Origin of the sequence: Nodosilinea sp. P-1105 (genome assembly GCF_012911975.1) — a bacterium.
Taxonomy (GTDB): Bacteria; Cyanobacteriota; Cyanobacteriia; order Phormidesmidales; family Phormidesmidaceae; genus Nodosilinea.
On the sequence record NZ_SMDQ01000043.1, the window covers coordinates 1 to 50,379 of the forward strand.

Here is a 50,379-nt window from a genome sequence, read left to right on the forward strand (position 1 = left end):
CACCACGGCCCCCATGCCAGAGCAGGGGGTCTACATTTTGCGGGTGCATCCCAAAACCCCGGAATGGTTGGGGGCCAGCCCCCCACGGATAAAGTTTGGTGTCGCTAAGCCACTGCTGCAAGCTTAGCTCGTAGCCCAATCACGGTTAGCCCAATGACCTCTTGAGTGACTTCGTCATAGCGCAATATCACGCCATTACCAATGTCAACACCAACGGCAGGGCGAGGTTCGCCAACCGATAGGTACAAGACATCTGCTTCTATTGTCATAGTCCCAATTAGCTCGATTGGACGCTTGTAGAATCTTTACTCGTGGAGCTATTTGGAGGCTCGGTACATTATTCATCAGTCCGTACTCGGGTCGACCCTACAGCGAGCAGACGTATCACAGTACCATCAGACTCAAGTCTCATCGGTTAGTTGGCAAGGCGATAACGCCACATACCATGCGCTATTTCTGGGCCACATGGGGCTTTCAGGTCGGCTTGTCAGATATCGAGCTAAGGTCCCTAGCTTACATGATGGGCCATAGTGTCGACACGCTCCGACGTCTGTACGCGAAACTAACGCCTGTGGAGCAACAACAGGCCATTGAAGATGCTATCACTATCCGACTTTGTTCTGATAGTGATGCAGAGGTGCTGCCACTGTCAAAACTATTGCGGGCTGTACACCACTTAGCCCGAGGAGATCAGAAGCAACTCTTTCAACACCTTCAGCAACTTTTAGACGAGGGAGGTGAATCTCAACAGAAGACATCCTAAGCCGTACTACAGAGTGCTTTGAATAACCCCTGCCAGAGCAAATCTAGCAGGGGTTTTCTGCGAGTCATCCTGGCTTATTGCCCATAAGCAAATGTGCTCTGTGCCAGTAGGGCTAAAGAATGGACTAAACTTGGCCTGTGCTGCCTTGTGCCAGTTGTCTCAAAGCCTTATTTCGCCGTTCTACCTAAAAGTCTCATCCCAACCTCTCGATTGGCGCGGATGCCTTGTGTAGAGAGGGTTCCCGTAGGATATTCAGCTGTGGAGTGGTTGCGGCGCGGGCAACTAGCCAGATAATACAAGGGAACTAAGTTGCCCTAAACCAGGGGTGGGTTTCAATGAGGGGATTTGCCAATGACCTACTTGTCAGACCCCGAGGGCGTCCCCGAAGATTGGGATGAGCCGATCCTGGCCGATGGTCAGCAGCAGGCCAGGCGAAAGTGCAAGGCAATGGCCGAAGACTATACTGAACAGGGTCGTTCAGAGGTTGAGTTGATCGACGTCATCAAGGCCAGTACGAAGACCCGAAACCGCTACCTGTGTCGATTCAGGAGTCAGCCATGAATGTTACCCAGCTTGTGTTTGCTTGGCCTCGGGAGGCTCAGTACTCCTGTGAACCTGATACCTACCAAGGATGGGCCATTGAGGACTATGACTTCGAGCTGAGTGGAGTTGCCCCTGCGGCAGGCGATGTCCGTTCCTGGGAAGGACGGCAGTGGACAGTAGCGCAGGTAGAGGATTATTCCCCCGCCGATGGCTCGGAAAACAGTTTCAGCGTGGCGGTGCTGACCCTGGATGGCCAAGTACCCGATCGCGACCCGTGGGACAGCGCCGGGCAGCGGCTCATGTATGTTTGCGTCTCCCCCGACGATGTGTTGTTTGGCCTACCGGAGCACCCCGAGGCGCTCCCTGAAGTTGGTTCTGAAGTCCACGATATGCCGGGCTGGGTGGCCAGCACCGTGAGGGAATTTGAGCCGGTTACTGAGGGCACCTATGACCAGGTATTGGTCTACTGGTGCGCTGCGGCAGTCATGCCCCAGCAACAGGCGATCGCCGCTTAGAGACGGCGATCGCCCTCCCGTTTCAAAGCCCTTGCCATCTGGTGGTATTTTGGGTCGGTGTGACGCCACTTACCGCCAGTTACCGCTTTTGCCCGCCAGGGCTCTCTGATTCTGACTCCCTGGGCGGCCTGGGGCGACACCGAGCGTTGAATGGCACAGTAGCCCTAGCGGCGAGGGAGACTACGCCCAGGAGGGCTACGCTTCCGAACCGTTCAGACACTACGCCATCGGTGGCGGGGCTCAGTGCCTCAAAACTTCATCCAGTAAGCGGTTTAACGATCGGCGACCAACAAAATACCCCTGGCAATCGCCAGGGGCTGATGTGAAATTCCATGGAGCTATTATGCCCGTACTGCTCCAGGGCTGCGATCGCATTGTTGATGCCCTAGTAAGCCTGATCCAATTCGGCCTGGGCTTATCGCTAGCTCGATGTAGGCTAAACCCCTGATATACAACCAACGCAGGCTTTTCTATTTTACGCCTTAGCAACCCGGCGCAAGGGGTTCCCAAGCTGCGTCAGGCTGATTGAGTGGTCGCTGCGCGTTTTTTCTTGGGCCTGCCTTGCCCTTGCGCCTAGTCTGGCCGCCCTCTGGGGGGGGAAGCCGGTGGCGTGGAAGGGAGCCGTAGCGTTTGGTTTCTTCTATGCTTCCTGTTTCTTACGAGTTTGTGGCTGGTTTGGCTACTGAGTTTGGTGCGGTCGAGTGCTCCTGGCGGGAGTCCGACAGGTCGTTCACCGGCTTCGTGGCTGAAGTGTGGTTTGACCAGTTGCCTGCTGACTTCGCTGTGCGGTGGGCTCGGGTGGTGGGTTACTCGGTGCTGGTGCGCTCGGTGTCCTCTGGGCCGGGGTCGTTTGCGGTGTCGGTGCCCTGTACGGTTCCTGGTGGCCAGGTGCAGCTGGTTGGTGGTGTGCGGGGTGGCCGGGTTCGCTGTCGGTTGGTGGGTTAGTTGCCTGGGGGGCTGCGGCTCCCCTTTTTTTGCGTTGAGCGGAGGGATGCGATCGCTGGTACCCCACCTCTGCAGAGCGTTACTTGTATAACGAAAACAAGTATTACCTCGCTCCAGAAAACTTTGTGCACATAAAAAACTACTCATTAATTGTCAGTTGATAAATAATCAGTTAGCTAACAGCTGCATTTAGATCTGGAGGAACTCCTTCGCCTTGATATTCTCGACTAGGAAGGGGAAAGCCGCAGGAAGTACCATCAGTGTAAACCACCTCATCTTCCCAAGGTAATCGATAAGAGCCATCAACTAAGTCCTTCATGTAAGTATACGGACAGTCTTGGGCACCGCCTTTTACTGCAACATAACCACGATGGCCAAATTGATAAATATTGTTCTCAACACTCCAATATTTACGTGATTCTCGAACTAAATCAGGCCGAACTTCAGCAGTAATGATTTCGTCTGGACGATGACTTCCCATAACAAGAGGTTCACCGTCAAAATTGACAATCATTCCTTCGCCCATCGAATCGAATGTCCCATCAGTCCCACACATACAAACAGAGATAGTGATTATCTGATTACAGAATGCATTAGCTTGGTTTGTGATTCGCCAAGCATGACGGATTGGAGCAGTATAGCCTGCTGTCCTAATCATAATTTCTGCACCCTTATAGGCACATTCTCTTGCCATTTCTGGAAACATACCATCATGACAAATAATTAAAGCAATCTTGCTGCCGTTAGGCCCCTCACACACGGGTATGCCTAGATTCCCTGGTTCCCATGGCTCTACAGGTACCCAAGGATGAAGCTTCCTATAGTAAAGTTTTAACTCCCCCTTACTGTCAATAATAATCCCACTATTGTAAGGGTTGCCATTAGGGTTATATTCCATTATGGAAAAACAACCCCATATGTCATTGCTGACACAGGCTTTTCGGAAAGCCTCTACTTCTGGACCATCCAGCCGACACATAATCTCAGAATTAGTGTCCATTGAGAGACCATGAAGGGAATACTCTGGGAAAACCACTAAGTCCATCGTCGGCATATTACGTCTTGCTTTGCCTACCATATCGACAATACGCTGAGTTTGGGCTGCTAAGTCGTCACGTGTTACAACATTAGGTAGCTGTAGCTGTACTGCCCCAAAAACTACACCACTAGGAGTTTTGTTAAGTCCACCAAGTCCGCTCATGAATTATTCCCCTAAAGAAGATGAATTTTGATATCAACGATACAAATAGATTGAATCGCTAAGGAGCGTTTGCGAAAGAAACACCAATCATGCTATCACGAGTAACTAAAGGAATTAAAGTCTCCTCATCCCATCCTTCAGTTCCTTTAGGTCTAAGAGGAATGACAAGATATCTAGTATCTGCATTGCTATCCATTACTCTAATCTCAACATCCTTTTCAATTACAGTTCCAAAATCATTTTCTAAAACTCCTCTCGGATCAACTACTACTCTATTACGATAAGCTGTACTCTTATACCAAGAAGGCGGATGATATCCGAGTATTGCTCTTGGATAGCAAGAGCAAAGAGTACAAACTACTACATGATGGACAAATTCTGTATTCTCAACAACTTCAAGCCTTTTAATCTCAACAGTGTCAATATCCATTTCTCTGCAAGCTGCTTTGCCATCTTCACACAAGCGGAGCTTGAAATCTGGATCAACCCAAGCCCGAGCAACAAGACGAGCCCCTAGCATAGGCGTAACAGAGTCTTCTCTTTCAATTTCACGCCTTACATCAGCAGCTGTGAAAAATCCTTTTTCTTCTAAAAGCTTTTGAATGACTCTCGTACGCTGGTTCCAGTATGCTTCATCATCATTGATGGGCGGATGATCATGGTCGTGGTCTTCCACGCTTGTCTCAGAAACTTTGTAGAAGGGATATCTATTTTGCGCTTGTATGTCTTCCATAGCAAGAAACCAAAAACTTACTCCATGTCCAGTTCAACTTAATTTGGTAAGCCAATGCTCATATAATTCAACCCTGATTTTATCATTTTTACTGTTATCAGGACACAATTTTCCCCACACATCCTCTAGAACAAACTCAACTAAGTATAAGGGTAAACGTGTTACTTTTTTCTTGAAGTGAGCAACATCTTCCGGATTTAGGAAACTGCCTTGCAAACTGACTACTTTACCCTTTTTCCTCAATAAATATACTGGTGTCCGAATATGTCCTTTCTTTCCTAGTGACACTACTTCAACCCAGTCGCCTACTTGATAACCTAATTCACCTTGATTCAACTCTTCTACATAAGGGGTATATGCAATTCTGGACATCACCTTACCAGATTTATCAAACGATAAGTAGTTTTCATCTTCATTTTTCAAATCTTCACGACTGAAGAAACCAAGCTCTAAAAGAACAGTTTCAAGAGCTAGAACTCTTCTTTCTCCATATTTCGGAAGCCTATCTAATAAAAAATCAGGCAAATCAAAAATAATATCAGAACTAAATAATTTACTTTCAAAAATTCCATCAACTTCTTCGGCTGCCCTGCGAATAGGATCAAGACTAGGAAGATAACCCTTTTGAATCATAAGATTGTGTATTGAAATAATACGTTTTTCAAAAATGTTGATATCTAACTCAGATTGATCAATGCTTGAGCTGTCAGTAGGGTTGTGAGGAATTTGACGATGGTTTTTCTTGGGCGGAATCTCACACATTAAAATCATGCCTCCTCTTTTTGATGTCAAATGAATAAATGCACCTACTAGCATCTGATCAAGACAAAAAAACAAATAGCAAAGCATTAAATTCAAGTTTCAGTTAGAGCTTAAGAGGAAAATTATTCATCTAACATGCAATCATCATAAACCACTGAATAGTAAATGTCAAAACTCTGGAGTTTTCAAAATTTCAAACTCAAAGATCAATGTACTGTAGGTTTTGAATTGTGAATATCATTGAAACAATTTACAATGATATTCAAAGACGAAGTATGTTGCCTTTTTTTGAAAAAATCTCAAACACTTTAATTCATGAGAAATTATCAAGAGAAATAAAGGATGAGAGTAATTACTCAATAACCGCTGGTAAAGTCCTGAATCAGAAGCCTCAAACGTCGCAAACTCATTGATCAGAGGCCAAGTTACCAGCACTTATTGAGAAGGTGCGGTTGAGGCATCCATGAAAACTTACTAGAAGTTGATTTCACTTATTAAAGTTATCCATTTGGGATTACCTTCGCCATTCCGTCATCTACCTATAGTTGGCAATCCTCATGGTTAAAACAGTAGTCTAGATGACAGAATCGTATTTGACTCAGGTTGAGAATCCGTAATATTGAGGTGCAACTATCAAAAGGAAGATATTTGAAAACCCTGAGCTTTACATTTCTGTGGCAAGTGCTACTATTTTTTGGGTTTGTTTCTGCTATACCTCGTCATGAATTGAAGGTGGCTAACAGTACTTTTTAGGAGCGATCCTGCTTTTCCAGTCTAGCTTTTTGGAAATTGGACAAGCAAGTACCTGTCTTTTAGTTTGTACTTCAGGCGTTCTAACTGTTTTTTACTTGGGTTGATACAAGCCATGCTTACAGGCTCTTCAATACTTGACAAGTGTAGTGGTTCTATATCTAACTACATCGAATGCTCGTGTGGCTATACTCATGAAAGGTCTGATCATTGTGATTTCGCCAGCACAATGCCACAGGATCCACTAGAGCTTATCGATGACTTAAGCAGAATGGGGTTTTATGATCCTAAAGCTATACCGATAGCGGAAGAATTAAGTTTTAAGGAAATTAGGAAGACATTATTCCTCAGGATGGCCGTACAGGGCAATCCTAAGAGAGAAAAGCTCTGCAATGCTTTGATCCAACAGGCTGGAGGGCTAGATGCAGCATTCTCAGCTGCTTTTGGGCCAAAGGCTGGCGAATTTTTCGGAGATGCCATCAAGGCTAGTAGTATAACGAGAAAGGAGTTTCTTAGAAATCTAGCGGTTGGTGCAGCTTTGGTTTCATTAACAAATTGTGCTGGTCCATCAAATGACGCAGTTACTCAAGGAGCTGGCGATGATGAGATCATAGGTAATTTAGAGAAGACCACTATCAAAGTTGGATTTGTACCAATTACTTGTGCTACGCCCATCTTAATGGCAGGGCCACGTGGGATATATGAGAAGTATGGTCTTAACGTTGAGTTGGTTAAAATGCCAGGGTGGGCTGCCGTTCGAGATGCGATATCTTCGGGTGAGCTCGATGCGTCTCACCTTATTGCTCCAATGCCAATAGCAATGACCCTTGGTATTGGCTCTACAGCATTTTCAACAAGGTCACTAATTATAAGTAACCTGAATGGAAATGCAATCACGGTTGCTAAGCAGCATGAGCAGAGAGTTAAAGGACCGGCGGACTTTAAAGGTTTTAGAATTGCCATTCCCTTTCCATATTCAACTCACACTCTCTTATTGCGATATTATTTAGCTACAGGTGGGTTAGATCCTGATACAGATGTTCAGTTGGATGTTGTTCCTCCACCTGACACTGTGGCTCAGATGTCAATTGGCGACTTAGATGCCATGCTAATTGCTGAGCCATTTAATCAGAGATTAGTTTCTGAAGGGGCTGGTTACATCCACATGCTCAGTAAAGATTTATGGCCAGGGCACCCATGCTGTATCCTAGGTGCTGGCCAAGAGTGGATGGATAATCATCCTAATACTTTCCAGGCATTAACAAAAGCAGTCTTAGAGGCAGCTCATTATTCAAAAGATAAGAGCAATAGATCGGAAATTTCTCAAACTTTGTCAACACGAGCATTTCTTAATCAGCCACAAGAGGTTCTGGATTCAGTATATTTAGGAAATTTTGATGATGGCCGAGGTAATAGTCTAGATATCCCTGATCGGGTTGATTTCGATCCTTACCCATGGCAAAGTTTTTCTCACTGGATTGTTTCTCAAATGGTACGCTGGAATAATCTGAGTCAGGAAGCTTTAACAGACTATCGTCAGATTGGAGAAGAGATTTTCCTAAGTGAGTTAATTCAGGAAATGTCCACAGAACTCAATCTCCCTGTTCCTAATGAGAAAGAAAGAGTTGAACAACTGATGTTTGATAGTTTAGATCCAAATGATCCTAAGGGATATTTGCAAAACCAATTGGAAAAATACGGCTTATAGTGAGAAAGAGCGAGTGAAGTTGTGCTTTATAAACTTGATAATGTGAGAAGCTTCTGAAAACTTTGATGTATGGGGACTCTAACGGAATTAGAAACTTCTGCGAATCACTCATATTTAGGATCTAATTCGACGAATCTGAATTTGTGTTCAGGAACAGTCAGCATTTGGGGTGCATCCTAGTTTTGCAAATGTCATTCTGTTCGCTTTAGCGGCTCTGAAAGAGTAATGTAGCGATAGCGAAGTGAAGAATCTCGATCTTGTGCAAGAACTGAGATCCTTCGCTACGCTCCGTTCTGCTCATGATGACAAAAGTGGGATGTACCCCGCGCCATAGTCGCCATTGTAGGGTAGACCTCCTAAAGGAAACTAAACGTAGGGCGCTCCATTGTCGCTCTAGCAGCCCTGGCAAAGGTGTCACTCCAGCGGCAATCACAGAAGCCGGTTGCGATCGCCCTTTACCAGTCATTCTTCATAGATCATCTTTTAGGTCATGCCATCATCAATGACAACGTTCTGCCCCGTGATAAAGCCTGCCTTATCTGACAATAGGAAGTGAGTCATTTCAGCGATGTCCTGGGGTTGGCCGACTCGACCCACAGGATGTTGCTGGTGGTCTACAGTGCTCAGGTTAGCGGCCTGGGGTGGATGCTTGTTCGTTAATATCGGCAATAACAACCTGCCATCCCTGGTGAAGTAGATGTGTCGTCATGCCCAGTCCAATTCCTTAGGCTCCTCCAGTGACTAGGGCAACTGACTGCTCTTTTGCCTGATTCATTAGGTGATAACCCTTTTTGTTGCTTAACATTCTAGATGCTAGCAGGATCTATAATTCCAGTACGAAATCCTGAAAATCTGGTGTTTTATTGCAGGAATAATTAAGAATGGCAACAAAATCTAAAGAGTGTTTGACTGGCAAAGAGCTATTGAAAGCAGTCAAAGAGAACGATAGTCTCTCCAAGCGTGAGCTGGCTAAAGAATGTGGCTATTACACCGCTGGTAAAGGCGGCAAGCCTCGGGTGAACCTAGCTGAATTCTATGATGCCTTGCTGTCGGCAAAGGGCATTCAGTTAGACCCTGAGAAGAACAAAGACGGTCGAGGCCGAGAGGCATCCTATACGGTGACGGTTCATAAAAACGGTCAGATTGTGATTGGTTCTGCCTATACCTCAGAAATGGGGCTTCAGCCTGGGGATGAGTTTCAGATCAAGATGGGCTATAAGCATATTCGCTTGGTCAAGTCAGGTGAAGAGGATGCGGAAGAGTAGCGGTTAGATCAGTGCCCCTGGTACCTTACTGGGGGCTGATCGAGCCTATCAGACGCTTTTGGGTTGCGATCCCATGAAAGACTTTTCTACCTTTGAGTTTGCTAGTGAGGGGTTCCCAGCTCGACCTGTCTATACAAAAGGCACTGGGCCTGCCGTAGTGCTGCTGCATGAGTTGCCTGGCATGATTCCTGAATGCGTAGACCTAGGGCGACAAATTGCAGCGGCTGGCTTTACAGTCTACATGCCTCTCTTGTTTGACCAACCAGATCGCCCCTTCTCAGTGGTGAAAACCCTGGGATTAGTGGCCCAACTCTGCATCAGTCAAGAGTTTTACTGCTTTGCCAAGCATCAGTCGAGCCCCATTACCCAGTGGCTTAAAGCCCTTTGTCGAAAAGCTCACCAGGACTGTGGTGGACCGGGGGTTGGGGTGATTGGTATGTGTCTGACCGGGGGCTTTGTACTGTCTCTGATGGCCGATGAATCGGTGCTGGCCCCGGTGGCGAGTCAGCCCTCGTTGCCCATTGGTATGACTAGGGACCATAGGGCAGCGTTAGGAGTCTCCCAGGATGACCTGGAGGCCGCAAAGGCCAGGGCTGATGCTGGGGTACCCCTATTGGCCATTCGCTTTTCTGAGGACAGCACCAGTCCCAAGGAGCGCTTTGATACCCTGCGCCAAACCTTTGGGGGCACGCCTGAGGTGGTGAGGGACGATGAGATGATGTGCTGGAAGCGAGGGAAGGCCCTGGAGACCATCGAGATCAACTCTGGCCCTGGAAACCGGTTTGGTATATCCCCCAGGGCTCACCCAGCTCTAACCCTGGAGTTAAGGCAGGCAGGCCATCCGACCCGTGGGGCTTTTGAGCGGGTACTGGGGTTTATGCAAGAGCAGTTACGACAGTAGCGTTGGGGGCGATACTCTGTAGCAATTGTTGAGCGATCGCCTCTTTACCTCTCCTACGCTCCAAAATAGCTTCTCGCTGAAGTCATAGGTGATGCTTCAGTGTACTTCTCAATGTGGGACGCTATACCTGTCATAGCAGTCAGGAGCCAGGAGTCAGAATATAAGCAGGGACTGAATTTTGGCTTCTGGGCTCTGACTGCTAGCCTCTTCAGGATTTTCCAGTTTAGGTTTAGCCCCAGTACTTCTTTTCTTACTTTTGCGATGAGTAACATGTTAGCTTTTTAGGGCACCACAAGCAAATAGGTTCTCAGTAATTATGATCTAATATCAGTGCCCATGTTCTAGTTTCTGCTCTGCTCTCAGCTCATTAATTTTCGTGTGAATAGCTTGAATATCTAACAGTCCCTTATCTACGAGTAATTTTTCACAGGCCCCCACCCACTGTTCATAGTAAGTGTCTGTATCATGATTAACTTGTTCTGTAGCCTTAATTTCAGATGAGAGATATTGGGTCCATTCAGGCCAAGTACAATGTTCAAGTGTTGCTAACTGATTCACAATAGCAAAGGCTCTGGCCTCCCAAGGGGTTTTGAACACAGGTTCTTTATCTAGATTTGACATAGGATAAGATGCTGACGAAGAAAAATTTTGAGGAAGTTTCATCGAGTCTAAACAGTGTCTAAATGATCATCGAATAGATCAATGTGAAGGAAATCTTTAGGTGATGCATCCGGCCCCCAGATATCCTGAGCTGCAAAGCGTACATTGTACACATACTGAGGTTTGGTATCCAGTCGCTGACCAATTGTGTCTGGGAAAACATATACTCCATGTACTTTAGCAATAGTGCCGACCTTTCCTCGCACGTAGCGTGGCAGACGAGTGTAAGTCACGGGGTGCATAACCTTTGCTTTAACCATATCCCCCACCTGAAACTTAGGTGGAGCATTGGTAACCCCGCGACAGTTGACCCCAGACTGTAATAGGATTTCAGCTTGAGCCACACTCATACATTCGTTACTGGTTTCTATTGCCATCGTTAGTATTCTTCTTGCGAAAGCTTAGCTATGCGTTGTTCAATTTCTTCGGGTGTAACCAGGTTATGCTCAGTAATCAAGAGTTCCAGGGCGTAGAGCCACCGTTCATAGTAGGAAGATGTAAGATAATCCCCTGGAGGCATCCGCTCGGAAGCATGGCGGGTTTCATCTACTGGGAAATAATTGCAGAAGGTGGCAAAGCTCATAGCAAAAACCTTAGCCTCCCATTGAGAATGGAAAACAGACTCATCTGCTTCAATTGGAATAGGTCCCATGCCGTGCATTCCACCCATGTCGTGGGGACCATTCATAGCATGTCCTCCTAGGCTGTAATGGTTGAAGGTGATCGAGGGGGATAAACTTTAGCCGTGCCAATCATGGCATTTCGGGTAACTAGATCAGCAAGAGCTTCTTCAGACATGTCTTCGGTGCCGCTAGGTCGCTCAGGTAATACCAGGTACCGTAAGTCAGCATTACTGTCCCACACTCGGATTTCGACCTCATCAGGAATATCCAGACCGAATTCTTGCAGCACTTTGCGGGGCTCAATAACAGCACGAGATCGGTAGGCAAAAGACTTGTACCAGGTTGGGGGTAACCCCAGAATGGCCCAGGGATAGCAGGAACAGAGAGTGCAGACAACTAAGTTGTGAACCTGGGGCGTATTTTCCACAACAACCATATGCTCGCTGGAAAAACCTGTTAGGCCTAGTTCTGCGATCGCACTAGTACCATCAGCCAATAATCGTTGCTTGTAATCATAGCTTACCCAGGCTTTCGCTACAATACGAGCTCCGTTATGGGGACCAATGCGGTGTTCATAGGCATCAATGATGGCATCCAAGGTAGCAGGATCAATAATCCCCTTTTCTGCTAAAAGTGACTCAATTGCCCTAACACGAAGAGCAATATCAGATTCCGAATGATGGGAATGGGGCATGATTCAAGAAGAAATGACGAAAATTGAGTATTAGGAGGGTGGCTATGTCAATACACAATACAATCAAAGACAAAATTTATCATCAGATATGGCAGGTGAGTATAATTTTCAAAAAAAATGGTAATAAATAGAATAAGCTTGTAAACTCATAGAATTGCTTCATGAGATAGGTTTATGGTGAAAATAGAAACTCATACTCATTCCTTTGACTTGTCAATAAAAAATACGGCTTTGCTTATTGTCGATATGCAGAATGATTTTTGTCATCCCGATGGATTTAATGCAAATCAGCTAAATTTAGACTTGACTTCGATTAGAGCTATTATCCCATCAATTCAATCTCTTCTAGAATGGTCTCGCAACTTGGGTATGGCAGTCATCTTTACTCGAGAAAGTCATCCTCCTGATCTGTCTGACTTAACTGATAGCAAGCAAAAACGATATTCCAATGCAGGTTCTCCTATTGGTCAGTCGGGAAAAATGGGACGGTTCTTAGTTCAGGGAGAAAAAGGAGTGGAAATCATTGAGGAACTACGCCCTTTACCCCACGAGACACAACTAGATAAACCGGCACATTCCTGTTTTGTCAATACCCCCCTAGATCATAAGCTACGTAACAATAATATTACCCACCTAATTATTGCTGGTGTAACAACCCAGTGTTGTGTTCTAGCAACTTACCGTCATGCTAGCGATTTGGGCTACTATTGCCTCTTGCTGGACGACTGCTGTGCCACCTTTGACCCGGAAGACCATAATGCAACCATCCGTATTCTTCAGTCTGAAGGAGGTGTACTGGGTTGGGTTGCTCACTCCTCAATGCTTTATCATGCTTTTCACCCTCTGACTTCTCATCACCCAACCCTCACGCATCCCAATAAAATGGGCAGGCACTGAGGTATATCTTTGCTAAAAGCGCAGGAAAAAAACCGATTAATTGTTCTAAAAGCAAAGAATGACATCTTTTTTGCAGAATTTTGTGTCCTTGGTTACAAAAAAGTGGCGCTTATACCTTTACTCTCACGATCAGATGGTTTCGGCTAGCGATAGGTAAGTTGGACTTCCAATTTGTTCGGGTTTCTTGCTAATTAGGTGTGTTCCCATGTTACGGAAGCGTGTTCCTCTCCTTTTTGTGATCGTTGCTGGCTTTGCAGGGGCTTGTGCTTCAGGACCGCCTACGGACAGGAATGCACTCGAGTCAAGCAGTTCTGAATCCACGCCCTCTAGTAGCTTAATACCGGTTAAAGCAGGCCACTTAGTGGCCTTGGATATGGCTCCTTTATTTGTGGGAGTTGAGTCAGACTGCTTTGAGAAAGCTGGGTTAGCAGTAGAAACGGTATTTTTCACAAACCCAGGGGATAATAATGCGGCCCTTGCTGGAGGACAAATTGACTTCAGTACCAATCCTTTTACCCTGCCGTTTTTTGCTGCTAATAGTGGTGTACCCATTAAGACAGTAGCTGCAGCAGGTGGTTGGGGCGTTATGCAGGTGATTATTGATAGTAACTATGGGGTTGAATCTCTAGCTGACCTAGCTACCTACGTCACTGAGAATCCAAATGAAACCTTGAAGGTTGCTACTCTACGAGGAGATACCCTTGAGTTGATCCTGGCAGACGGGTTTGAGAAAGCGGGTATTGACTCAAGTGATTTTGATATGGTCTATTTCGATGACCTTCTGGCCATGGTAGATGCATTTCGCCTAGGAGAAGTCGATATTCTCAGCCATATTAAACCCTACACTACTCAATTTGTAGCTATGGGCAGTGCAAATGTTATCACCGATAACGCTGAGGTTTGGTCTATTACGACGCCAAATACAGTAGTTAGTGTTTTAGAAACAACCCTTGATCAACGCCCTGAAGTTGTAGAGGCGTATATTCAGGGATTACAATGTGCAGCAGAAATTATTAATACTGATCCTGAGACTGCTATTGAGTTATTGGCAAACGGTAACTATTACCGTGTTGACAATGATGTATTACTGACTGCATTCCAGACACAACCTTCTCCCATAACCTTTACCCCAGACCTAGATGCCGTCCAAACGGTTGTCGATAAAATGGTTCAACTGAACTATATTCAAGCAGATGTGCCAGCGCAAGAGATTTTTGATGTCTCTATTGTGAAAGAGCTAGAGAAGTAGTATGTCGAATGATAACTCTGGTTGGTATAATCCTATCTCTCGGTCGCTACTACCGTTGGTTTGTGGACTAGTATCCATCGCCCTATTTATAGGAGTTTGGGAAGGGATTGGTGCTAACCCTGAGAACCCTATCGTTCAAGTGTTGCCACCACCATCAAAGTTTTTACCTGTTTTGCTTGAAAGCAATTTCAGAATTGGCCTAGGATCTCAATCTGCAACCATCTATGAGTCTGTCTTCATCACCCTATTTCGAGTAATCCTAGGTATGACGATAGCTTTTTTAGGCTCTGTCACCTTTGGTCTTTTGATTAGTCTATCTCAATGGTCTGAGCTATTTATCTTACCAATTCTAGGTTTGGTAGCTCCAATCGCTCCAATCGCTTGGATTCCGCTAGCACTAGTTATCTTCGGGGTCAGCAACCTGACAGCTATTTTTATTGTGTTCATGGGAGTGTTTTTCACTCTGACTATTGCTACGGTTGCTGAAATCAAGAAAATTCCTCTAAATTTCTTAATTACAGCAGAGAATTTAGGAGCAGATAACTTTGCTCGTTGGAGGTTTGTAATTATTCCGGCTGTCTTGCCTGGTGTGTTTACTCTTCTAAGACTTAACTTTATTGCCGCTTGGATGGCTGTATTGGCGGCAGAGATGACAGGTTTGAGAGATGGATTGGGTACAGTTGTAATGACAGGGAGAAATTTATTTAATAGTAACTTAATTTTACTAGGAATTAGTATTATTGGTATTACTGGATTCGCTGTTGATAGGCTATTATTGTTGATTCAAAAGAAGTTTTTTTGGTGGAAAGTCTAATTAATGAGAAGCCACTCTTCAAATTTATGCAAAAATCATCTCCGGCCAATTTTGACCTGTCGGGATGTGAAAAAAGTTTTTCATACAAATAATAAAAATGTGTTTACTGCTTTGTCTGGAATTAACTTGTCAGTAGTTGATGGAGATTTTATTACTATCCTTGGTCGTTCGGGTGGCGGTAAGTCGACTTTGCTTAAGTTATTAGGAGGAATTACACCTCCTTCATCTGGTGAGGTTTTATTCCATGGGGTGCCATTGCAGGGAATTACACCTAAAATTGGCATGGTTTTTCAGGAAAATACCCTTTACCCGTGGTTAACTGTTGAGCAGAATATTAGCTTTGGCTTTAAGGTACGAGGTAAACGAAAGTGTAGCTCCAATCCTCAGGTTCAGGAGGTGATAAAGCAGGTTGGCTTATCTCAATCACGAGAACTCTATCCTCATCAGCTTTCAGGTGGAATGAAACAGCGTGTTTCTATTGCTCGATCTTTGGCAGTCCAGCCAGATGTATTACTTTTAGACGAACCCTTTTCAGCGTTAGATGTTCAATTGCGGCGACGATTACAAAAATTTTTACTGAATATTTGGCAAGGAACAGGTTCTACAATGGTGTTAGTTACTCATGATGTAGAAGAGGCGATTTTGCTAGGTCAGAAGTTGATTGTTATTGGAGGTCAACCAGGAGGAATAATTGAAAGATTAAATATCTCTGATTCAGCCTTCAAGGATCGATACAATAAAAAGTTTCTAGATCTACAACAACATCTGGAAAGAATTGTTGGCGAAGAATATGAGATAGCAAAAGAATCCTGTGGAATAGCTTACATGTCAGTATAAGAATAATTTTTTGAACTCTGTTTAGTTATGAATCCTTGCCAATTTGTTTTGACTGGTTAACACGGACAGGATATTGAGCCTTATATATTTTTAATATGTTTCTGGAATTTAATTCTAAAATAACCTTTTTTTTCTTTAACATATTTACAAATAAAAGCAATTCTTCATTGTCTCTGTAGATATATTCCATCATGATATCAAAACTTCCTGTTACAGCCGACAAGTAGCTAACGCTATCCATTCTAATTAATTCTTCAAGAGTTGTTTCAAAAAAGTCGGGATCCACCTTGAGCTCTATGTAGGCAACATTTTCATATCTGACTTTGCCAGTATTTATGAAAGCATTGACAGTAATAATACCTTCATCTAGCAACCGTTTCATACGGTACCTGACAGTAGCCTCAGGTGCATCAATATTTCGAGCAATATCCCGATAAGGAATCCTCCCATTCTTTTGTAAAAGCTCTATTATCCTCAAGTCAAGATCATCGATATCATGCTCTTTTAGGCTACTGATCGAAACATTGTTGCTTGTCATCATTGACTTAGATTATGAGTATCTGGATTTAGTATAGCAGTCTCATCTAGCCAAAAAATAAGATTTATAGTGTAGACAAACTTTCCTTGGGCTACGAAATAGGAATTACAAGAAATCAATCATCTAGTATGTGACATTGATTACAGTATTTGTTTTATCGATTATCTAGAATTCTATTAAGCAAGGTTGAGATTGAATTTCCAAACTTAATGGTCATGTCTATACTGTGTTATCGATTCCAGGAGAGTTACCTTGTGAATTTTTGTCAGTTAGCAATTGACTTAAGCAATGATCATTCATCACTTAGGTCAATTGCTGTATAGATGACATTATGCAGAGGCTATGCTCTTGAAAAGTTTGACGCCAACTACAATTCTAACTGGTTATCTTGGTGCTGGTAAAACGACTTTGCTCAATTACATTCTTACAGCAAATCACGGGAAAAGAGTTGCTGTCATAGTTAATGAGTTTGGTGAAGTTGGAATCGATAATCAGCTGGTAATTGATGCTGATGAAGAAATTCTTGAGATGAATAACGGTTGCATCTGTTGTACGGTGCGAAGTGATCTAATTCGCATTGTGAGCAACCTGATGGGGCGTTCTGAAGGCTTTGATTATTTAATGATTGAAACTACAGGGTTAGCCGATCCAGCTCCTGTAATCCAATCTTTTTTCGTAGATGAGGTGATGCGATCGCAACTTCTTCTAGATGCTATTGTTACTGTCGTGGACGCTAAATATATCTGGGATCACTGGGATAGCAGTGAAGCCCAAGAGCAAATTGCTTTTGCTGATGTAATCTTGCTGAATAAAATCGATCTAGTTTCTTCTCCAGTTCTAGAGGAGCTCGAACAACGAATTAGAGGGATGAATGCGATCGCCAAAATTTATCAAACTCAAAACTGTCAAATCCCTCTAGATACCGTATTAGAGGTTGGAGCTTTTGATCTAAAGAACGCCCTCAGTATTGATCCAGAGTTTCTAGATGAAGATGCGCATGATCACGATCAGACTGTTTCCTCAGTAGCTATTCAGACTGCTGGAGTGGTTAATGGGGATAAACTTAATCGCTGGCTTTACCAACTAGTGCAAGCTCGTGGCCCTGATCTTTTTCGCATGAAAGGTATCCTGAACATGGATTATGAAGATCGTCGATTTGTTTTTCAGGGAGTTCATATGACCTTGGATGGTCGTCCTGGTCGCCCTTGGCAGTCTGGCGAAGTTCGACGAAATGAGCTGGTATTTATTGGCCGCGACTTAGATGAAGCGCAAATACGGCGTGATTTTAGTGAATGCTTGATGTAATGAAAACTCTTAATTCGGAGCCCAATCTGCCATGAAACAATCCGAAGCTTTGACAATCAGTATAGGCGTGCTTGGCGGCGTTGATGTGTTTCTGACTGCTACTGTAATTCCTGTACCGGTTTGGGTGACCTTTACTGCCTGGGCATCTTTCTTCATTGTAGGAGGCGGTGTTCAGGGGTTTATTAAGTCTATCTCTTGTAATATTACAGGGATTATTATTGCGGCTCTCTCTCTTTGGGCCATCGACTTAATCGGCCCTAATCCTCTTGTCGCAGCTATTTGTGTTGGTATCGGCAGTGCCGCCATGGTACAGGCATCCAAGCTTCCCTTCACTTATGGTATTACCCCTGCTATTGTCTGGGGGTTTTCGCAAACCGTAGGAACTGTCGCGGTTACAGGATTGCCAGTGACTGCTGCCCTTCCTAATAACCCAGTCCTGATTGCGATCGCTGCCATGATTTTGGGAAATATCTTTGGCTACCTTTCTGAAGCCTGGGGTAAGGCTATGACAACTACCCCTGCTGTAGCCAGCACTGGTGAATCAGCCAGGAAGATCCGAAATTAATCGGATTTTAATAGTTTTGAAAAGGAGCTAAGTGAATATGAAATTGCAACATTCTCTCGGCGGTCTCGAAGGCCTTGGTTCTGTTGACTTTCAAAAGAAAGTATTTGTTGAGCAATGGGAAAAACGTATTTTTGGTATTCATGCTGCCATGATGGGCCTGAGTACTCATCTCAAAGATTCTCTTCCAAAGTATCCTATAGACCAGATTCCTACTACTTTTAAGGATATTTGGACATGGGCTGACTTACGACGTGGTGCAGAGGCGATGAATCCCTTCGATTACTTCAAACTGCGCTATTACGAAAAGTGGCTAGGTGGAATTTCAGGATTCTTTGTTGAGAAAGGTTATATCTCTCAAGAAGAGTTGGATGAGAAAACAAGCTTCTACCTGAAAGAGGGAAACGTCGATCCTACGCCGCTGCCTCAGAAAGTTGTCCCTGCTATTGACGATCAAGTCATCAAATACTTGGAACTAGGGGATTCCCCTAAGCAGGATGTCGATGTTACACCTAAGTTTTCTGCGGGGGACGCTGTAGTTGTCAAGAATATGCCTGTTGTTGACCATACCCGACTGCCAGGCCATCTACGCGGTAAACCTGGAATCATTGATCTGGTTTATGAGGGGTGCTATGCCTACTTTCCAGGTCCTTCTGATGGTTTAGGACCTGCCCAACCAAGTTACAGTGTTCGGTTTGATCCTAAGGACATTTGGGGTGAGGACTTAGCAGAGCCAGGTTCCACGTTTTACGCTGACTTATTCGAGCTCTATCTTGACGCAGCCTGATAAACGCTGGTTATTAGGGATTGGCATTGTAAATTTATCGAGGTGTTCTTTCTATGTCTATACCAGGAGATGAACAGTTTACCTATAGCCCAAATCGGGAACTAGAAAGTGCGGCAAAAGTGAGAGCTCTTGAGGCTTTATTGATTGAAAAAGGGGTGATTGGCAGTGAGACTGTCAACAAAGTTCTGGAGTACTTTGAATCTCAAATGGGGCCTTTCAATGGAGCTAAGTTGGTCGCCAAAGCCTGGGTTGATCCAGCCTTCAAAGAGTTATTGATTCAAGATTGTAACGAAGCTTGTAATTCCATTGGCATGACAACGGGAATGTCTGGAGCCGAAGGAGAACATATGCGGGTAGCGGAAAATACACCTTCCGTTCATAACTTGATCATCTGTACATTGTGTTCTTGCTATCCTTGGCCAACATTAGGACTACCCCCCTATTGGTATAAAGATCCAACTTTCAGAGCTAGGGCAGCTCGTGAGCCTCGAAAAGTGTTACAAGAGTTTGGCTTAAATCTAGACAACTCTATCAATATTCGTGTTTGGGATAGTAGTGGTCAAATTCGCTGGTGGGTATTGCCTGAAAGACCTGCTGGCACCGAACATATGAGTGAAGAAGAACTTGCAGCGCTGGTCACTCCAGAATCCATGATGGGTGTAGCTAAAGTAGCTTTGCCCTAAGCCATTCAGTTCCTATACGAACATTTTTCATGTTTACTCGATTTGAACATTTTGCTGCCTCTAGTTTAATGGGTAGTGAAGAGTCTCCTCCTCGGAAGAACGGTCAACTTTCTTTTCAACGTAGCTGGGAGCAGGTAGCATTCGCTATTGCAATTGCATTGTCAAAGAAAGGTCATTACGAGTGGGAGGAATTTCGTCAAAATCTGATTTCCACTATTGGTGAGTGGGAGTCGGATCATGATCTTGCCGATCCAACCTGGAACTATTATCAGCGTTGGTATACTGTTCTGGAGAAGCTTGTTTTAGAAACTGGCTTAGTAGATAAATCAGAGCTTGACGAAAAACTAATTAACTTGTTGAGCTGTGAGCATCTGCACGATGATTCCACTGAATCTTAGCTAGTTTAAGATAGCTAGGTGCGGTTAACTTTTGTGATTAACTTTTTTGTTTGAGGTGCTTGTGATGAATACATCGATATCCTTGACTTTGGGAAAAACTAGACAAATTGCGCTTTCCACACCGGTGCAGATATGCTTGTTCCTTGGATTAGGGTCTCTGACGATTTGGATGTTGTATTTCTCATCGTATCCGGCCACCCACGATGCAATGCACCAAATTCGCCATGAAACCCTGGGGGTTGGCTGTCACTAAGGGCAGTCTTGCATCCTTTCTCTTTAGGGCAAATTTTTCATATCTATAGCCTATCTATCGATGGAGAGATAATTCTGTGCAACCAATTCTGAAACCCTTACTGGGTGGAGTAGTGGCCGTGTCAACGCTGCTGTGTAGTGGTTTAGCTGTTACTGCATCTCCATCGGTAGAGATTGAAACAGATCCTTCCCTCAGTGAAGTTATTCCGTTTTCCACACCAACGACTCTTTCGTTAACGGCATTGGATAGCTATGGTCAATCCTTAGAAGCTGTCAACTTTGACCTTACCCTGCTAACACCGCCTAAAACTCCTTGGTGGACTTCTGATTTTCCTATTGTCGAGGGAACCACGCTGTTTGAGGTTACACTGCCTGCCGACCAGGGTACAGCTCAGCTTGAGAAGATGATGCCGATTCGGGGTAGCTACCAGCTTCAGGTGTTAGTGTCACCTCAGGTAGAGGGAAGCTTCGAACCTTACACGCAGGTTCTAACTCTGCAGGTGCCTGAAAACCCAGTAAAGTATCGAAATGTTGCCATCTTGCTAAGTATCTTGTTTATTGTGGGTCTGGGTGGTGGCTGGGTCATTGGCGGTGACCAGAAAGTTTTACCTGGTGAGACAGCCCCCCGTCGAGTGCAGTGGCTGCTTAGCGGTACTGCACTCGTTGCTATAGCTGTCATGCTTTATGTGAGCGTGATGGCTGAACGGGCCGAGGCCCACCCCGGTGGCCACGGGCATAGTCATGACCACGGTCATGAAATGGTTGAGTCAGAACCATTAGATGTTAAGCCCGTACCAGAGTCTATAGCCGCTGAAATTAGGACCGGGGCAGTGGCTACAGTAGGCCAAGCCATTCCTTTGGCGATTGCCATAGCAGATGAGGGCGGTCAACCCATCGACAACGCCTTGTTGGAGGTTGAAACCTGGTTGGTTGGCTATGACCGGGTAATGCAGTTTACAGCTCAGGCTGATAGAGACGGTGAGTTTGGCTGGCGGCAGCAGTTCTTTGATGGGGCACCCCATCGCATCGTTGTTAACGTAGAGCCTGTACCTGGTAGCGAACCGGAGTTTGTCCCCTTCACGCTGACCAAGACTATTGACGTCAATGCAGTAGCGCCGCCAATAGAAACCCGCATGATCAGTCTTACCTATTTCACCCTGTTCTTGGCTCTAGGTACTGGAATTGGCTACTGGCTTAAGCGACGTGTTTCTCTGGCCTGAGAGTGATGAATCAGCAACATACGCTCTTTGTCTGCACTACCTGTGCAGGAACTTGTGATACTAATCAGAGTCGTGGTGGCGATCAGCTGTTTGAGCAGTTGAAAACTCTCTCCCAAGATTGGCACCTCCGCACAGAGGTAATGATTCAGTCAGCAGAGTGCTTTGGAGTGTGCAATCAAAACTGTGCGATCGCCCTCAGTGCCCCCGGCAAAAACACTTACCTGCTGGCTAATCTGACTATTGAGGGTGAGCAGCTTAAGCCAGTTGCCAGTGCCATTCTAGAGTACACCAGTAAGTACTTTGACTCCCCTGATGGCCTGATTAAGCAGATGCATTGTCCTAACCTGCTGAGAAAGAAAGCTCTGGTGAGAATTCCTCCTTTGCCTAATAGTCCGGGGAGTTGATTTACTAAGAGGCTGAACAAACTAAAAAGTTCAAAATCCTATAACCAGCCCTGAGTGGCTGGTTTTTTTATGCTCACTGCTGCTGTCTTGGGCCTGGATGACGCGATACTCCACAGGAGTCGTAATGCGATACTCCACAGGAGTCGTTACTCGATCGCACCCCATCTCCCCCAGAACATCCCCTTGCTGGAGTCACACGGGCCGCCCTATCGCTCTACCCCATCACCAAAAGCCACAAAAAAGCGCCCCCCGGAGGGAGCGCCTTTTCTAAATCAATGGACTAGCCAAACCTAGCCGATGATTTCAGGAGCCTCAGCAGAAGCCAGGTCCAGAGGGAAGTTGTGAGCATTACGCTCGTGCATCACTTCCATCCCCAGGTTGGCCCGGTTGATCACGTCTGCCCAGGTACCAATCACGCGACCCTGGGAATCCAGGACGGACTGGTTGAAGTTGAACCCGTTCAGGTTGAAGGCCATGGTGCTGATGCCCAGGGCAGTGAACCAGATGCCGATTACAGGCCAGGCACCCAAGAAGAAGTGCAGGCTGCGGCTGTTGTTGAAGCTGGCATATTGGAAGATCAACCGACCGAAGTAACCGTGGGCCGCCACGATGTTGTAGGTCTCTTCCTCTTGACCGAACTTGTAGCCATAGTTCTGAGACTCAGTCTCGGTGGTTTCACGCACCAGAGACGAGGTCACCAGGGAACCGTGCATGGCGGAGAACAGAGAACCACCGAACACACCGGCTACACCCAGCATGTGGAAGGGGTGCATCAGGATGTTGTGCTCAGCTTGGAACACCAACATGAAGTTGAAGGTACCAGAGATACCCAGGGGCATACCGTCAGAGAAAGAGCCTTGACCCAACGGATAGATCAAGAACACAGCGGTAGCAGCGGCCACAGGAGCGCTGTAAGCAACGCAAATCCAGGGGCGCATACCCAGGCGGTAGCTCAGTTCCCACTCACGACCCATGTAGCAGAAGACGCCAATCAGGAAGTGGAAGATAACGAATTGGTAAGGACCACCGTTATACAGCCACTCATCCAGGGAAGCAGCTTCCCAGATCGGGTAGAAGTGCAGGCCGATGGCATTGGATGAAGGCACAACCGCACCAGAGATGATGTTGTTGCCGTACATCAGAGAACCAGCAACGGGCTCACGGATACCGTCGATGTCGACGGGGGGAGCCGCGATGAAGGCAATCACGAAGCAGGTGGTGGCAGCTAGCAGGGTGGGAATCATCAGCACGCCGAACCAGCCAATGTAGAGGCGGTTTTCGGTGCTGGTGACCCACTGACAAAACTGCTCCCAGAGGGAAGAGCTCTGTTGTTGTTGGATCGTTGTAGTCATGATTCGTATAAGTGCAGGTTGAATTTGGACACATCCACAAGGGATGAAAAGGTATGTATGTCACTACCTTAACCGCACTGTTACATTTTGTAAACAACCCTTAGGAAGATTTTGGGTGAGTAGAAGTGCTAGCGAAACGGTCTGAAGTCAGGGGCGCGCAGGTGGACTACACAGAAGTTGCTGCCCAATCTGCATGGGATCCGCTATGCGATACTCCACAGGAATCGCTACTCGATCGCACCCTATCTCCCCCAGAACACACCCTTGCTGGAGGAACACGGAAGAGGAGCCCCCCGCAGGGGGAGACCAGATCCTAGCGGTCCCTGGCCCAGCTCTTGATCGTCCCCCCTAAACAACCTCCCGGTAGGGTGTGCCCCTCGAAGCGGTTCCGGTCGGTGGGGTGGGCAGAGTGCCTTATAGAGTCTGTTGCTCTGCCCTGGGGTTTGGCATTCCACCCCGTAGCCTTTGGGGTGGGTGGGTTGCCGTTCCTCTCAAGCTTGCGTCTGCTGCCGTTGCTCTGCTGCTGCCGCCCCACCTCTCACATTAAGCTGGCCAACGAGGTCTACCCTGGCATGAGGCCCGCCCTGGTGCCCCCAAGGGGACTGTACGCCACATCGACGAGGACGACATGCCTATCGAGCGATGGGGGGCCGAGGATTGGCTGAAAGAGATCGTGCGTGAGTATGTGCGCATCGAGAAAGAGCAGGCAGAGTCAGAAGATACCGAGAAGATTACCCCTGTGAACCGCCGCAGCCAAATTCTAAGAGCCTTTGAAACCGGCAATTGCCGACTTGATACCGTTATGCTGTTGGCCGAGTCCGTAGGCTGTCAGTTTCAGCTTGTCTGCAAAGAAGTGCAGGTGGTGGAGTTCTGAGCCGCCCTGGCCCTCTGGCCACCAGCCCAACCACGAGATACCCTCTCCTCTCCTTTTTCTCTCTCCAGCTCCCCTAGACTAGTGAACGGAGCACCCTGGTGAACCTCTAGCACTGGAGCGGAGCGGAAGTGCTACCCTTCGCCTGGGTGTGGAGAGAACGGTAAACGAAGGGATGCGGGATAGGACGTTGGCCAGGTGAAGGAGTTGGGCACCCGAACATTTTGAGCTAGTAGAACTGGTTGAAGCTACAAGCGGAGAAGTGATCAACTTTGGGCATGATGCTGCTTATTTCAGCCAAAGAGTAAAAGCAAAATAAATAATCCCGCCACTAAAGAAGCGACAGTACCACAACCACCCCCGTCGCTGTTCCTATCACTGGGTTTTAAATCAGATGGAGGAATTAGTGAGTTTCGGATAGTTCCCCTGTTAGGAAATACTTCGTCATTTAGCCAGGTAGGTCTAACGCCTTGGCGTGAAGTAGCTCCTGAGCATATATGAAGTTTTGTTACTGAACCTGTCCCGTTGCAAGCCTGACATCCCCCGAGGATAAGGCCTCCACAGTTTGTGCAAATGGTATTCCCTCGTCCGTGACACATTGAACATGTATCCTTCAATCGAGTACCACAGGCTTGGCAGAAGTTCGCTTCACTTCCTAGCTTTATTGGTGAATTTCGACGTATGTTCTGGACAAGGCTATTTTCTGGACATGTACAGTAGAAGCTCCCTGATTTGTAATGCATGGCCACCACCCTTGTACAAGAGTTTCACCATAAGCATATGATTTCTGCCGTAAGCAAAAATACTTATTTCACCATTTGTAGGATTACGCCACAATTTGCAACCCCGATCCTTAAAGGTGTGGTGGTGGAGCTTTCAAGAAGTAGTGGAGAAAGACGAGGCTCTCCCCTTCAACTGGATGCAGTTATATCTAGAGGGGATGAACCTGCCCCCGAAGCGTTGAGGCGATCGCATTCATGATATCTGCCATGCCTGCATTATCCAGGCCACTGATCTGCATGGAGATTTCCTGGTTGGCAGGAGAACTGAGGGCTATCGTGAGCCCAGATTCTTGAGCAAGGGTACTGAGCAGGGTGAGCTTATCGAAGGGGGACAGGCACTGAATCATTGGCGTTGCTGAATAGCGGTATGATTTTGCGGAATCCTGAACGGAGTCGTAAGGTTTACGAGATCCAATTCATACCTTGCGTCAGCAACGCCAGACATTCAGACCTTTGCCGGATTATCCACAGAGAAACCATTGATGGCGACTCTGCAAAGATATAGCCCTCTTTTATAAGGAGGCCTTTAAGAAGCCACTGACATTCGTAAAAACCGCAGTATTCACGCGAGCATAACAACTATTCCAGCCTGTTCGAGTCGGTCGGCTACTGCCCCCCTAGCCCCCTGCCCATGCGCATTCTGATTTATTCCTACAACTATCACCCAGAACCTATCGGCATTGCTCCCTTGATGACTGAACTGGCGGAAGGATTAGCCGCTAGGGGTCACCAGGTGCGGGTGGTCACGGCCATGCCCAACTACCCCGATCGCAGTATTCACCCCGACTATCGCGGTCGCCTGTACAGTACCGAAACCCGCAATGGGGTGACGATTCAGCGATGCTTTGTGTGGGTACGCCCCCAGGCAGGGCTGTGGGGGCGCTTATCTTTAGAACTTAGCTTTATGGTGTTGAGCCTGGGCCCAGCCCTGGCCGGCTGGCGACCCGACGTTATTCTGAATACCAGTCCATCGTTGTTGGCCTGCTTGCCCGTAGCCCTGGTTAAGCGGTGGTTTCGCTGCCCCAGTGTGCTGAATGTGCAGGACCTGCTACCGGCGGCAGCGGTCAAGACCGGGTTGTTGAGCAATCCCTGGGCCATCCGAGCGATGCAATGGCTAGAGCGGTTTGCCTACCATCAAGCCAACCGCATCAGTGTGATTACCAGCCGCTTTCGGGACAGTGTGTTGCAGCAGGGGGTGCCTAGCCAAACCGTCACGACCCTGCCCAATTGGGTGGATACCCACTTTATCTGTCCTCAAACCCAAGGGACCAGTCGCTTTCGCCAGCGCCATGGCTTGCAAGATAAATTTGTGGTGCTGTACGCCGGTAACATTGCCGAAACCCAGGGGATCAGTACCGCCATGGGGGCGGCTCAGGCGTTGGCCGCTTACCCCACCATTCAACTGGTGATTGTGGGGGAACGGCGACGGTTGGCGGACCTGGAGCATATGCGGCAGCACCTGGGCTTAACCAATGTGCTGTTGCACCCTTTTGTGCCCCGCGCCGAACTACCTGATCTAGTAGCGGCGGCGGATGTGGGTTTGGTATTGCAAAAGCAGCAGGTGGTGGAATTTAACATGCCGTCAAAGATTCAACTGCTGCTGGCCAGTGGGCGGCCCCTGGTGGCCTCGGTGCCGGGGGCCGGGGTGGCGGCCCAGGTGGTGCAGGCCAGCGGGGGGGGGCTGGTGGTGCAGCCAGAAAACCCGGCAACCTTGGCGGCAGGCATTGTGCAGCTCTATCGCGATCGCGCCTTAGCCACCCGTCTCGCTTGTCAGGGCCGACGCTACGCCGAAACTCACTTTTCCCTGGAGCGATCGCTGGATCAGTACGAGGCCCTCTTCTACGCTCTGACCACAGCCCAGCAGCCCCAAGCTCAACCGGACTCCCTGGTACTCTGCGGCACCCGTCGGCCCACCATTCCCGACACCTGACACCCTCAGCAACAGTGATCTGTCAAACCAGACGTGACAGGTCAACCGGATCTGCGGTACGCGGTACACGGTGCACGGTCTACGGCTCGCCTTAAACCGCTTACCGTGCACCCTAAGTCATATTTCCCGTCATTATTTTTAACTAAGCCCTATTCCTCGATCGCCAACGAGACCCGATCGCCCCCCACCGCCCGCATCTCCCCTAGAAACTGCATCACCTGCTCGTAGGGTAAATCCTGACTGGGCAGCAGAAAAATGATGTTCTCTGGGTTGCGAGCTAAATAGTCTGTCACTTGGGCCTTGAGGGTGTCTGGGTCAATGGGCTGCCCGTTTAGGCGCACGTCATTAACGCCAGCCAGTTCCACGATAAAAGGGTCAGCGGGCAAGGGCGTGTCCGCCTCGGGTTGGTCAGCGGGTAGCTGCACCTCGATCAGGCTTTCGCTACCCAGGGTCATAGTAATCATCACAAAAAAGGCCAGAATTCCCATCATCACGTTCAGCATAGGAATTAGGTCCACCTGGGGTAGCTTGGCGTTTTGTTGCTGCTTAAACCGCATAGACTCTACCGGGGTTCTGCCGAGACCGGGCTGCTGAACTCGCCCCGATGGGCTTGGTCAGCAGCCAGCAGGGCGGGTTCGTACCAGTATTGACGGTAGATCAGTTCCAGTTCGTTGCCCGCGTCGGAAAAGTAATCTATTTGCTGGGCCTGTAACGACACCATCACCCGAAACACCAGTAGGGCCAAAATCGCCACCACCATCCCAGCGGCGGTGGTAATCAGGGCTTCACCGATACCCGCTGCCGCAGCGCTGGCTTGCTCGCCGGTGCCGCCACCGCCAATATTGAGGTTGCTAAAGGTGGCAATTAGCCCCGTGACCGTACCCAACAGCCCCAGTAGGGGGGCAACGGCCACAATGGTTTCGAGGATTTTATCCCCTTTGCGCATTTTCACAAACTCGCGATCGCCCGCCGTTTCCATCGCTAGCCGAAAGGTTTCGGGGGAGGGTTGCTTTAGCCGCAGGGGGGCCAGCAGAAACCGACCAATGGGGATATCTTGGGCCTGGGCCGCGATCGCCGCTGCCTGACTTAAGTCGCGCCGCGATGCCTCCAGCACCTGATTCACCACCTGCCTCTCCCGCTTCAGCAGCTTAGTCCAAAATAGACCCCGCTCTAGGGCCGTGGCGATGGTCAGTACTGAACAGCCCATAATCGGCACCATGACAGGGCCGCCCCGGGCTAAAAAGTCGAAAACGGTGGTCATAGGCTGGGTCTACGATACAGGTAAAAGGTGGGCGTTAAACATTAGGGCAGTTGAAAGTCAGGACAGTGGAGGCTTGGTGGCGTACGGGTAAATGGTCTCCTAGCCCCTACTCCATTCTCGATCTAGGTTTATCCCTCTACAACAATAAGCCGACCACACCGCAAACGACATGGGGGAAGGGACAGAAAATCATAGGGTCAACCATCATCCTGGCGGCCTGGGGGTTCAGGCCGCTCCATCTCTGGCGATGGGGCCTCACTGTCTGGGGCCGTGGCCCAGTTAGCTCGCCGCTCATGCCAGGTGAGATTGCCGTCGGCCCCGACGGTAACCAACACTGTCTCAAAGGTGGCGCCCTCGGTGGTCAGGCCCCCTACAATCTCACATTGAAACTGGTCCCCTGGTTGGTTAGGGCGATACTTCGCCGTGCCACAGTCCACCAAGACCGATTGGCCAAAGGTCTGAAACAACCTCTGTTGGATTGTCTCTTCCACCCTGGACAGGTTTAGCATCACCTTAGAGTTGGGTACCTCCCAGGTAAGGGTACCCTGGGGGGCCGGCTGGGTCACGTGAATGGTGAACCTGTCCCCAGAGGCTAACTCTCCCACACATTGAAACGCAGCCCCCGCCTGGGGGGTTACGTCCCTGGGGCAGTGCACCTGCTGCAGCACCAGCCGCCGCCCCTGCCGTTCGATATCGGCTTTTAGGGTGGCTTCTATGTCAGCAGTATTAAGGCGATCGCCGCAGGCCCCCACAGCCAACGCCGCCAATCCTACTATTGCTGTCGTTAGTCTACGTCGGAGAACCATCGGTGGGTTTATACCATATGACTTAGTCAATCCAGCCCAGATAAATTGCCCAGGGAAGGACCAAAAAGCCCAGGGCGATCGCCCCAGCCAAGACCAAGCTTATACCGTAGGCCGCTGGCCGTATCCCCGCCTGGAGGGCGCCGATCGACTGAAAAGCGCTCCAGATACCGTGGCGCAGGTGCAGCCCCAACAACCCCAGCACCATCGAGTAACCCAGGGTGTAGGGCAGTTTGTGAAACACCTCAACCACGAGGCGGGCCAAGTCTCGCACCGTTTCCCCATTCAAGTCAGTGGGATAGTAGGGGCCAAACTTAAACGTCGCCAGGTGGGCCACCAAAAACCCCACCAACACCGTGCCGCTAACGATCATCGTGCGGGAACTCAGGGACTGGTAGCTGTTTTCCCCGACTGACCGATAGACCTGGTACTGCTCAGCCCTGGCCCGGCGCTTGCCGACATAAATTTCAACCCCAATCGCCCCATGCAGCAACACTGCCACCAATAGCACCCCCTCTATGGCATAGAGTAAAGGCCCCAGGCTGGCTAAGTGGTGGGCATAGGCGTTGTAAGACTGATGTCCCAAAAACAGCAATAGATTGCCCAACATATGCACCAGCACAAATGTGGCCAGGGCCAGGCCAGTCACCCCCGTCACCAGCTTTTTGCCGATCGCCGACCGATAGAACCGCAATAGCGGTGATCCAGTTGCCGACGTTGTATCTGGTGCTTTAAGCAAAGGGGTCATGGCCCTGTATCTCCATTACTGCTTTGATCCTATAGCAAGGACGGAGGACGGAGGGCGGAGGGCGGAGGGCGGAGGGCGGAGGGCGGAGGACGGGAGGGCGGAGGGCGGAGGGCGGAGGGCGGAGGGCGGAGGACGAAACACGAAAAGCGAAAAACGAATCAGTGTCGGCCGTAGCGTGGGTTAGGCGGTCGGGGTTAGGGCGATCGCCAGGTCCCTTAAGTCCCGCCGTAACCCACAGGGAAGGGATGGGGAAGAATTCAAAGTTCAAAGTTCAAAATTCAAAGCTCGGGAGACCCAAATCAAAAATCGGTATAGCCAAAAATCGGTATAGTAATGACTTGCAAATAATGATTGGGACAAGACTAATGGCGCGGCTGGCACTGTTGAGCGTATCGGATAAAACCGGGCTGGTGGAACTGGCTCAAGCCCTGGTGAGCAACCTGGGGTTTGAGCTGATCAGCAGTGGCGGCACTGCCAGGACCTTGGCCGAGGCTGGTATCCCAGTGACCAAGGTGTCCGATTACACCGGTTCCCCTGAGATCTTGGGGGGACGGGTCAAAACCTTGCATCCCAAAATTCACGGCGGCATTTTGGCTCGGCAAGACCTGCCCGAGGACCAAGCCGACTTGGCTGACAACGGCATTCGTCCCCTGGATTTGGTGGTGGTTAATCTGTATCCCTTCGAGCAGACCATCGCCAAAGATGGGGTCACTCTGACCGAGGCGATCGAACAGATCGACATTGGTGGTCCGACCCTGCTGCGGGCTGCCGCCAAGAACCACCGCTACTTGACGGTGCTGTGCAACCCCGCCCAATATGGCAACTATCTCGAGACCCTGCGGTCTCACCAAGGGGACGTACCCCTGGGGTTCCGTCAGGCTTGCGCCAGGGCAGCCTTCTGGCATACGGCCTCCTATGATCAGGCGATCGCCACCTACCTGACTCAACCCCCCGAGGCTGCCGAGGCCCCAGAGACCACTGAAGCTCCGGCCATGCCTGCTCAGTGGGCCTTGACCGGTCACCAGCAAGCAACCCTGCGCTATGGCGAAAATCCGCACCAAACAGCAGCCTGGTACCGCACGGGATCGGTGGCGAGGGGCTGGGCCGGGGCGGAACAGCTTCAGGGCAAAGCATTGAGCTACAACAACCTGGTAGATTTAGAAGCCGCCCGGCGGATCATCGCCGAATTTCCGGTGGATCGCCCGGCGGCAGCGGTGCTGAAGCACACCAACCCCTGCGGCGCCGCCATGGGCGACACCCTGGCCAGCGCCTACCAGCGGGCCTATGATGCCGACTCGGTCTCGGCCTTTGGTGGCATTGTCGCCCTCAACCGCCCCATTGATGCCGACACCGCCCAGCACCTGACCGGCACCTTCCTGGAATGTATTGTGGCCCCGGGGTGCAGCACCGAAGCCCAGGGAGTTTTGGCCAAAAAGTCAAATCTGCGGGTGCTGGTGCTAGAAGATTTGCACACAGGGCCAGCCCAGGCCGTCCAGGCGATCGCGGGGGGCTTTCTGTTGCAAAACCCTGACACCTACCGCGACGACCCCGCCACCTGGCAAATGGTGACCGAGGCTCAGCCCACCGACAATGACCTGGCAGAGATGCTGTTTGCCTGGCGACTGGTCAAACATGTCAAGTCCAACGCCATTGTGGTTACCAACCAGCAGCAAACCCTGGGCATTGGGGCTGGTCAAATGAATCGGGTGGGGTCGGTGAACATCGCCCTGGCCCAGGCCGGGGCGAAAACCCAGGGGGCAGTCCTGGCCAGTGACGGCTTCTTCCCCTTTGACGACTCAGTGCGAGCCGCCGCTGCCGCTGGAATTCGAGCCATTGTCCAGCCGGGGGGCAGCCGCCGCGACGATGACTCGATTAAAGCGGCCAACGAACTGGGCCTGATCATGGCCATGACGGGGGTCAGGCACTTTTTGCACTAATCAAGGACGACAGCAGGCAGAAGCATGCCCTGTTCAAGTTCTGGGTGTCAGGTATCAGGAAGGGTTGACCGACTTATGCTACGGAGGACTAGCCAGGTAGCCAGGTCACTAGAGGCAAGTAGCAGGCAGAATGTAAAAAAGCAGCTACCTTGGATACTCAAGCTGAATGACACTATCTATTGCTAAATTGATCACCTGGTTCGAGGCTTGGGCTAACCCTGCCTGGCAAGAAAGCTGGGATAACTGCGGCTGGCAAATCGAGCCCGGCGTGCTGGATGAGCCTGCCCGAGTGCTGGTGTGCCTCACCCCGACCCTGGCGGTGATGGAAGAGGCGATCGCCCTGCGAGACCAGGGCCTTGGCGTCAACCTGATCTTGGCCCATCACCCATTGATTTTTAGTCCCCTCAAGTCAGTGGCCAAGGGCGACCCGGTGGGGGACATGGTGCGACTGGCGATCGCCTACGGGATTGGGGTGTACAGCGCCCACACCAACTTCGACCAGGTGCAAGACGGCACCGCCGATGTGCTGGCCCAAATGCTGCAATTACAAGATGCTCAGCCGGTGGTGCCCACCCAGGACGGGTTAGGCTATGGCCGGGTGGGGAACCTGCGTCCAACCCTGAGCTTACAAGCCCTGCTAACCCTGATTCAGGGTAAGCTGTCGCCCCCTAATCTGATCTATTCCCCGGCAGCAAACCTTAACCAAACCATTAGTCGCCTAGCAGTGCTGGGGGGCTCTGGAGCTAGCTTCATGGGGGCCGTGGCTAAAACTGGAGCCCAGGCCTACCTCACCTCCGACTGCAAGTTTCACCAGTTTCAGGAGGGGCGCGATCGCAATTTGGTGCTCATCGACGCTGGCCACTACGCCACTGAACGGCCTGCCTGCGCCAGGCTTGTGGATCTTCTGCGGGGCCAAGGGGTAGATTGGGTGCAACTCAGCCAACGGGACGAAGATTTTCGCTGGTTCTTAACAGCAGGTAACTAGTACAGAAAGGCAGAAGGAGGAAGGCAGAAGGAGGAACGGCAATTCCTTGTCGTTTCAGGACTTCCGCCCCACCAAATAGGGGATTATTTTTGTTGTAGAGTACTATGACTCGACGGCAGAAGTCGGCCAGCCATTCCTGATACCTGACACCTAGAACCTGACACCCCCAGCAAAGGTGGTCATATTTCTGCCAACCAATACTTGTTGAAGGGGGGAACCCAAAAATCCTGGGTAATCCAACCGGATTGTTCAGGTGATGCAGTACCTTAGAAAACAAGCAGGGTAACCCCCTGTGGGTTTAGATTTGCCATTTTATCGACCAGGAGATATCAACTATGGCTGATGCCACCAGCTACATCACTCTCACCGCCGATAATTTTGAAGCGGAAGTACTGCAAAGCGATGTACCCGTACTGGTTGATTTTTGGGCCGCCTGGTGTGGTCCTTGCCGAATCATGAACCCGATTATCGAAGAGTTAGCTGAAACTTTTGCCGGTAAAGCCAAGGTGGCCAAGCTGAATGTGGATGAAGAAGATGCTCTGGCCCTGCAATACCATGTGATGGCTATTCCCACCCTGATTTTCTTTCACCAGGGGGAACGGGCCGAGACAGTCGAGGGGGTGGTCGCAAAAGACGATCTGGTGACAAAGTTAGAGGCCCTGGTGGCTGAGTCTTAGAGCATCGGTGCAATCTGTCCGGCGTTCTAGCCTGCTCTACACGACCAGCCTGGGCTTAGGTGATCTCTGGATAACAAAATACCCCCGTAGGATGGGCAAAGCTTGCGTACCCATTTCTCTACTGATGGGCACGGGCAAGGCCCTTTGCCCATCCTACATAAAGGGACAATCTTTGCTAGAGGTCACCTTAGTACTTGTTCCAGTAGATCCTAATTTTTTCCTGCTGTTGGCGAGCAATGGCTTGATCGCGGTAGTGCAGGTCTTCTAACCAGGTTCGCAGTTCATTTTCAGTGGCAAAGTGGATGGTTTCTCCGGTGATTGGGTCGTAAGCATTCCACAGCAGTTCCTTAGCGGTGTGGGTTGACCATACCCGGGGTTCTGTAGAGCAATTGAGTTGGGCTAGCACGGCCTGCCAGGCGTTGCTGATCCAGGTGCCTAGCCCCTGTTGAGGCAAATGAGGGGTGTGAATCGGCCAATAACAGGTTGTCATAGAATACCTCCTTAATCGTGGTGTCGTGTCATAAATGGCGCTTGGCCGGGAAACGCCCTGGGCCACAGGGGCTAGCCGGATAGGTGAGGCGATGGATCGCGCCGATCAAGGCCAAAACGGCTCCATGCTCTGGCGGCGATCGCGTTGCAGTTCTGCGGCCAAATCGCTATACATCCAATGTAATTTTCTGTATCCAAATTTACAAAACAAGCTATTCATGGTGCCCATGAGCGGCTTGCATGGATGGGGGTGGTAGTGATGGGGAATAACTGGGTAGGGCCACAGGTGGGGTGAAAACACCGTTCGGCCGCGATCGCGCTTAACACTTTGCTATTTCTTCCCAACTAAGTTATGTGGCACTGCGATCGCGGCAGCGTCTGTTGGTCGCAACTGGTGCTAAGCGCTAAACCCCTTTTCTACCAAGGGATGTGACGACTTTGGGTGAGCCCTGTCTGCGCAGCTAGGCCGGGGGCTCGGGGTTCAAATTTCTTAAAAAACCCCGAAATCTACATAAATTAAAGCTTTGGACGATCCACTTTTTCTGAGTTGCCCTTAGAATGGGTCAGTGAAATTCTGATTTGACAGGGGTTTCAGCCATTCCATAGCCTAGGATTAGGCTTAAGCAATGACGGTTGTCAAATGACAGTAGTCAAATGATAGTGGTCATTGGAATGCGCCTGTTATCCCAGTGTTCATTGCCCATAGGAGACAGTTATGAACAAAGGCGAACTCGTTGATAAGGTGGCGGAAAAAGCCTCTGCTAGCCTCGAGAAAACCGTAACCAAGAAAGAAGTGGATTTGGTGATTACAGCAACCATTGACGCGATCATGGAAGCCGTGGCCGAGGGGAACAAGGTTACCTTGGTTGGCTTTGGTTCATTCGAGCCCCGTGAACGGAAAGAGCGTGAAGGGCGCAATCCCAAGACGGGCGACACCATGGTGATTCCAGCCACCACAGTGCCTGCCTTTTCGGCTGGTAAGTTGTTCAAAGAAAAGGTGGCTAAGTAGCCCTGACATTGGTTACTTAACTTCAATTCGACCGGTTCACGGGGGGAAGTGTGTCCTAAGCTGCGGCGGTGGGCTGTTCCCCCGATTATTTCTTTAAAGGGTGATAGGTGACAGGTGATAGGTAAAGCCGTGGACCGTGAACCGTGAACCCGAAACCCACCCCCCATCTCCCTACCTTCCCCATCTCCCCCATCTACCAACTCAAAACTCAAAACTTCCCTATCCCCCCCTCCATCACTCCCCCCCATCTCCCCGCCTCGGCAAATCTAATCAACTAGCATTACCCTAAGTAAAGGGCCTGGCCTGACGCCCTTTGCCCCCTGGTGCTCTATCCCGTTGTTTCAATCTCCCTTTGCCCCCAGACTTGCCCTCTATGACTTCCATCCTCGACCCTCCCATTTTGACCAAAGTCGCCAAGATGAAAGAACGGGTCTGCTGGCAGCATCCCACCTTGGCGGCCCGGCGCATTGACCAAACTCGACTGATTTTGCAGGATGGTCAGCCCCAGGATGATCGAGGTGAGTTTTCGTTTTTAGTGATTGGCGACAGTGGTTCTGGCCCCCACCCCGACCATCACCCCCAGCGGCGCATTGCCCAGAAGATGGTGCCCCACCTGCAAGATTGCCGCTTTTTGATGCATACCGGTGACGTAGTATACCAGGTAGGTTCTAGGGAGCAGTATCCAGAAAATTTCATCCGTCCCTATCGGGAGTGGCTGGTGGGCGGCGATCGCCCTGATCGCATCGCCTACGACCAAATGGTCTTTCGGTTCCCCTTTTTGGCGGTGCCAGGCAACCACGATTACTACAACCTACCGCTGGCCTATAGCGCGTTGATCCAAATGACCAAGCCCTTCCACAAGCTGCTGGGGGTTAATCTCAGTCCTAATATGGGCTGGCATGGTTCTGGAGTAGGTGACGCCTATGCCCGGGCATTTTTGGACTACCTTAAAGCGATCCCAGCCGAGCAGTTGGAGGCCCATTTGGAGGCCCACTACGGCCCTTGGCAGGATGGTCACCAAGGGTTGCACTACCAACCCGGGCAGTTTACCCGTCTGCCTAACCGCTACTACACTTTCCGCTATAACGGCGTCGATTTCTTCGCCCTAGACTCCAGTACCTTTAACGATCCCTCCCCGCTGCTGAACCAGGCCAGCACCCCCGCCTATCGTCAGTATTTACTAGAGCAGCAAGATAGCATACAGCAGCAGCGCCAAGCCGTCGTTGATGAGGCGGTGCACTTGCAGGCCACCGATCCCCATCGACCGGAGCGGTTGGACGACCTGCAAGCCAAGATCGAGCAGTTTGACGAAATGCTGATTGATCTCGATAAGCAGCTCCATACTAACCCCACCGCGCTGATTGATACGGAGCAGTTGCTTTGGCTAAAAGAACGGCTGATTGCCTCTTGGCAAGATCCGGCGGTACGGGGCCGCATTCTCTACTTTCACCACCCTCCCTACGTCACCGAAATGACTAAATGGAGCCAGGGGCAAACCCTGGCCATTCGCCAGAACTTGCGTTGGGTGCTTGATCAGGTGGCAGCAGCAGTGCCTGAGCTGATTCGCGATCGCCCCCTGGTGAATCTGGTCCTGAATGGTCATGCCCATTGTTTTGAATACCTGAGAACTGTAGACACTGGCCATGGCGATCGCCACATCAACTGGGTGGTCTGCGGCGGTAGTGGCCTTAGCCTGCGGCGGCAACGACTGGAAGGAGCGATGCTGTATGAAACCTTTGCCGGAGAGTCTGACAAGCGTCCAGCGGAACTGCGGTTGGTGGCCAAGTCTCAACTGTTTCTGGGCCTGACCGGCCACAGGGCTGATCGCCGTCGGCCCTACTCGTTTTTGCGCATTGATGTCAGCAACGACGACCGACCTCAGTTCACCTTGACACCCTACATCTCAGAGCGGCACCATCAGGGCTGGGAGGACTACGCCTTCGATCCCCTCGTGTTGACCTAGAGGAGTGCTATGGACCGCGTCACCGATATTCTCAATTTTTGGTTTGACGATCCGCACCGACCCAGCAGCGAGTATGGACAACAGCGCCAGATCTGGTTTAAGAAAGACCCGACCTTTGACGCTACGATTCGCCAGCGGTTTTTGGTGGACTATCAGCAGGCTGCTGCGGGCCAGTTAGCTCCCTGGCAAGCCCAGCCTCGATCTTGCTTGGCCCTGCTTTTGTTGCTCGACCAGTTTCCCCGCAATCTGTTTCGGGGAGACCCCCGCAGCTTTGCCACTGACGATCAGGCCCTAGCGATCGCCCATCAAGCCATTAACCAGGGGTTCGATCAAGCTCTGGTGCCCGTGGAGCGGCTATTCATCTATCTGCCCCTAGAGCACAGTGAAAGCCTGGCTGACCAAAACCAGTGTGTCGCCCTGATCGAAGCCCTCCACCAGCACTCTCCCCAGTTCGAGGCTCCCTTAGACTATGCCTATCGCCACCAGCAGGTGATTCAGCGATTTGGACGATTCCCTCACCGCAACCAGGTTCTAGGGCGTACCACCACCCCTGAAGAGGCAGCGTTTCTGAAGCAACCTGGCTCTGGGTTTTAAAGGAGTTCTGCCGTCTGCCTGCTGACTTTTGCCACCAGTACACTGCGGCATCAGTCAGCCAACTCTTCCTGATACCTCATACCTAAAACCTGACACCTGCCGTAAAGGTGGCCCTATCTCTGCCAGGCGATACTAACTACTGCGACGGCTAATCAGCGTAATGTAGTAAAGCAAGTTAAGCGCTGCATAGAACGCCGTGGCCACATAGGTCCAGGCGGCAGCATCGAGGACCGCTTTGGCCCCCTTATGCTCTTCCCCCTGCAAAATCCCCAACTCATCCACCAACCGCAGCGCCCGACGTGAAGCGTCAAATTCCACCGGCAGGGTAACCACTTGAAAGGCTAAAACCGCCGCAAAGAAAAACACCCCCAACCAGGCCAGGCCAAACAGCTGAAAAAACAGCCCAGCCATAATCAGAATCGGCCCCAGCCGCGATCCCAGGTTGACTGCGGGTACTAACGCCGCCCGCAGATTCATAAACTTGTAGCCTTGCACATCTTGTAGTACGTGGCCACATTCGTGGGCAGCCACCGCCGCCGCTGACAACGAACTCGAGCCATAAATTCCCTGGGACAGGCGCACTGCCTTAGCGCCAGGATCGTAATGGTCAGTCAGCTCTCCGGCCACGGGTTCTACCTTCACCCCACGAATCCCCTTTTTGGCCAAAATCGTCTGGGCAACGTGGGCTCCCGTCATCCCCATGGAAGACTGGACCTTAGAGTATTTGCGATACGTACCCTTAACCCGGCTTTGGGCCCAAAACATCAGCAGCATGCCGGGAATAATTATGACGAAATAAAGGGGGTCGAAGTAAAACATGGCTTTAGCTAGAACGGGGGATGGACGCTAAACCTAATTGCTTGCAATCATAGCAGGCCTGACTTAAGGGAGATGTACGGAGAATACACCCGAGGGAGTGGGGTGGGGAGGTGGGGCGCACTGTAGTGAGCCCGTGTGACTGGAGTCCTGTCACCTGGCTGACTGCAGCGTTCATGCCAGGGTGTCATGGTAAGGGGGATGTATCGCCCCTGAGCATTGCTCTGAGCCATGGATATTACCGATTCTACGAAAACGTTAATTCAGCACGTGCAACCCCTAAAGCTGAAGTATGCCGACCTGACCTCGCAAACCTTCATTGACTTTTATTGTCAATGTCTGCAAGGTATCGACTACCTTTTTCCCCAGGAGGTAAAAGCCACCGTTCGCCTGCTTGATATCCTTAACTGGTTTTGTCAATGCATCGACCAAAAGCAACCTTCCACACTCATACGGTTGATGTGGAACGATGTCGTAGGACCAACCCTAAATGACTATACCGCTGATGAAGCCATCGAAACTCAGCTAACTCGGATATTTGAACAAGGAACCCTGCACACTGGCCTAGCCCATTGGGATTTAGAGCGGCGGCCCGATGGCAGCGTGAACCTGCCCCTGCGCAGCCTGTTGGCCGAAATCGCTCAACTTGAACTGGCTCAGGGAGCACACCCTTTGCAGGGAGCACATTCTTTACCCGGCGGGAATTAAGCCAACAGCTGGTTGACTAGCTCTAAAAAGCCATCGACTTCTGGGGCCTCGGTCACATAGGTGGGGCGATGGGGCAACTGCTGCCAGTAGTCTTGCACATTGGCTACCCCCACCGAGTGGGGAAACAAAACCGGATCAAATAGGCTGGCATCATTGGGGCTATCGCCTACGGTGACAATGTCCTGGGTAGATAGCTGGGGGAAATAGCGTAGCAGCATTTGCTGGAGACCGGCAGCCTTAGCCTGACCAGGTTTAAAGCAATGGCACTGCACTGTGCTGTAGGTGAACCCCCAGCCCTGGGTATGGCAGACATCGGCCAGGCCATCCAGATCAGCCTGGGATAAGTCCTCAATGTCAAACGTCCAGTCGCTCAAGCGGAAGCGGTTATCGCTGGACTCTTGTAGCCGTGGCCACTGGGCCTGAAGCCGGGCAAACAAGTCCGCCAGCTGGTGACGGTGGGTCGTGAGGCTGGGCAGGGAGACTAACGGCTCGGCAGCGGCCCTGGCCCCAGGAAAGTAAACGCCGCCATTTTCGGCCATGGCCCCGGTCACGGGCAGGTAATGGGCTATGCCCTGGACCCATCCCGCCGATCGCCCTGTCACAATCACCACGGGCCATCCCCTCTGCTGTAATCGCTCTAACCCTTGCAGCAGGTCGCCACTAAAGGATCCCTGGCGGGTCAAGGTGCCATCCATGTCGGTGGCGATTAGCTTAACCTGTCCTGCAATAGAACGAAAATGATTCAGAGTCTTTGGTTGGATTTTGTCCATAGGTTCTACACTTTGTGACGACGGGTCGTGATCATCGCGAACCGCTATACCCCCTGTCTGGTGCAACTGGCCCGGGAGATATTAAGAAGGTGAATGCCATGAACCCGCTAGCCCCTGATCAACGAAACAACTATTACTTAATTGAGGCCGCCCGTGCTGGGGTCCATAAGCCGATATTGGCGGCTTTGTATGCGGTACATAACCAGCCGCAGTTAGAAGATGGCGAAACAGGTCTGGGGATTGCCCCCATTCATCAAATTGATATGACCCAGATCAACACCTTTGCCACCCAGGTACAGTATGCCGCCAATACCCTACGCAGCCTGACTGATTCTCTCATAGCCGCAGACTGGCCTAGCAGTGACCTGTGGAATACCCAGGCCGGTCGATATAGCGATCGCTTTCTAGAGGCGATCGCCCAGGGATATACCCCCAGTTCAGATAATCCCCTGGCGGCCCAGTTAGAAGCCATTGACCCCGAGGCCCTGCGCCAGGCTTACCTGGATGACATTGACACGGACTATAGTGGGGCCCAGCTGCCCCAAAATCTGACCCAGCTCGATCCAGTGCTCCTGGCCTTTGCCGAGCGGGTCTCCCCCAACTATGGTCGGCTTGATTTTCAGCGCCAGGCCCTGGTGGAAGCGGTACGCCTGTGGCGTCAATTGAACACGGCCCAGGAGGTTTATGACGTCCTGGGGGTAGAGGTGGTTGACCAGGTGCCAGACGAGTCGGAGCTGGATAAGGCGCTGGTGGGGTTTATGCAGTCGGTGGTGCGCTACTACGCTGGTTACCCTAATCAGCGGGAAGCCCTGATTCGCTTAGTCCAGCTTTGGCGCGAACTGGACTCGCGGGAAGAAGCGATTGAGTCGCTGTTGCAGGAAGACCCCTTTGCCAGTGAAACAGAGTTAGAAATTGTTGATCCGGCCCTGATTGCCTTTATCCAAAAGGTGCCCCAGCAATACCAGGGGCAGGGGGATCTCCGCTTTGCCCTGACCGAAGGCTATCGCCGCTGGTTTGGGCTCGACTCACGGGCTACAGCGATTCAGCAGTTAGGCGTTGACCCTAACGACCTGGTGCAAAACGCAGATAATCAAGAGGCTCTGGTGGCCGCGGCCCGTATCCTCGACCGGGCTTTGCTCGACTTTGTGGAAAGTGTGCCGGTTACCTATGTGCAATCAGATCAGCAGCGAGAAGCCCTAATTCGCCTGGTGCAAATCTGGCGACGGCTAGAGGGACGGATTCCGACGATTCAGTCCCTGTTTGATGACCTGCGCCAGCTCGAGCGAGCAGCCCCCAACTCCCCCGAAGCGATGCCTGCTCCGAAACCAGCCCCAGTGCCCCCCCGCCCCCAGCAGTGGACCCCAAATAACATTCAACTTGATGCCAGCATTATCCCTAATGGCAACTTTACCTGGTCAGAGGCCACCCGAGGGGGGGCGCGCATGCCGCCCAACCAGGCCACCGTGGATGCCATTGTGCGGATTGCCACCCTGGCCCAGCAGGCCCGCGATCGCATTGGCCGTCCGTTTATTGTCACCAGTTGGTACCGTCCCCCAGAGGTCAACCGTCGGGTGGGTGGGGCCTCCCGCAGTCGGCATATTGTTGGCGATGCTATCGACTTTAATTGCAGTGGCCTCACAGGTAACCAGGTGTACTGGGCTCTGGAACCCTGGTGGCCCGGTGGCCTAGGCCGCTATAGCCGCTTTCCCAACCTGGTGCACATCGATGCCCGCAACTACAAAGCCCGCTGGACCCACTAGAACGCCGGTACAGAACCCCGGTTTCTTGGCCGGAAGTCAGTCATGCTGTTAGAGCAGCGATGCAGAAACTGGGGTTTTAGCCATACTGTACCGAGGTTCTAGACCCCTATGGTGGCAACTTCCCTGATAATGTCTCGAAACCGATTCACATAGTGAGGCCACCCGACCACAATTGGTTGACGATGAATCAGGGTATCCGGATCGACGGCGGCCTCATCGAACCAGATCGGGTTGCCTGCCAGGTCACAGCAGATCAGTCCCGCCGCTTGGGCCAGGGCCAGGGGGCCGGTGGTATCCCAGAGCTTGACCCGGCCATTTAGGTAGATATAAAGCCCGGCTTGCCCAGTGATCACCGCCAGTACTTTCAGACCAAAGCTGCCCAACGACACAAAGTTGACCTGGGGTAAGCGAGCCGCGATCGCTTGACCAAACCGTCGCTCATCCTTATCGCCAATCACTAAGGCCCAGGGCTGACCGTCAACCAGAGGCGGTTCCCGAGGCACCAAGGGTTGCGGCTCCTCTCCCCCATGCTGCTGAAATAAGCCCCAATCGGGGCCGCCCCACACCAACTGATGGTGTACTGGGGCGTAAATCCAACCGACTTGGGGCACACCATCCACCACCAGACCAACCATAACCGCATAGTTGGCTCTACCGCCGATAAAGTCATCGGTACCATCGATGGGATCGATAAACCATAGACGGCGATAGTCTTGTCTAAACTGCCGGGCCGTAGCCTGATTTTCTTCCGTAATCACCCCATCCTCAGGGAAAAGTTGCTGAAACCCACTCAGCAGCTTTTGATCCAGAGCCTGGTCAACCGTCGTGACATAGTCATCTATCCCTTTCTCAAAAACCTGAAACGACTGTCTGGATTGGGCCAGGGCATAGTTACCCGCCGACACCAACAGTTGATTAATGGCTGAAATCTCAGACTGGCTAAGGGACACCATAAACCTCAAAGGGGGTAGAAGTCGCCTAGGAAACCTGCCTAGGCTATCTGCCAGTCTAAAGGAAACCACAAAAAATGGTCTGGCCGACTCTTACGCCGACCAGACCATCCTTAGGGAACGCGTTAGAAACTTACTGCAGCACCAGCTTGACGTTGGCATTTTGCAGCCCAGGACGCTTGACTTCAGCCAAGGTCTTGTTCACAGCGTACTTTTGGTTGATGGAGTTAATGAGTTCGGTCTGATTGTGCTTCTTAGCCACACCCCAGAGATCAGCAATTAGATCAAAGGAGCCATCAGCATTACGAGACCAACCTAGATCGTACTCACCATCCAGAACGGCGACAAGGTCGGCGCGGACACGCTGGCCATTGTAACCGCGAACATCAGCCTCAGTCTTGGTGGAAATACCCAGGTCAGACAGCGACTGCTTCAAAATTTCAGCATCGGTCACTTTGGTGCGAAGGGTGCTGAAGTGAGACATAATGTTTCCTCCTGTAGGGAAATTGAGAGAGACAACGAGGTTTGAGAGTTAACGACACCAGTTAACCATAGGCTACTGGATACTAGCTGCTAGCAACTGCTAGCCCTTCCCCCGGATACCGCCGGGAGGAAAGCCTGTTAAAACTCCATCCGCTGGTATTCAGCGACGGAGGCTGCCGCCGGACGGGCCCGCTGGCGGGCCCAATCCCGCAATGCGGTCACCTGTTCACTCATGGTCTTAGACAGCGGCAGCGTCGAGCGAATGGCTGCGATAATGTCAAGCTGAGTGAACTCTCGTCCTTGGGCAAATGCTTCGTACATGGCAGAAATCAAGCCCTGCTCAATTTCTGCTCCAGAAAATCCATCACAGACCTTTGTCAGTTGGTCGAGGTCAAAGCGGTCAATGTCGCGCCGCCGCTTTTGCAGATGGATTTGAAAAATATCCTTGCGCTCTTCGGAGTTGGGCAGGTCAACAAAGAAGATTTCATCGAACCGGCCTTTGCGCAGAAACTCACTCGGCAACCGTTCCACTCGGTTAGCGGTCGCCATCACAAAGACAGGGGAGGTTTTTTCCTGCATCCAGGTGAGGAAGGTACCAAAAATGCGGCTAGAGGTGCCACCGTCGGAATCAGAAGAGCCCGTACCGCCAGCAAAGGCTTTATCAATTTCATCGATAAATAGGATGGCGGGGGAAATGGATTCGGCGGTCCGCAGGGCAGCCCGCAAATTAGCTTCAGAACGACCTACCGTAGACCCGTCATATACCCGACCTAAATCTAGCCTTAGCAGGGGTAACCCCCAGAGCCTAGAGGTGGTCTTGGCAATCAGCGACTTACCACAACCGGGCACCCCCAAAATCAACATTCCCTTGGGTTGGGGCAAGCCATACTCTCTAGCTCGTTCGGTAAAGGCGTCAGAGCGCTGCTTTAACCAATGCTTCAACTCTTCCAAGCCGCCTACGGAATCAATGGTTTCATCGACATCCATAAACTCAAGAATGCCGTTGCGGCGAATCAATTGCTTCTTTTCGGAGAGAACAATATCCACCTCTTCAGCGGTTAGGCGCTTAGCCATTACCCGAGCCTTGCGGTAGACCTTCTCGGCTTCATCCCGAGTCAGCCCTAGGGCCGCTTTCAACAGCTTCTCTCGCTCTTCGGTGGAAATGCTACCACCCCGGGCTCGATTCATTTCAGTGGAGAGTACCTCATCTAGCTCGGTCATGTCAGGTAGGGGGAAGTCGAGCACCACCACCTCTTTCTCTAGCTCGATGGGCACCTCTTGTACCGGAGACATTAAAACAATAGTCTTGCGGGTACCCTTGAGGGCAACGATCGCATCCCGTAAACATCGAGTAACGGCTGGAGAATCCTTAAATGGATGCAAATCTTTGAAGATAAAGATACCGGGCTCTCGCTGCCGAATTACCCACTCCACAGCGGCTTCCGGAGAAACTGTATTGTTGTGCTGAGTCCCAGACCCCTGGGCCCCGGACTCAACCATGCCTCGAGTCATGGTCCAAGTGTAGACTCGCAGGGGCGACTTGACGTCCTGATCTCGAGATAGGTGCCGTGCCACCATAGCGATCGTTTGCTCAGCCCGCTCTTCCTCAAAGGTGACCAGATAAATCAGAGGATATTGGGCTTGTACTAGTACGTTTAAATCCTCTCGCATGACTGATACCTTTTCGGCTCTACAGGGCTATCAACAATCAAAGCAGTCAAACTTAATTCAACACAGTTCTACTGAACACATTTTCTTGAATAAACCCAGCAAAGTCGCTTGAACTGAGTTAACAGACAACCAACTCGCCCTCATCCAATTGCCCTGGCTGAGCAATGACGCCTGCGGCTTCGACAGGAGGCAGGGGATGATCCGAGCTACCAGAGGTAGATACTTCCGCAAGCTCACCGTCGCGCATGACCAAAGAGGTTGAACAGCTCGGACAACTATGGAGTTGATAAGTATGACCGAACGCGGCCTCTAAGCCGTCAACCACATCAGAATTGGCCAGGTAGAAATCAATGGCACGCTTAGCGATCGCAGACATTGCCTCCCCCTCTACAGCCGATCGAATCTTTAGCTGACGATGCAAGTCTGGTGGTAAATACAGCGTGACCTTAGTCGCTTTTTGCTCTTCCATAACGCACTTCTAATAGGGGTAACCCGGGTATGTAAGTACTCTAAGCGGCTTCCTCTGGGCTGTCAAGACAGCATAGCGTCATGACGTCATTTCCGTAACATAGCTTTACGTTGCTCCATAGTCAGACATAATGTTCGCCATGTGCTTTCACTCCCCCACTCCTTCACTCCCCTCAGCTAGCCTAGCTAACCGAACCCAGGCTTGGGGAATAACGTAAACTTATGCGACGACTGGGGCATTGGTCTGGCTTGCGGCAGCAATGGCAGACTTGGTGTGTTGGTCTTTGGCGTGTTATGACTTGTCCCGATTCGGGTGGCCAACCCCAATTCGCTTTGGTGGTCCTTGATTGGCTGATAGAACTGGCTTCCGATCATGCTTAGGGGTGGGTGTTTCGGGGGCTACCCTACACGCCTGGGCCGCCATCACGAGGTTGACCGTAGCTACGACAAAGAGGTGGCCCTGGGGCAGTCCAAAGTTGGAGGTGGATTGTTGCTTGACTGGGGTTGTCATAACCCGCCTAAGCGGGCACCATAAGCGGACGATCACCATTTTTATAGGGGCAGCCTTGATACCAGAGACTATGGTCGAGAAAACATCACCAACCCAGGTTTTTCCCTCTTTAGAAGGGGCGCTGAAACACTTCTTTGGCTATGACCAGTTTCGTCCCGGGCAACGCCGGGTGATCGAAGCGGTGCTGAAAAACCAGGATGCCCTGGTGATCATGCCTACGGGGGGTGGCAAATCTCTGTGTTACCAGTTGCCAGCCTTGCTCAAGCTAGGGGTGATGGTGGTGGTGTCGCCGCTAATTGCTCTGATGCAAGACCAGGTCGATAGTTTGCAAGATAACGGCATTGCGGCCACCTGCCTGAACAGCGCCCTAGACTATGACACACTATGTCAGCGGGAAGCGGCCCTGCGGGCGGGGCAGGTGAATCTGCTGTACGTTTCCCCAGAGCGGCTGATGCGTCCAGGCGGTGTTCAACTGTTGGAGCACCTAATGCAAACAGTCGGGGTCAGTGGGTTTGCCATTGATGAAGCCCACTGTGTGTCAGAGTGGGGCCACGACTTTCGGCCTGAATATCGGCAGTTGTCAACACTGCGGGAGAGGTTTCCGCAAGTTGCAGTCATAGCCCTCACGGCTACGGCCACTGAGCGGGTCCGCCAGGATATTGCCCAGCAACTGCGGTTGCGAGACCCCCTGATTCAGGTGTCTAGCTTTAACCGGGCCAATTTATTCTACGAGGTGCGGCCAAAGGGGCGCGACAGCTATCAAACTCTGCGACAGCAGGTGAAACAACATCAGGGCTCGGGAATTATCTACTGCCTCAGCCGTAAGCGGGTGGATGAGTTAGCCCAGCGCTTGACCGTCGATGGGGAATCGGTATTGCCTTACCACGCCGGGTTATCTGACCAGGTGCGACGAGACAACCAAACCCGGTTCATCCGTGATGATGTGCGGTTGATGGTGGCTACCGTGGCCTTTGGCATGGGGATTAACAAGCCCGACGTCCGCTTTGTAATTCATTACGACATTCCCCGTAATATTGAGGGCTACTACCAAGAGAGTGGCCGGGCCGGGCGAGATGGGGAACCAGCCCACTGCACCCTGTACCTGGCCTACGGGGATGTGGCCACCGCCGACTATTTGATTAGTCAAAAACCCGATGCTGAGGAACAGCGGATTGCCCGCCAGCAACTACGGCAGATGGTGGACTACGCGGAAGCGACCGTGTGCCGTCGCCAGGTACAACTCAGCTACTTTGGTGAAACCCTAAACGGGCTGTGCCATCAGTGTGATAACTGCATCAATCCGCCGCCCCTCGAAGACTGGACGATTGAGGCCCAGAAGTTTCTGTCCTGCGTGGCCCGCTGTCAAGAGCGGTTTGGCATGACCCATATTATTGACGTGCTGCGGGGCTCTAAAAAGCAGAAGATTCTGGATCTGAAGCACGATCGCCTATCAACCCATGGTATTGGTAAAGACCGATCAGTGGACGAGTGGCGCTTGTTGGGGCGATCGCTGCTACACCAGCGATTAGTCGATGAAACCACCGATGGCTACCCGGTACTCAAGCTGAATGCGGCCAGTTGGCAGATCCTGCGCCAGCAACTGCCGGTGCAGGTGGCGGTTGCCCAGCGGTTTGCCGATGCGCCTTCTGAGATGGTCGACCGTCCCGAGGTGGCCCAGTTGTTGAGCATCCTGAAGACCCTACGTAAACAGTTAGCCGATCAACAAAGTGTGCCCCCCTATGTGGTGTTTCCAGAGTCGGCCCTGCGGCAAATGGCCCAAACTCGGCCCCAAACCCTGGAGTCCTTTAGTCAGGTCTCGGGGGTCGGTCGTCGGAAGCTAGACCAATATGGTCAGGTGTTTACCGACCGAATTCGCCAGTTTTGTGCCGACTATGGCCTTGAGTCGGACCCTGGAGCGGCGCGCCGATCGCGCCCAGGTCGAGAACGACACCAACGGGTTGGCGATACCCATCGCCACACCCTGGCCCTTTACCACCAAGGGCTGTCCGTCGAGGCCATTGCCAGCCAGCGGGGCCTACGCCCCAGCACCATTGCCAGCCACCTGGAGCGCCTGATCCGCCAGGGAGAGACGGTTGATTTGGATCGATTGGTCGCCCCTGAGGATCAACGAGCCATCCAGGCGGTGTTGACCGAGATGGGGGACAGCTCGCTGACTGATATCCGCGATCGCCTCGGCCCCACCTACAGCTACGAAGCGATCCGACTGGTGCGGGCTTGCCAGCGGGCCTAACATTGGGTCAAAGAAATCATGATGGGAAATGTGACTTAGGGCTCACGGTTCACGGTACACGGTTTAAGGCGAGCCGTAGACCGTGCACCGTAGACCGTGCACCGGCCCCGTCGCGTCTAGCTTGACAGACCACTAGCGCTCCAAAGGCTGAATCTCCACCGGGTCTCCTACGGCCAAACCCAGTTCTGCGGCTCGCCCGGCTCGCAGTTCAATCACATGGTCGATTAGTTGATCCTCGGGGCCATAGGTAGGGCAAGGATCGGCAGTACAGGGGGGCACCTCCGATGCGATCGCCTGAATTGTGCCCTCATAGATGAACACCATGTCCAGCGGGACCGGCACATTTTTCATCCAGAAGCTGACCCGACGAGGAAACGTCATGGGAAAAACCATGCCGCGATCGTCCGGTAAGGGGTCCCGGTACATGAGCCCCAGGGACTGTTGCTGAGGGGTAGCGGCAACCTCTAAAAAGATTTCTTCACCCCCCAGGATCGTTACCGCACTGATGGGCAGCTCCTGGGCCAGGTTTTGGTGCTCTGTCGCCCTAGATGTACCCTCTGGGCTGTCCTGGGGGGCCGGGCCGGGGGCGGTAGCGTTAATGTCAGGATTAGCTTCGCTGGTCGAGCATCCGGCCCCCAGAGCTAACACCATCACCAGGCCCCCCCCCACTAAAGCCCGGCTGAACCAGTTGAAGGAGAGGGAACTCATCAGTCGAGGGTAGAAATGGGGCAGATTAGGCATAGGATAGCGTTCGATGGAAAGGGGGGGCGACCAGCAGGGGTTACGATTCAAGGTTTCAGGTTTACGGCTGGCCGTGATCCGCAGGCCGTAAATCGTGAACCCCCCATCAAAGACCCCAGCATAATCAGATTGACTGAGCACTAGTTGACGCTTTATCGTACCGAAAAGTTCATGGTTTAAGGCAATTGCCTAGGTTTCCCGCAGCACATAGCCCACCCCCCGCACCGTTTGAATGATTCGCTTCTCATCTTCGCCGTCGATTTTGAGCCGCAGATATCGGATATATACCTCAATCACGTTAGATTCCCCGACAAAGTCGTAACCCCACACATTCTCCAAAATCTGTTCTCGGGGTAGCACCTCCCGGGGATGCTCCATTAAGTATTTCAGCAGCTCAAACTCCTTCATTGTCAGCTCGATAATGCGACCATTGCGCAGTGCCTGGCGGCTAGCGATATCTAAAATCAAATCCCCAAACCGCAGGTTCTCTGCATCCGTGGGGGGGGCTTGCAGATAAAGCTGCACAATTTTCAAAAACGTATCGGCTCGGTAGGGCTTCAGGAAATAATCATCGGCCCCGCATTCTAGGCAGGCAATCCGGTCTTCTAAGCTGTCTTTGGCCATCAGCAGCACAATGGGCGCTTTTAGTCCCCGGCTGCGTAGGGTTTGGCACAGCACTAACCCCGATTCTCCTCCCAACAGGCGATCGACCACCACCAGCGCGGGTTTACCCTCTAGGGCCAGGGCCACCCCTGCTTTGGCGGTATAAGCCGTGGACGGTACGTAGCCTGCTTCTTGTAGATCAAACCCCATTTGGCGGATTTGGCTCTCATTGGTGCCAACTAACAAGACCTGGGGACCAGGATCTAGGGTGATGGAGCCCATGGCGTCCTCTCAAGGCAATGAAGATAAATACTCATTTGCAAAACACGGCGATTATACCCTGTGATCTTATTCTTCGCCCTGAAGTAATAAGGAACAGGCATCGCCAGTCTTAGCTGGATAAGCGGTGACTGTGCACAGGAGCTCCGACCCATTGGCAGGGATTAACACGACTGGACAACCAGGCTTTGCCTTGCCTGCCAGGGTAGCTTATGATCCAATCATTACTCTGACAAAGGGGCATTGTTGCCTGTTTATCGTGTTGCCCGTCTATTAGTGAGCATTATGATTGATCTGGAACAGGTGCGTAAGGTGGCCCTGCTGGCTCGGCTGGAGCTATCCCCGGAAGAGGAGCAACAGTTTACCGGGCAGCTCAATAGTATTTTGGACTATGTCGAGCAGCTGAAAGAGCTGGACACCGAGAACGTGGAGCCCACCACCCGGGCAATTGAGGTAGAAAATATTACCCGGGCTGACCAGCTCGAATCATTTGGCGATCGCGAGTCCATGCTCTCCTGCGCCCCCGATCGCGAGGATAACTTCTTCAAGGTGCCCAAAATCCTAGACGAGTAGGATTTCCCCCTAGTTGTAGGGCTGGCACTGCCAGCCTTGTCAAGGTGGTGGATTTAGGTTCGCCGTAGCTCGCGATACTTGGTGGGAAAGCCAGATGGGCTGCGCGGAAGGGTTGACCTGTAGGAGGTGTTGTCGCGCTTCGCATTGCACAGGAAGACGTGGTTGGCCTGTTGGGTCAGCTCCCTAAACGCCATCTATATGAGCCCTAAATCTTAGAAAAAGCTGCCAATGCTTTTTTAGTTAGGTCACCTTGAAAGGGGTGGGCTGGCACTGCCCACCCTACGAAAGCTACGATCGCTGACTTGAAGCTCCCGGTTCGCTCATTTCTAAGGAGGTTCCTCAGATTCTGGCCCCAGCCGAGTGTAAATACTCACCGGGAAGTTGA

At 50.9% G+C, this 50,379-nt stretch carries 55 protein-coding genes and 1 pseudogene; 31 read left to right on the forward strand and 25 right to left on the reverse strand.

Going from position 1 to position 50,379, the window contains the following annotated elements; translation table 11 throughout:
• Window positions 1-104: 104 nt before the first annotated feature.
• Window positions 105-269 (reverse strand): DUF2283 domain-containing protein, encoded by a 165-nt coding sequence (locus E1H13_RS17060; RefSeq protein WP_206070631.1) that lies wholly within the window; start codon window positions 267-269, stop codon window positions 105-107.
• 845 nt (window positions 270-1,114) lie between these two features.
• Between E1H13_RS17060 and E1H13_RS17065 the strand changes: the two genes are divergently transcribed.
• The 4 genes from E1H13_RS17065 (at window position 1,115) to E1H13_RS17080 (ending at window position 2,766) form a co-directional block, all read left to right on the forward strand.
• Window positions 1,115-1,324, forward strand: a complete 210-nt coding sequence (locus E1H13_RS17065; protein WP_169614860.1) for a hypothetical protein — start codon at window positions 1,115-1,117, stop codon at window positions 1,322-1,324.
• A complete protein-coding gene (locus E1H13_RS17070) occupies window positions 1,321-1,821 on the forward strand; it encodes a hypothetical protein (protein WP_169614861.1) in 501 nt (166 codons plus the stop codon). Before E1H13_RS17065 ends, E1H13_RS17070 begins: the two co-directional genes overlap by 4 nt.
• Entirely contained in the window at window positions 1,776-2,147 is a 372-nt protein-coding gene (locus E1H13_RS17075; protein WP_169614863.1) for a hypothetical protein, read from the forward strand. Before E1H13_RS17070 ends, E1H13_RS17075 begins: the two co-directional genes overlap by 46 nt.
• A 316-nt stretch (window positions 2,148-2,463) precedes the next feature.
• Window positions 2,464-2,766: a hypothetical protein gene (locus E1H13_RS17080; RefSeq protein ID WP_169614864.1), complete on the forward strand. Its 303-nt coding sequence runs from the start codon at window positions 2,464-2,466 to the stop codon at window positions 2,764-2,766.
• Window positions 2,767-2,938: 172 nt separating this feature from the next.
• On the opposite strand, the gene E1H13_RS17085 is transcribed toward E1H13_RS17080, so the two are convergent.
• The 3 genes from E1H13_RS17085 to E1H13_RS17095 are packed head-to-tail and all read right to left on the reverse strand — an operon-like array spanning window position 2,939 to window position 5,516.
• Entirely contained in the window at window positions 2,939-3,967 is a 1,029-nt protein-coding gene (locus E1H13_RS17085; RefSeq protein WP_169614866.1) for a formamidase, read from the reverse strand.
• 58 nt (window positions 3,968-4,025) lie between these two features.
• The gene (locus tag E1H13_RS17090; RefSeq protein ID WP_169614867.1) at window positions 4,026-4,700 is read right to left on the reverse strand and encodes a nitrile hydratase subunit alpha; all 675 of its coding nucleotides are present in this window, start codon (window positions 4,698-4,700) and stop codon (window positions 4,026-4,028) included.
• Window positions 4,701-4,733: 33 nt separating this feature from the next.
• The gene (locus E1H13_RS17095) at window positions 4,734-5,516 is read right to left on the reverse strand and encodes an SH3-like domain-containing protein (RefSeq protein WP_169614869.1); all 783 of its coding nucleotides are present in this window, start codon (window positions 5,514-5,516) and stop codon (window positions 4,734-4,736) included.
• 925 nt (window positions 5,517-6,441) lie between these two features.
• Here E1H13_RS17095 and E1H13_RS17100 point away from each other — a divergent pair.
• Window positions 6,442-7,920, forward strand: coding sequence for a CmpA/NrtA family ABC transporter substrate-binding protein (locus E1H13_RS17100; RefSeq protein ID WP_240966693.1), 1,479 nt, complete (start codon window positions 6,442-6,444; stop codon window positions 7,918-7,920).
• Between the two features lie 483 nt (window positions 7,921-8,403).
• On the opposite strand, the pseudogene E1H13_RS17105 reads toward E1H13_RS17100, so the two are convergent.
• A pseudogene (locus E1H13_RS17105) lies at window positions 8,404-8,559 on the reverse strand (SDR family oxidoreductase); the annotation flags it as partial.
• A gap of 242 nt (window positions 8,560-8,801) precedes the next feature.
• Between E1H13_RS17105 and E1H13_RS17110 the strand changes: the two are divergent.
• Window positions 8,802-9,185 (forward strand): AbrB family transcriptional regulator, encoded by a 384-nt coding sequence (locus tag E1H13_RS17110; protein WP_169614872.1) that lies wholly within the window; start codon window positions 8,802-8,804, stop codon window positions 9,183-9,185.
• A 73-nt stretch (window positions 9,186-9,258) separates the two neighbouring features.
• Window positions 9,259-10,086, forward strand: coding sequence for a dienelactone hydrolase family protein (locus E1H13_RS17115; protein WP_169614874.1), 828 nt, complete (start codon window positions 9,259-9,261; stop codon window positions 10,084-10,086).
• A gap of 327 nt (window positions 10,087-10,413) precedes the next feature.
• Here the strand turns inward: E1H13_RS17115 and E1H13_RS17120 are convergent, their stop codons facing one another.
• From E1H13_RS17120 to nthA (E1H13_RS17135), 4 genes are read right to left on the reverse strand one after another with little or no spacing between them, the layout of a single operon-like run.
• Window positions 10,414-10,749, reverse strand: a complete 336-nt coding sequence (locus tag E1H13_RS17120; protein ID WP_169614876.1) for a nitrile hydratase accessory protein — start codon at window positions 10,747-10,749, stop codon at window positions 10,414-10,416.
• A gap of 5 nt (window positions 10,750-10,754) precedes the next feature.
• The gene (locus E1H13_RS27705; RefSeq protein ID WP_169614877.1) at window positions 10,755-11,123 is read right to left on the reverse strand and encodes an SH3-like domain-containing protein; all 369 of its coding nucleotides are present in this window, start codon (window positions 11,121-11,123) and stop codon (window positions 10,755-10,757) included.
• A 2-nt stretch (window positions 11,124-11,125) separates the two neighbouring features.
• A complete protein-coding gene (locus E1H13_RS27710; RefSeq protein WP_169614879.1) occupies window positions 11,126-11,434 on the reverse strand; it encodes an SH3-like domain-containing protein in 309 nt (102 codons plus the stop codon).
• A gap of 11 nt (window positions 11,435-11,445) precedes the next feature.
• The gene (gene nthA / locus E1H13_RS17135; protein ID WP_169614882.1) at window positions 11,446-12,063 is read right to left on the reverse strand and encodes a nitrile hydratase subunit alpha; all 618 of its coding nucleotides are present in this window, start codon (window positions 12,061-12,063) and stop codon (window positions 11,446-11,448) included.
• Between the two features lie 174 nt (window positions 12,064-12,237).
• Here nthA (E1H13_RS17135) and E1H13_RS17140 point away from each other — a divergent pair, with 174 nt between their 5' ends.
• The 4 genes from E1H13_RS17140 (at window position 12,238) to E1H13_RS17155 (ending at window position 15,860) form a co-directional block, all read left to right on the forward strand.
• The gene (locus tag E1H13_RS17140) at window positions 12,238-12,960 is read left to right on the forward strand and encodes an isochorismatase family cysteine hydrolase (protein ID WP_169614884.1); all 723 of its coding nucleotides are present in this window, start codon (window positions 12,238-12,240) and stop codon (window positions 12,958-12,960) included.
• Window positions 12,961-13,165: 205 nt separating this feature from the next.
• The gene (locus E1H13_RS17145; RefSeq protein ID WP_169614886.1) at window positions 13,166-14,209 is read left to right on the forward strand and encodes an ABC transporter substrate-binding protein; all 1,044 of its coding nucleotides are present in this window, start codon (window positions 13,166-13,168) and stop codon (window positions 14,207-14,209) included.
• A gap of 1 nt (window position 14,210) precedes the next feature.
• A complete protein-coding gene (locus E1H13_RS17150) occupies window positions 14,211-15,023 on the forward strand; it encodes an ABC transporter permease subunit (protein ID WP_169614888.1) in 813 nt (270 codons plus the stop codon).
• Between the two features lie 66 nt (window positions 15,024-15,089).
• Window positions 15,090-15,860: an ABC transporter ATP-binding protein gene (locus E1H13_RS17155; protein WP_347404176.1), complete on the forward strand. Its 771-nt coding sequence runs from the start codon at window positions 15,090-15,092 to the stop codon at window positions 15,858-15,860.
• Window positions 15,861-15,885: 25 nt separating this feature from the next.
• Here E1H13_RS17155 and E1H13_RS17160 read toward each other — a convergent pair whose 3' ends face one another.
• Window positions 15,886-16,398 (reverse strand): winged helix-turn-helix transcriptional regulator, encoded by a 513-nt coding sequence (locus E1H13_RS17160; RefSeq protein WP_240966696.1) that lies wholly within the window; start codon window positions 16,396-16,398, stop codon window positions 15,886-15,888.
• A gap of 342 nt (window positions 16,399-16,740) precedes the next feature.
• On the opposite strand from E1H13_RS17160, the gene E1H13_RS17165 reads away from it, so the two are divergent.
• From E1H13_RS17165 to E1H13_RS17200, 8 genes are all read left to right on the forward strand, one after another.
• Window positions 16,741-17,703 (forward strand): GTP-binding protein, encoded by a 963-nt coding sequence (locus tag E1H13_RS17165; RefSeq protein WP_169614893.1) that lies wholly within the window; start codon window positions 16,741-16,743, stop codon window positions 17,701-17,703.
• A gap of 31 nt (window positions 17,704-17,734) precedes the next feature.
• Window positions 17,735-18,268 carry a DUF1097 domain-containing protein gene (locus E1H13_RS17170; RefSeq protein WP_169614895.1) on the forward strand — a complete coding sequence of 178 codons (534 nt, stop codon included), beginning with the start codon at window positions 17,735-17,737 and terminating at the stop codon, window positions 18,266-18,268.
• 37 nt (window positions 18,269-18,305) lie between these two features.
• Window positions 18,306-19,052, forward strand: a complete 747-nt coding sequence (gene nthB, locus E1H13_RS17175; protein ID WP_169614897.1) for a nitrile hydratase subunit beta — start codon at window positions 18,306-18,308, stop codon at window positions 19,050-19,052.
• A 53-nt stretch (window positions 19,053-19,105) separates the two neighbouring features.
• Entirely contained in the window at window positions 19,106-19,735 is a 630-nt protein-coding gene (gene nthA, locus E1H13_RS17180) for a nitrile hydratase subunit alpha (protein ID WP_169614899.1), read from the forward strand.
• Between the two features lie 29 nt (window positions 19,736-19,764).
• Window positions 19,765-20,133, forward strand: coding sequence for a nitrile hydratase accessory protein (locus tag E1H13_RS17185; RefSeq protein WP_169614900.1), 369 nt, complete (start codon window positions 19,765-19,767; stop codon window positions 20,131-20,133).
• 64 nt (window positions 20,134-20,197) lie between these two features.
• On the forward strand, window positions 20,198-20,386 hold the full coding sequence (locus E1H13_RS28045; protein WP_169614902.1) for a CbtB domain-containing protein: 189 nt from the start codon (window positions 20,198-20,200) through the stop codon (window positions 20,384-20,386).
• A gap of 76 nt (window positions 20,387-20,462) precedes the next feature.
• On the forward strand, window positions 20,463-21,605 hold the full coding sequence (locus E1H13_RS17195; RefSeq protein WP_169614904.1) for a hypothetical protein: 1,143 nt from the start codon (window positions 20,463-20,465) through the stop codon (window positions 21,603-21,605).
• 5 nt (window positions 21,606-21,610) lie between these two features.
• Window positions 21,611-22,009 (forward strand): DUF1636 domain-containing protein, encoded by a 399-nt coding sequence (locus E1H13_RS17200; RefSeq protein WP_169614906.1) that lies wholly within the window; start codon window positions 21,611-21,613, stop codon window positions 22,007-22,009.
• Window positions 22,010-22,299: 290 nt separating this feature from the next.
• On the opposite strand, the gene psbA is transcribed toward E1H13_RS17200, so the two are convergent.
• A complete protein-coding gene (psbA, locus tag E1H13_RS17205; RefSeq protein WP_169614908.1) occupies window positions 22,300-23,361 on the reverse strand; it encodes a photosystem II q(b) protein in 1,062 nt (353 codons plus the stop codon).
• Window positions 23,362-23,989: 628 nt separating this feature from the next.
• Between psbA and E1H13_RS17210 the strand changes: the two genes are divergently transcribed.
• The gene (locus E1H13_RS17210; protein ID WP_169614910.1) at window positions 23,990-24,235 is read left to right on the forward strand and encodes a hypothetical protein; all 246 of its coding nucleotides are present in this window, start codon (window positions 23,990-23,992) and stop codon (window positions 24,233-24,235) included.
• A gap of 928 nt (window positions 24,236-25,163) precedes the next feature.
• On the opposite strand, the gene E1H13_RS17215 is transcribed toward E1H13_RS17210, so the two are convergent.
• On the reverse strand, window positions 25,164-25,361 hold the full coding sequence (locus tag E1H13_RS17215; RefSeq protein WP_169614911.1) for a hypothetical protein: 198 nt from the start codon (window positions 25,359-25,361) through the stop codon (window positions 25,164-25,166).
• Between the two features lie 284 nt (window positions 25,362-25,645).
• Here E1H13_RS17215 and E1H13_RS17220 point away from each other — a divergent pair, with 284 nt between their 5' ends.
• On the forward strand, window positions 25,646-26,944 hold the full coding sequence (locus E1H13_RS17220; protein ID WP_169614913.1) for a glycosyltransferase family 4 protein: 1,299 nt from the start codon (window positions 25,646-25,648) through the stop codon (window positions 26,942-26,944).
• Window positions 26,945-27,093: 149 nt separating this feature from the next.
• On the opposite strand, the gene E1H13_RS17225 is transcribed toward E1H13_RS17220, so the two are convergent.
• From E1H13_RS17225 to E1H13_RS17240, 4 genes are all read right to left on the reverse strand, one after another.
• A complete protein-coding gene (locus tag E1H13_RS17225; RefSeq protein WP_169614915.1) occupies window positions 27,094-27,501 on the reverse strand; it encodes a biopolymer transporter ExbD in 408 nt (135 codons plus the stop codon).
• 5 nt (window positions 27,502-27,506) lie between these two features.
• Complete coding sequence (locus tag E1H13_RS17230; RefSeq protein ID WP_169614917.1) at window positions 27,507-28,205, reverse strand: MotA/TolQ/ExbB proton channel family protein; 699 nt, start codon at window positions 28,203-28,205, stop codon at window positions 27,507-27,509.
• Between the two features lie 197 nt (window positions 28,206-28,402).
• Window positions 28,403-29,011: a DUF4333 domain-containing protein gene (locus tag E1H13_RS17235; protein ID WP_169614919.1), complete on the reverse strand. Its 609-nt coding sequence runs from the start codon at window positions 29,009-29,011 to the stop codon at window positions 28,403-28,405.
• A 22-nt stretch (window positions 29,012-29,033) separates the two neighbouring features.
• A complete protein-coding gene (locus tag E1H13_RS17240) occupies window positions 29,034-29,756 on the reverse strand; it encodes a succinate dehydrogenase cytochrome b subunit (protein ID WP_169614921.1) in 723 nt (240 codons plus the stop codon).
• 365 nt (window positions 29,757-30,121) lie between these two features.
• On the opposite strand from E1H13_RS17240, the gene purH reads away from it, so the two are divergent.
• The 3 genes from purH to trxA all read left to right on the forward strand — a co-directional run bounded on the left by purH (window position 30,122) and on the right by trxA (window position 33,355).
• Entirely contained in the window at window positions 30,122-31,693 is a 1,572-nt protein-coding gene (purH, locus tag E1H13_RS17245) for a bifunctional phosphoribosylaminoimidazolecarboxamide formyltransferase/IMP cyclohydrolase (RefSeq protein WP_169614923.1), read from the forward strand.
• 166 nt (window positions 31,694-31,859) lie between these two features.
• Entirely contained in the window at window positions 31,860-32,678 is an 819-nt protein-coding gene (locus E1H13_RS17250; RefSeq protein ID WP_169614925.1) for a Nif3-like dinuclear metal center hexameric protein, read from the forward strand.
• 335 nt (window positions 32,679-33,013) lie between these two features.
• Window positions 33,014-33,355 carry a thioredoxin gene (trxA, locus tag E1H13_RS17255; RefSeq protein ID WP_169614927.1) on the forward strand — a complete coding sequence of 114 codons (342 nt, stop codon included), beginning with the start codon at window positions 33,014-33,016 and terminating at the stop codon, window positions 33,353-33,355.
• Between the two features lie 187 nt (window positions 33,356-33,542).
• Here trxA and E1H13_RS17260 read toward each other — a convergent pair whose 3' ends face one another.
• Window positions 33,543-33,845 (reverse strand): hypothetical protein, encoded by a 303-nt coding sequence (locus tag E1H13_RS17260; protein ID WP_169614930.1) that lies wholly within the window; start codon window positions 33,843-33,845, stop codon window positions 33,543-33,545.
• 714 nt (window positions 33,846-34,559) lie between these two features.
• Here E1H13_RS17260 and E1H13_RS17265 point away from each other — a divergent pair.
• The 3 genes from E1H13_RS17265 (at window position 34,560) to E1H13_RS17275 (ending at window position 37,410) form a co-directional block, all read left to right on the forward strand.
• On the forward strand, window positions 34,560-34,853 hold the full coding sequence (locus E1H13_RS17265; RefSeq protein ID WP_169614932.1) for an HU family DNA-binding protein: 294 nt from the start codon (window positions 34,560-34,562) through the stop codon (window positions 34,851-34,853).
• 373 nt (window positions 34,854-35,226) lie between these two features.
• Window positions 35,227-36,816, forward strand: coding sequence for a metallophosphoesterase (locus tag E1H13_RS17270; protein WP_169614934.1), 1,590 nt, complete (start codon window positions 35,227-35,229; stop codon window positions 36,814-36,816).
• A 9-nt stretch (window positions 36,817-36,825) separates the two neighbouring features.
• On the forward strand, window positions 36,826-37,410 hold the full coding sequence (locus E1H13_RS17275; protein WP_169614936.1) for a DUF924 family protein: 585 nt from the start codon (window positions 36,826-36,828) through the stop codon (window positions 37,408-37,410).
• Window positions 37,411-37,542: 132 nt separating this feature from the next.
• Here E1H13_RS17275 and E1H13_RS17280 read toward each other — a convergent pair whose 3' ends face one another.
• A complete protein-coding gene (locus tag E1H13_RS17280; protein WP_169614938.1) occupies window positions 37,543-38,229 on the reverse strand; it encodes a zinc metallopeptidase in 687 nt (228 codons plus the stop codon).
• Between the two features lie 228 nt (window positions 38,230-38,457).
• Between E1H13_RS17280 and E1H13_RS17285 the strand changes: the two genes are divergently transcribed.
• Entirely contained in the window at window positions 38,458-38,934 is a 477-nt protein-coding gene (locus E1H13_RS17285; RefSeq protein ID WP_169614940.1) for a hypothetical protein, read from the forward strand.
• Here E1H13_RS17285 and E1H13_RS17290 read toward each other — a convergent pair.
• The gene (locus tag E1H13_RS17290; protein ID WP_206070635.1) at window positions 38,931-39,704 is read right to left on the reverse strand and encodes an HAD family hydrolase; all 774 of its coding nucleotides are present in this window, start codon (window positions 39,702-39,704) and stop codon (window positions 38,931-38,933) included. The genes E1H13_RS17285 and E1H13_RS17290 overlap by 4 nt on opposite strands.
• Window positions 39,705-39,802: 98 nt before the next feature.
• Here E1H13_RS17290 and E1H13_RS17295 point away from each other — a divergent pair, with 98 nt between their 5' ends.
• Window positions 39,803-41,464: a D-Ala-D-Ala carboxypeptidase family metallohydrolase gene (locus E1H13_RS17295; protein ID WP_169614942.1), complete on the forward strand. Its 1,662-nt coding sequence runs from the start codon at window positions 39,803-39,805 to the stop codon at window positions 41,462-41,464.
• A gap of 98 nt (window positions 41,465-41,562) precedes the next feature.
• On the opposite strand, the gene E1H13_RS17300 is transcribed toward E1H13_RS17295, so the two are convergent.
• The 4 genes from E1H13_RS17300 to E1H13_RS17315 all read right to left on the reverse strand — a co-directional run bounded on the left by E1H13_RS17300 (window position 41,563) and on the right by E1H13_RS17315 (window position 45,037).
• Entirely contained in the window at window positions 41,563-42,417 is an 855-nt protein-coding gene (locus tag E1H13_RS17300) for an inositol monophosphatase family protein (RefSeq protein WP_169614944.1), read from the reverse strand.
• Between the two features lie 130 nt (window positions 42,418-42,547).
• On the reverse strand, window positions 42,548-42,898 hold the full coding sequence (locus E1H13_RS17305) for a DUF1257 domain-containing protein (RefSeq protein WP_169614946.1): 351 nt from the start codon (window positions 42,896-42,898) through the stop codon (window positions 42,548-42,550).
• Window positions 42,899-43,035: 137 nt separating this feature from the next.
• Window positions 43,036-44,568 carry an AAA family ATPase gene (locus E1H13_RS17310; protein WP_169614948.1) on the reverse strand — a complete coding sequence of 511 codons (1,533 nt, stop codon included), beginning with the start codon at window positions 44,566-44,568 and terminating at the stop codon, window positions 43,036-43,038.
• Between the two features lie 118 nt (window positions 44,569-44,686).
• Entirely contained in the window at window positions 44,687-45,037 is a 351-nt protein-coding gene (locus E1H13_RS17315) for a hypothetical protein (RefSeq protein ID WP_169614949.1), read from the reverse strand.
• Between the two features lie 580 nt (window positions 45,038-45,617).
• Between E1H13_RS17315 and recQ the strand changes: the two genes are divergently transcribed.
• The gene (recQ, locus tag E1H13_RS17320) at window positions 45,618-47,798 is read left to right on the forward strand and encodes a DNA helicase RecQ (protein WP_169614951.1); all 2,181 of its coding nucleotides are present in this window, start codon (window positions 45,618-45,620) and stop codon (window positions 47,796-47,798) included.
• 132 nt (window positions 47,799-47,930) lie between these two features.
• Here recQ and E1H13_RS27715 read toward each other — a convergent pair whose 3' ends face one another.
• Both E1H13_RS27715 and nblR read right to left on the reverse strand, forming a co-directional pair.
• Entirely contained in the window at window positions 47,931-48,680 is a 750-nt protein-coding gene (locus E1H13_RS27715; RefSeq protein ID WP_347404177.1) for a DUF192 domain-containing protein, read from the reverse strand.
• 48 nt (window positions 48,681-48,728) lie between these two features.
• Complete coding sequence (nblR, locus tag E1H13_RS17330) at window positions 48,729-49,424, reverse strand: response regulator transcription factor NblR (RefSeq protein WP_169614953.1); 696 nt, start codon at window positions 49,422-49,424, stop codon at window positions 48,729-48,731.
• A 282-nt stretch (window positions 49,425-49,706) separates the two neighbouring features.
• On the opposite strand from nblR, the gene gatC reads away from it, so the two are divergent.
• A complete protein-coding gene (gatC, locus tag E1H13_RS17335; RefSeq protein ID WP_169614955.1) occupies window positions 49,707-49,994 on the forward strand; it encodes an Asp-tRNA(Asn)/Glu-tRNA(Gln) amidotransferase subunit GatC in 288 nt (95 codons plus the stop codon).
• Window positions 49,995-50,379 lie beyond the last annotated feature (385 nt).

Bases quoted from the DNA above. Each gene is read 5' to 3' on its own strand.
- E1H13_RS17310 (WP_169614948.1), bottom strand. From the start codon at position 44,568: ATGCGAGAGGATTTAAACGTACTAGTACAAGCCCAATATCCTCTGATT.
- trxA (WP_169614927.1), top strand. From the start codon at position 33,014: ATGGCTGATGCCACCAGCTACATCACTCTCACCGCCGATAATTTTGAA.
- E1H13_RS17145 (WP_169614886.1), top strand. From the start codon at position 13,166: ATGTTACGGAAGCGTGTTCCTCTCCTTTTTGTGATCGTTGCTGGCTTT.
- E1H13_RS17065 (WP_169614860.1), top strand. From the start codon at position 1,115: ATGACCTACTTGTCAGACCCCGAGGGCGTCCCCGAAGATTGGGATGAG.
- nthA (WP_169614899.1), top strand. From the start codon at position 19,106: ATGTCTATACCAGGAGATGAACAGTTTACCTATAGCCCAAATCGGGAA.
- E1H13_RS17225 (WP_169614915.1), bottom strand. From the start codon at position 27,501: ATGCGGTTTAAGCAGCAACAAAACGCCAAGCTACCCCAGGTGGACCTA.
- E1H13_RS17270 (WP_169614934.1), top strand. From the start codon at position 35,227: ATGACTTCCATCCTCGACCCTCCCATTTTGACCAAAGTCGCCAAGATG.
- E1H13_RS17280 (WP_169614938.1), bottom strand. From the start codon at position 38,229: ATGTTTTACTTCGACCCCCTTTATTTCGTCATAATTATTCCCGGCATG.
- E1H13_RS17170 (WP_169614895.1), top strand. From the start codon at position 17,735: ATGAAACAATCCGAAGCTTTGACAATCAGTATAGGCGTGCTTGGCGGC.
- E1H13_RS27710 (WP_169614879.1), bottom strand. From the start codon at position 11,434: ATGAATGGTCCCCACGACATGGGTGGAATGCACGGCATGGGACCTATT.
- nblR (WP_169614953.1), bottom strand. From the start codon at position 49,424: ATGGGCTCCATCACCCTAGATCCTGGTCCCCAGGTCTTGTTAGTTGGC.
- E1H13_RS17090 (WP_169614867.1), bottom strand. From the start codon at position 4,700: ATGGAAGACATACAAGCGCAAAATAGATATCCCTTCTACAAAGTTTCT.
- E1H13_RS17315 (WP_169614949.1), bottom strand. From the start codon at position 45,037: ATGGAAGAGCAAAAAGCGACTAAGGTCACGCTGTATTTACCACCAGAC.
- E1H13_RS17290 (WP_206070635.1), bottom strand. From the start codon at position 39,704: ATGGACAAAATCCAACCAAAGACTCTGAATCATTTTCGTTCTATTGCA.
- E1H13_RS17285 (WP_169614940.1), top strand. From the start codon at position 38,458: ATGGATATTACCGATTCTACGAAAACGTTAATTCAGCACGTGCAACCC.
- E1H13_RS17305 (WP_169614946.1), bottom strand. From the start codon at position 42,898: ATGTCTCACTTCAGCACCCTTCGCACCAAAGTGACCGATGCTGAAATT.
- E1H13_RS17160 (WP_240966696.1), bottom strand. From the start codon at position 16,398: ATGACAAGCAACAATGTTTCGATCAGTAGCCTAAAAGAGCATGATATC.
- E1H13_RS17060 (WP_206070631.1), bottom strand. From the start codon at position 269: ATGACAATAGAAGCAGATGTCTTGTACCTATCGGTTGGCGAACCTCGC.
- E1H13_RS17080 (WP_169614864.1), top strand. From the start codon at position 2,464: ATGCTTCCTGTTTCTTACGAGTTTGTGGCTGGTTTGGCTACTGAGTTT.
- E1H13_RS17215 (WP_169614911.1), bottom strand. From the start codon at position 25,361: ATGATTCAGTGCCTGTCCCCCTTCGATAAGCTCACCCTGCTCAGTACC.
- E1H13_RS17095 (WP_169614869.1), bottom strand. From the start codon at position 5,516: ATGCTAGTAGGTGCATTTATTCATTTGACATCAAAAAGAGGAGGCATG.
- E1H13_RS17115 (WP_169614874.1), top strand. From the start codon at position 9,259: ATGAAAGACTTTTCTACCTTTGAGTTTGCTAGTGAGGGGTTCCCAGCT.
- E1H13_RS17200 (WP_169614906.1), top strand. From the start codon at position 21,611: ATGAATCAGCAACATACGCTCTTTGTCTGCACTACCTGTGCAGGAACT.
- E1H13_RS17220 (WP_169614913.1), top strand. From the start codon at position 25,646: ATGCGCATTCTGATTTATTCCTACAACTATCACCCAGAACCTATCGGC.
- E1H13_RS17150 (WP_169614888.1), top strand. From the start codon at position 14,211: ATGTCGAATGATAACTCTGGTTGGTATAATCCTATCTCTCGGTCGCTA.
- nthB (WP_169614897.1), top strand. From the start codon at position 18,306: ATGAAATTGCAACATTCTCTCGGCGGTCTCGAAGGCCTTGGTTCTGTT.
- E1H13_RS17260 (WP_169614930.1), bottom strand. From the start codon at position 33,845: ATGACAACCTGTTATTGGCCGATTCACACCCCTCATTTGCCTCAACAG.
- E1H13_RS17110 (WP_169614872.1), top strand. From the start codon at position 8,802: ATGGCAACAAAATCTAAAGAGTGTTTGACTGGCAAAGAGCTATTGAAA.
- E1H13_RS17300 (WP_169614944.1), bottom strand. From the start codon at position 42,417: ATGGTGTCCCTTAGCCAGTCTGAGATTTCAGCCATTAATCAACTGTTG.
- E1H13_RS17100 (WP_240966693.1), top strand. From the start codon at position 6,442: ATGCCACAGGATCCACTAGAGCTTATCGATGACTTAAGCAGAATGGGG.
- E1H13_RS17185 (WP_169614900.1), top strand. From the start codon at position 19,765: ATGTTTACTCGATTTGAACATTTTGCTGCCTCTAGTTTAATGGGTAGT.
- E1H13_RS17240 (WP_169614921.1), bottom strand. From the start codon at position 29,756: ATGACCCCTTTGCTTAAAGCACCAGATACAACGTCGGCAACTGGATCA.
- E1H13_RS17085 (WP_169614866.1), bottom strand. From the start codon at position 3,967: ATGAGCGGACTTGGTGGACTTAACAAAACTCCTAGTGGTGTAGTTTTT.
- E1H13_RS17250 (WP_169614925.1), top strand. From the start codon at position 31,860: ATGACACTATCTATTGCTAAATTGATCACCTGGTTCGAGGCTTGGGCT.
- E1H13_RS17140 (WP_169614884.1), top strand. From the start codon at position 12,238: ATGGTGAAAATAGAAACTCATACTCATTCCTTTGACTTGTCAATAAAA.
- E1H13_RS17120 (WP_169614876.1), bottom strand. From the start codon at position 10,749: ATGAAACTTCCTCAAAATTTTTCTTCGTCAGCATCTTATCCTATGTCA.
- E1H13_RS17210 (WP_169614910.1), top strand. From the start codon at position 23,990: ATGCCTATCGAGCGATGGGGGGCCGAGGATTGGCTGAAAGAGATCGTG.
- E1H13_RS17165 (WP_169614893.1), top strand. From the start codon at position 16,741: ATGCTCTTGAAAAGTTTGACGCCAACTACAATTCTAACTGGTTATCTT.
- E1H13_RS17070 (WP_169614861.1), top strand. From the start codon at position 1,321: ATGAATGTTACCCAGCTTGTGTTTGCTTGGCCTCGGGAGGCTCAGTAC.
- E1H13_RS28045 (WP_169614902.1), top strand. From the start codon at position 20,198: ATGAATACATCGATATCCTTGACTTTGGGAAAAACTAGACAAATTGCG.
- E1H13_RS17235 (WP_169614919.1), bottom strand. From the start codon at position 29,011: ATGGTTCTCCGACGTAGACTAACGACAGCAATAGTAGGATTGGCGGCG.
- E1H13_RS17295 (WP_169614942.1), top strand. From the start codon at position 39,803: ATGAACCCGCTAGCCCCTGATCAACGAAACAACTATTACTTAATTGAG.
- recQ (WP_169614951.1), top strand. From the start codon at position 45,618: ATGGTCGAGAAAACATCACCAACCCAGGTTTTTCCCTCTTTAGAAGGG.
- gatC (WP_169614955.1), top strand. From the start codon at position 49,707: ATGATTGATCTGGAACAGGTGCGTAAGGTGGCCCTGCTGGCTCGGCTG.
- E1H13_RS17275 (WP_169614936.1), top strand. From the start codon at position 36,826: ATGGACCGCGTCACCGATATTCTCAATTTTTGGTTTGACGATCCGCAC.
- psbA (WP_169614908.1), bottom strand. From the start codon at position 23,361: ATGACTACAACGATCCAACAACAACAGAGCTCTTCCCTCTGGGAGCAG.
- E1H13_RS27705 (WP_169614877.1), bottom strand. From the start codon at position 11,123: ATGGCAATAGAAACCAGTAACGAATGTATGAGTGTGGCTCAAGCTGAA.
- purH (WP_169614923.1), top strand. From the start codon at position 30,122: ATGGCGCGGCTGGCACTGTTGAGCGTATCGGATAAAACCGGGCTGGTG.
- E1H13_RS17230 (WP_169614917.1), bottom strand. From the start codon at position 28,205: ATGACCACCGTTTTCGACTTTTTAGCCCGGGGCGGCCCTGTCATGGTG.
- E1H13_RS17265 (WP_169614932.1), top strand. From the start codon at position 34,560: ATGAACAAAGGCGAACTCGTTGATAAGGTGGCGGAAAAAGCCTCTGCT.
- nthA (WP_169614882.1), bottom strand. From the start codon at position 12,063: ATGCCCCATTCCCATCATTCGGAATCTGATATTGCTCTTCGTGTTAGG.